This window comes from Curtobacterium sp. BH-2-1-1 (assembly GCF_001806325.1).
Classification (GTDB): Bacteria; Actinomycetota; Actinomycetes; order Actinomycetales; family Microbacteriaceae; genus Curtobacterium.
On sequence record NZ_CP017580.1, the window covers coordinates 800,015 to 857,685 of the forward strand.

General features: G+C 71.6%; 51 protein-coding genes and 1 tRNA gene (2 of these 52 running past the window's edge). 15 read left to right on the forward strand and 37 right to left on the reverse strand.

Annotated elements, in window-relative coordinates; translation table 11 throughout:
• The 4 genes in view from iolB to iolC are tightly spaced (at most 6 nt apart) and all read right to left on the reverse strand, a layout consistent with a single transcriptional unit that may run on beyond the window.
• Positions 1-75, reverse strand: the 5' end (the start) of a protein-coding gene (gene iolB / locus BJK06_RS03655; protein ID WP_070416747.1) for a 5-deoxy-glucuronate isomerase. The gene continues 828 nt to the left of window position 1, outside the view; the window shows 75 of its 903 coding nt (coding positions 1-75); it begins with the start codon at positions 73-75; its stop codon lies beyond the left edge, outside the window.
• 6 nt (positions 76-81) lie between these two features.
• Positions 82-1,593, reverse strand: a complete 1,512-nt coding sequence (locus BJK06_RS03660) for a CoA-acylating methylmalonate-semialdehyde dehydrogenase (RefSeq protein WP_070416748.1) — start codon at positions 1,591-1,593, stop codon at positions 82-84.
• The gene (locus tag BJK06_RS03665; RefSeq protein WP_070416749.1) at positions 1,590-2,579 is read right to left on the reverse strand and encodes a class I fructose-bisphosphate aldolase; all 990 of its coding nucleotides are present in this window, start codon (positions 2,577-2,579) and stop codon (positions 1,590-1,592) included. Before BJK06_RS03665 ends, BJK06_RS03660 begins: the two co-directional genes overlap by 4 nt.
• Complete coding sequence (gene iolC / locus BJK06_RS03670; RefSeq protein ID WP_374930695.1) at positions 2,572-3,525, reverse strand: 5-dehydro-2-deoxygluconokinase; 954 nt, start codon at positions 3,523-3,525, stop codon at positions 2,572-2,574. The genes BJK06_RS03665 and iolC overlap by 8 nt, the downstream gene beginning before the upstream one ends.
• A gap of 173 nt (positions 3,526-3,698) precedes the next feature.
• Here iolC and rmuC point away from each other — a divergent pair, with 173 nt between their 5' ends.
• A complete protein-coding gene (rmuC, locus tag BJK06_RS03675) occupies positions 3,699-4,961 on the forward strand; it encodes a DNA recombination protein RmuC (RefSeq protein WP_070416751.1) in 1,263 nt (420 codons plus the stop codon).
• A 168-nt stretch (positions 4,962-5,129) separates the two neighbouring features.
• Here the strand turns inward: rmuC and glpX are convergent, their stop codons facing one another.
• Positions 5,130-6,119: a class II fructose-bisphosphatase gene (gene glpX, locus BJK06_RS03680; protein WP_083295029.1), complete on the reverse strand. Its 990-nt coding sequence runs from the start codon at positions 6,117-6,119 to the stop codon at positions 5,130-5,132.
• Between the two features lie 160 nt (positions 6,120-6,279).
• Between glpX and fbaA the strand changes: the two genes are divergently transcribed.
• Positions 6,280-7,308: a class II fructose-bisphosphate aldolase gene (gene fbaA / locus BJK06_RS03685; protein WP_070416752.1), complete on the forward strand. Its 1,029-nt coding sequence runs from the start codon at positions 6,280-6,282 to the stop codon at positions 7,306-7,308.
• A gap of 94 nt (positions 7,309-7,402) precedes the next feature.
• On the forward strand, positions 7,403-8,662 hold the full coding sequence (locus BJK06_RS03690; protein ID WP_070416753.1) for a M18 family aminopeptidase: 1,260 nt from the start codon (positions 7,403-7,405) through the stop codon (positions 8,660-8,662).
• A 23-nt stretch (positions 8,663-8,685) separates the two neighbouring features.
• Here BJK06_RS03690 and BJK06_RS03695 read toward each other — a convergent pair whose 3' ends face one another.
• Both BJK06_RS03695 and BJK06_RS03700 read right to left on the reverse strand, forming a co-directional pair.
• A complete protein-coding gene (locus BJK06_RS03695) occupies positions 8,686-9,417 on the reverse strand; it encodes a DUF6264 family protein (RefSeq protein ID WP_070416754.1) in 732 nt (243 codons plus the stop codon).
• On the reverse strand, positions 9,414-10,478 hold the full coding sequence (locus tag BJK06_RS03700; protein WP_083295030.1) for a 4-hydroxy-3-methylbut-2-enyl diphosphate reductase: 1,065 nt from the start codon (positions 10,476-10,478) through the stop codon (positions 9,414-9,416). The genes BJK06_RS03695 and BJK06_RS03700 overlap by 4 nt, the downstream gene beginning before the upstream one ends.
• 124 nt (positions 10,479-10,602) lie before the next feature.
• On the opposite strand from BJK06_RS03700, the gene xseA reads away from it, so the two are divergent.
• Positions 10,603-11,838: an exodeoxyribonuclease VII large subunit gene (xseA, locus tag BJK06_RS03705; RefSeq protein WP_070416755.1), complete on the forward strand. Its 1,236-nt coding sequence runs from the start codon at positions 10,603-10,605 to the stop codon at positions 11,836-11,838.
• A gap of 52 nt (positions 11,839-11,890) precedes the next feature.
• On the opposite strand, the gene BJK06_RS03710 is transcribed toward xseA, so the two are convergent.
• The gene (locus BJK06_RS03710; RefSeq protein ID WP_070416756.1) at positions 11,891-12,625 is read right to left on the reverse strand and encodes an alpha/beta hydrolase; all 735 of its coding nucleotides are present in this window, start codon (positions 12,623-12,625) and stop codon (positions 11,891-11,893) included.
• Positions 12,626-12,710: 85 nt separating this feature from the next.
• Here BJK06_RS03710 and BJK06_RS03715 point away from each other — a divergent pair, with 85 nt between their 5' ends.
• From BJK06_RS03715 to BJK06_RS03730, 4 genes are all read left to right on the forward strand, one after another.
• On the forward strand, positions 12,711-12,956 hold the full coding sequence (locus BJK06_RS03715; RefSeq protein ID WP_022906010.1) for an exodeoxyribonuclease VII small subunit: 246 nt from the start codon (positions 12,711-12,713) through the stop codon (positions 12,954-12,956).
• Complete coding sequence (locus BJK06_RS03720; RefSeq protein ID WP_070416757.1) at positions 12,953-13,591, forward strand: DUF4245 domain-containing protein; 639 nt, start codon at positions 12,953-12,955, stop codon at positions 13,589-13,591. The genes BJK06_RS03715 and BJK06_RS03720 overlap by 4 nt, the downstream gene beginning before the upstream one ends.
• A 68-nt stretch (positions 13,592-13,659) precedes the next feature.
• Positions 13,660-14,274, forward strand: coding sequence for a carbonic anhydrase (locus BJK06_RS03725; protein WP_070416758.1), 615 nt, complete (start codon positions 13,660-13,662; stop codon positions 14,272-14,274).
• Positions 14,275-14,393: 119 nt separating this feature from the next.
• Positions 14,394-15,794, forward strand: coding sequence for an aspartate ammonia-lyase (locus BJK06_RS03730; protein ID WP_070419186.1), 1,401 nt, complete (start codon positions 14,394-14,396; stop codon positions 15,792-15,794).
• A 148-nt stretch (positions 15,795-15,942) separates the two neighbouring features.
• On the opposite strand, the gene BJK06_RS03735 is transcribed toward BJK06_RS03730, so the two are convergent.
• From BJK06_RS03735 to BJK06_RS03745, 3 genes are all read right to left on the reverse strand, one after another.
• Positions 15,943-17,304: a PhoH family protein gene (locus BJK06_RS03735; protein WP_181015141.1), complete on the reverse strand. Its 1,362-nt coding sequence runs from the start codon at positions 17,302-17,304 to the stop codon at positions 15,943-15,945.
• A 188-nt stretch (positions 17,305-17,492) separates the two neighbouring features.
• On the reverse strand, positions 17,493-18,602 hold the full coding sequence (locus BJK06_RS03740) for an aminotransferase class V-fold PLP-dependent enzyme (protein WP_070416759.1): 1,110 nt from the start codon (positions 18,600-18,602) through the stop codon (positions 17,493-17,495).
• A gap of 86 nt (positions 18,603-18,688) precedes the next feature.
• Positions 18,689-19,474 (reverse strand): isoprenyl transferase, encoded by a 786-nt coding sequence (locus BJK06_RS03745; protein ID WP_229085150.1) that lies wholly within the window; start codon positions 19,472-19,474, stop codon positions 18,689-18,691.
• Positions 19,475-19,573: 99 nt separating this feature from the next.
• Here BJK06_RS03745 and BJK06_RS03750 point away from each other — a divergent pair, with 99 nt between their 5' ends.
• Positions 19,574-20,308 carry a hemolysin III family protein gene (locus tag BJK06_RS03750; protein ID WP_070419188.1) on the forward strand — a complete coding sequence of 245 codons (735 nt, stop codon included), beginning with the start codon at positions 19,574-19,576 and terminating at the stop codon, positions 20,306-20,308.
• 116 nt (positions 20,309-20,424) lie between these two features.
• On the opposite strand, the gene BJK06_RS03755 is transcribed toward BJK06_RS03750, so the two are convergent.
• Together BJK06_RS03755 and mca are read right to left on the reverse strand one after the other, a co-directional pair.
• A complete protein-coding gene (locus BJK06_RS03755; protein WP_070416761.1) occupies positions 20,425-20,772 on the reverse strand; it encodes a hypothetical protein in 348 nt (115 codons plus the stop codon).
• Positions 20,769-21,659, reverse strand: coding sequence for a mycothiol conjugate amidase Mca (gene mca, locus BJK06_RS03760; protein WP_156794747.1), 891 nt, complete (start codon positions 21,657-21,659; stop codon positions 20,769-20,771). Before mca ends, BJK06_RS03755 begins: the two co-directional genes overlap by 4 nt.
• A 33-nt stretch (positions 21,660-21,692) precedes the next feature.
• Between mca and BJK06_RS18105 the strand changes: the two genes are divergently transcribed.
• The gene (locus tag BJK06_RS18105) at positions 21,693-22,184 is read left to right on the forward strand and encodes a DUF4307 domain-containing protein (RefSeq protein ID WP_175473661.1); all 492 of its coding nucleotides are present in this window, start codon (positions 21,693-21,695) and stop codon (positions 22,182-22,184) included.
• Positions 22,185-22,251: 67 nt separating this feature from the next.
• The gene (greA, locus tag BJK06_RS03770; RefSeq protein ID WP_070416763.1) at positions 22,252-22,740 is read left to right on the forward strand and encodes a transcription elongation factor GreA; all 489 of its coding nucleotides are present in this window, start codon (positions 22,252-22,254) and stop codon (positions 22,738-22,740) included.
• An 82-nt stretch (positions 22,741-22,822) separates the two neighbouring features.
• Here greA and ilvA read toward each other — a convergent pair whose 3' ends face one another.
• Positions 22,823-24,067 (reverse strand): threonine ammonia-lyase, encoded by a 1,245-nt coding sequence (gene ilvA, locus BJK06_RS03775; RefSeq protein WP_070416764.1) that lies wholly within the window; start codon positions 24,065-24,067, stop codon positions 22,823-22,825.
• A 45-nt stretch (positions 24,068-24,112) separates the two neighbouring features.
• Entirely contained in the window at positions 24,113-25,381 is a 1,269-nt protein-coding gene (locus tag BJK06_RS03780; RefSeq protein ID WP_258027691.1) for an AI-2E family transporter, read from the reverse strand.
• A 95-nt stretch (positions 25,382-25,476) separates the two neighbouring features.
• On the opposite strand from BJK06_RS03780, the gene BJK06_RS03785 reads away from it, so the two are divergent.
• A complete protein-coding gene (locus BJK06_RS03785) occupies positions 25,477-26,736 on the forward strand; it encodes a winged helix-turn-helix domain-containing protein (protein ID WP_070416766.1) in 1,260 nt (419 codons plus the stop codon).
• Positions 26,737-26,808: 72 nt separating this feature from the next.
• On the opposite strand, the gene BJK06_RS03790 is transcribed toward BJK06_RS03785, so the two are convergent.
• Both BJK06_RS03790 and BJK06_RS03795 read right to left on the reverse strand, forming a co-directional pair.
• Entirely contained in the window at positions 26,809-27,708 is a 900-nt protein-coding gene (locus BJK06_RS03790; protein WP_070416767.1) for a M48 family metalloprotease, read from the reverse strand.
• A 22-nt stretch (positions 27,709-27,730) separates the two neighbouring features.
• Positions 27,731-28,312, reverse strand: a complete 582-nt coding sequence (locus BJK06_RS03795) for a LemA family protein (protein WP_070416768.1) — start codon at positions 28,310-28,312, stop codon at positions 27,731-27,733.
• Positions 28,313-28,550: 238 nt separating this feature from the next.
• Here BJK06_RS03795 and BJK06_RS03800 point away from each other — a divergent pair, with 238 nt between their 5' ends.
• Positions 28,551-30,938, forward strand: a complete 2,388-nt coding sequence (locus BJK06_RS03800) for an Ig-like domain-containing protein (RefSeq protein WP_070416769.1) — start codon at positions 28,551-28,553, stop codon at positions 30,936-30,938.
• A 145-nt stretch (positions 30,939-31,083) separates the two neighbouring features.
• Positions 31,084-32,757 (forward strand): class I adenylate-forming enzyme family protein, encoded by a 1,674-nt coding sequence (locus BJK06_RS03805; RefSeq protein WP_070416770.1) that lies wholly within the window; start codon positions 31,084-31,086, stop codon positions 32,755-32,757.
• An 85-nt stretch (positions 32,758-32,842) separates the two neighbouring features.
• On the opposite strand, the gene BJK06_RS03810 is transcribed toward BJK06_RS03805, so the two are convergent.
• The 8 genes from BJK06_RS03810 to BJK06_RS03845 all read right to left on the reverse strand — a co-directional run bounded on the left by BJK06_RS03810 (position 32,843) and on the right by BJK06_RS03845 (position 41,087).
• The gene (locus tag BJK06_RS03810; RefSeq protein ID WP_083295032.1) at positions 32,843-34,183 is read right to left on the reverse strand and encodes a threonine/serine exporter family protein; all 1,341 of its coding nucleotides are present in this window, start codon (positions 34,181-34,183) and stop codon (positions 32,843-32,845) included.
• Positions 34,184-34,273: 90 nt separating this feature from the next.
• Positions 34,274-34,347 (reverse strand) — tRNA-Leu (locus BJK06_RS03815).
• 72 nt (positions 34,348-34,419) lie between these two features.
• Positions 34,420-35,907 (reverse strand): NAD(P)/FAD-dependent oxidoreductase, encoded by a 1,488-nt coding sequence (locus BJK06_RS03820; RefSeq protein WP_070416771.1) that lies wholly within the window; start codon positions 35,905-35,907, stop codon positions 34,420-34,422.
• Between the two features lie 43 nt (positions 35,908-35,950).
• Positions 35,951-36,499 carry a DUF501 domain-containing protein gene (locus tag BJK06_RS03825; RefSeq protein ID WP_070416772.1) on the reverse strand — a complete coding sequence of 183 codons (549 nt, stop codon included), beginning with the start codon at positions 36,497-36,499 and terminating at the stop codon, positions 35,951-35,953.
• Positions 36,500-36,534: 35 nt separating this feature from the next.
• Positions 36,535-37,068 carry a septum formation initiator family protein gene (locus BJK06_RS03830; RefSeq protein ID WP_070416773.1) on the reverse strand — a complete coding sequence of 178 codons (534 nt, stop codon included), beginning with the start codon at positions 37,066-37,068 and terminating at the stop codon, positions 36,535-36,537.
• A gap of 299 nt (positions 37,069-37,367) precedes the next feature.
• Positions 37,368-38,651: a phosphopyruvate hydratase gene (gene eno, locus BJK06_RS03835; protein WP_070416774.1), complete on the reverse strand. Its 1,284-nt coding sequence runs from the start codon at positions 38,649-38,651 to the stop codon at positions 37,368-37,370.
• Between the two features lie 98 nt (positions 38,652-38,749).
• A complete protein-coding gene (gene hisS / locus BJK06_RS03840) occupies positions 38,750-39,994 on the reverse strand; it encodes a histidine--tRNA ligase (protein ID WP_070416775.1) in 1,245 nt (414 codons plus the stop codon).
• A gap of 328 nt (positions 39,995-40,322) precedes the next feature.
• The gene (locus BJK06_RS03845; protein WP_070416776.1) at positions 40,323-41,087 is read right to left on the reverse strand and encodes a MazG family protein; all 765 of its coding nucleotides are present in this window, start codon (positions 41,085-41,087) and stop codon (positions 40,323-40,325) included.
• Positions 41,088-41,208: 121 nt separating this feature from the next.
• Between BJK06_RS03845 and nhaA the strand changes: the two genes are divergently transcribed.
• A complete protein-coding gene (gene nhaA / locus BJK06_RS03850) occupies positions 41,209-42,387 on the forward strand; it encodes a Na+/H+ antiporter NhaA (protein ID WP_070416777.1) in 1,179 nt (392 codons plus the stop codon).
• A gap of 239 nt (positions 42,388-42,626) precedes the next feature.
• Here the strand turns inward: nhaA and mfd are convergent, their stop codons facing one another.
• The 12 genes from mfd to BJK06_RS03910 form a co-directional block, all read right to left on the reverse strand.
• A complete protein-coding gene (gene mfd, locus BJK06_RS03855) occupies positions 42,627-46,238 on the reverse strand; it encodes a transcription-repair coupling factor (protein WP_070416778.1) in 3,612 nt (1,203 codons plus the stop codon).
• Positions 46,239-46,317: 79 nt separating this feature from the next.
• Entirely contained in the window at positions 46,318-46,902 is a 585-nt protein-coding gene (pth, locus tag BJK06_RS03860) for an aminoacyl-tRNA hydrolase (protein ID WP_070416779.1), read from the reverse strand.
• Between the two features lie 30 nt (positions 46,903-46,932).
• Positions 46,933-47,565: a 50S ribosomal protein L25/general stress protein Ctc gene (locus BJK06_RS03865; RefSeq protein ID WP_070416780.1), complete on the reverse strand. Its 633-nt coding sequence runs from the start codon at positions 47,563-47,565 to the stop codon at positions 46,933-46,935.
• A 278-nt stretch (positions 47,566-47,843) separates the two neighbouring features.
• Positions 47,844-49,220: an RbtT/DalT/CsbX family MFS transporter gene (locus tag BJK06_RS03870; protein ID WP_083295033.1), complete on the reverse strand. Its 1,377-nt coding sequence runs from the start codon at positions 49,218-49,220 to the stop codon at positions 47,844-47,846.
• 321 nt (positions 49,221-49,541) lie between these two features.
• Positions 49,542-50,525 (reverse strand): hypothetical protein, encoded by a 984-nt coding sequence (locus BJK06_RS03875; RefSeq protein ID WP_070416781.1) that lies wholly within the window; start codon positions 50,523-50,525, stop codon positions 49,542-49,544.
• A 17-nt stretch (positions 50,526-50,542) separates the two neighbouring features.
• On the reverse strand, positions 50,543-51,895 hold the full coding sequence (manD, locus tag BJK06_RS03880; protein ID WP_258027692.1) for a D-mannonate dehydratase ManD: 1,353 nt from the start codon (positions 51,893-51,895) through the stop codon (positions 50,543-50,545).
• Positions 51,892-53,178: a mannitol dehydrogenase family protein gene (locus BJK06_RS03885; protein WP_070416782.1), complete on the reverse strand. Its 1,287-nt coding sequence runs from the start codon at positions 53,176-53,178 to the stop codon at positions 51,892-51,894. Before BJK06_RS03885 ends, manD begins: the two co-directional genes overlap by 4 nt.
• Positions 53,175-54,062 (reverse strand): sugar phosphate isomerase/epimerase, encoded by an 888-nt coding sequence (locus tag BJK06_RS03890; RefSeq protein WP_070416783.1) that lies wholly within the window; start codon positions 54,060-54,062, stop codon positions 53,175-53,177. Before BJK06_RS03890 ends, BJK06_RS03885 begins: the two co-directional genes overlap by 4 nt.
• The gene (locus BJK06_RS03895; protein ID WP_070416784.1) at positions 54,059-55,255 is read right to left on the reverse strand and encodes a Gfo/Idh/MocA family protein; all 1,197 of its coding nucleotides are present in this window, start codon (positions 55,253-55,255) and stop codon (positions 54,059-54,061) included. The genes BJK06_RS03890 and BJK06_RS03895 overlap by 4 nt, the downstream gene beginning before the upstream one ends.
• Positions 55,252-56,088: a sugar phosphate isomerase/epimerase gene (locus BJK06_RS03900; RefSeq protein WP_070416785.1), complete on the reverse strand. Its 837-nt coding sequence runs from the start codon at positions 56,086-56,088 to the stop codon at positions 55,252-55,254. Before BJK06_RS03900 ends, BJK06_RS03895 begins: the two co-directional genes overlap by 4 nt.
• 93 nt (positions 56,089-56,181) lie before the next feature.
• Positions 56,182-57,135 (reverse strand): carbohydrate ABC transporter permease, encoded by a 954-nt coding sequence (locus tag BJK06_RS03905; protein ID WP_258027693.1) that lies wholly within the window; start codon positions 57,133-57,135, stop codon positions 56,182-56,184.
• A protein-coding gene (locus BJK06_RS03910; RefSeq protein WP_070416786.1) for a carbohydrate ABC transporter permease crosses the window boundary here: on the reverse strand, positions 57,132-57,671 show its 3' portion. Its footprint extends 492 nt past the window's final position; 540 of the gene's 1,032 nt are visible here — the last part of the coding sequence; its start codon lies off the right edge, out of view; its stop codon occupies positions 57,132-57,134. The genes BJK06_RS03905 and BJK06_RS03910 overlap by 4 nt, the downstream gene beginning before the upstream one ends.

A 57,671-nucleotide genomic window follows, 5' to 3' on the forward strand; every position in this document is an offset into this window, starting at 1 on the left:
ACGGCCGTCGATCACGTCCGTCCAGCCCGCCTCGGGGCGGGAGCCGGCGGGGTTGAACCAGTTGTCGGTCGTCACGAGCGCTCAGCCGTTCGACGGGAAGCCGAGGTTGATGCCGCCGTGCGACGGGTCGAGCCAGCGGCTCGTGATCGCCTTCTGGCGGGTGAAGAAGCTCACGCCGTCGGCGCCGTACGCCTTGTGGTCGCCGAACAGCGAGTTCTTCCAGCCACCGAACGAGTAGTACGCGACGGGGACGGGGATCGGCACGTTGATGCCGATCATGCCGACCTGCACGTCGCGCTGGAAGCGACGGGCAGCGCCCCCGTCGTTGGTGAAGATGGCGGTGCCGTTGCCGTACGCCCCGCTGTTGATGAGCTCGAGGCCCTCCTCGTAGGAGGCGACGCGGACGACGCTGAGCACCGGGCCGAAGATCTCCTCGGTGTAGACGCGGCTCGTGGTGGGGACCCGGTCGATGAGCGTCGGGCCCAGCCAGAAGCCGTTCTCGTCGCCGTCGGGTCGGACGGTGCGGCCGTCCACCACAACCACCGCACCGTCCTGCTCTGCGACCTCGATGTACGAGGCGACCTTGTCACGGTGCTGCTTCGTGACGAGCGGGCCCATGTCGCACCCGCGACGACCGTCGCCGATGCGCAGGGTCGCCGCGCGCTCCGTGATCTTCTCGATGAGCTCGTCGGCCACCGGCTCGACGGCGACGACGACCGAGATCGCCATGCAGCGCTCACCGGCGGATCCGAAGCCCGCGTTGATGGCGTTGTCCGCGACGAGGTCGAGGTCCGCGTCCGGCAGCACGAGCATGTGGTTCTTCGCGCCGCCGAGGGCCTGCACGCGCTTGCCGTGCTTCGTGCCCGTCTCGTAGACGTACTGCGCGATCGGGGTCGACCCGACGAAGGAGATCGACTCGACGTCGGGGCTGGTGAGGAGCCCGTCGACGCTCAGCTTGTCGCCGTTCAGAACGGTGAAGACACCGTCGGGCAGCCCGGCCTCCTTGAACTTCTCGGCGAGCCAGATCGCGGCGCTCGGGTCCTTCTCGCTCGGCTTCAGCACGACGGTGTTGCCCGCGGCGATCGCGATCGGCAGGAACCACAGCGGCACCATGGCGGGGAAGTTGAACGGGCTGATGATGCCGACGACACCGAGCGGCTGACGGATCGAGTACACGTCGATGCCGGTCGACACCTGGTCGCTGAACTCGCCCTTGAGCAGGCTCGGGATGTTCGTCGCCAGCTCGACGACCTCTTGCCCGCGAGCGATCTCGCCGAGGGCGTCGTCGATGACCTTGCCGTGCTCGCTCGTGATGATCTCGGCGAGCTCCGCCTTGTCGCGGTTGAGGACCTCGCGGAAGGAGAACAGGATCTGCTGGCGCTTCGACAGCGACAGGTTGCTCCACGCCGGGAACGCCGCCTTCGCACTCGCGATCGCCGCCTGGATCTCCTCCTCGTTCGCGAGGGCGACCTGCTTCGTCGCGACCCCGAGCGCCGGGTCGTACACCGGGGCCGTGTTGCCGGACGTCGACGCGACGCGTGCCCCGTCGATCCAGTGCCCGATGGTCGTGGTGGCGGTCTCGGTGGTGGTCATGCGTTGCTTCCTTCCGGGATGGACGAGTCCATGGTGGTGGCGCCCGCGAGCCGAGCGGCTGGGTCGTGGGATTCTGTGGAGAACCCGGCACGGGCCTCCTGGGTGTGGACGAGCCCGGCGGCCACGTCCACGGCTGCGGCGACGTCGCCGTCCGGCGGGTAGAGCAGCGTGCGGCCGACGACCAGGCCGCGCACCCCGGGGAGTGCCAGGGCGTCGGCCCACTTGGCGTAGGTCTCGAGCGGGCGGGTCGACGGGTCCCCGCCGAGCAGCAGGGTCGGCAGCGTCGTCGCGGCCATCACCCGTTCCATGTCGTCCACGACCGGGATCTTGAGCCAGCTGTACGCGCTCGACTCCCCCAGTCCCGCGGCGATCGCCATCGAGGTGATCACGGCGTCGGCGGTCAGGTCGTTGACCACCCGGCCGTCCTGCCACGCCGACATGAACGGCTCGAGCATGATCGGCAGCCGGAGCGCCGCGGCCTCGCTGACCGCCCGGGCCGTGGCCTCGAGGGTCGGGGCGGTGCCCGAGTCCTCCAGGGCGATGCGCACCAGGAGCTTGGCGAAGTCCAGCCCGGAGTCCTTGATGGCCTGCGCCGAGTACGCCGTGTAGCGGTCGTCCATCTCGAACGTGGCGCCCCGGAGGCCACCGCGGTTCATCGAGCCGACCACGACCTTGTCGTCGAGGGCGCCCAGGAGCGCGAGGTCCTCGAGGATGTCCGGCGTGCCGAGCACCCCGTCCACCCCGGGGCGTCCGAGTGCCGTGACGAGCCGCTCGAGCAGGTCGTACCGGTCGGCCATGGCGGACTCGTCGTTCCGGACGGCCAGGGCTCCGCGTGCCGGGTGGTCGGCGGCCACGATGAAGAGCTTGCCGTCGTCGGCGAGCAGGGAGCGCTTGCGTCGGGCGTCGAGCGCGGCCCGCACGAGCTCGGGCTGTCCGGCGCGGACGTCCCGCAGCCGCGCGAAGTCGGCGGTGCTGATCTCAGGCATTGACGGCCTCCTCCGTGGGGTTGTCCTGCAGGAACTGCTCGATCTCGTCGGTCGTCGGCATCGCGGTGGAGCACTCGAACCGGGTCGCGACGATCGCGCCGGCGGCGTTGCAGAACGCGAGGGTCCGCTCGAGCCCCCAGCCCTGCAGCAGTCCGTGGGTGAGTGCCCCGCCGAAGCCGTCGCCCGATCCGAGGCCGTTGACGACGTCGATGTGGTGCGGGCGGAACTCGACGAACTCGTCGCGGGTCTTGGCGAGGACGCCCTTCGGCCCCTGCTTGACGATGGCGATCTCGACCCCGCGCTCGAGCAGGGCGTCGGCGGCGCGGAGGGGGTCGGTCTCACCGACGGCGACCTCGCACTCCTCGCGGTTGCCGACGGCCACGGTCGCGTGTTCGAGGGCGACGGCGACCTCGCGCGTCGCGGCCTCGGGCGACGACCAGAACATGGACCGGTAGTCGAGGTCGAGCACGGTGTGCCGGGCGGTCGGGGACGCGGCGGCACTGCGCGCTTCGTACGCCACCTGGTGGGCCTGGCGGCTCGGCTCCTCGCTGAGGCCGGTGACCGTCGTCCAGAAGATCTTCGCCCGCTCGATCTCGTGCAGCGGCAGGGACTTCGCCGTGATCATGAGGTCCGGGGCCTTCGGTGCCCGGTAGAAGTACAGCGGGAAGTCGTCCGGCGGGAAGATCTCGCAGAACGCGACGGGGGTGTTCAGCCCCTCGACCGTCTCGACGAAGGCGTTCGCGACACCGAACTCCGGCAGGGTCCTGGCGATGTAGCGGCCGAACGGATCGTTGCCCGTGCGGGTGATGACCGCCGCGTCGGCTCCGTGCCGGGCTGCCGCGATCGCGACGTTCGTGGCGCTGCCGCCGACGGACTTCGAGAACGTCGAGACGTCTTCGAGCGGCCCCGTCTGCTGCGGGTAGATGTCGACGCTCACACGTCCCATCGTGATCACGTCGTACGCGTGGGGAGCTGGGTTCGTCATGCGACGCGGGGGACCTTCCGTGCGGCTTCATCGGCGGACGATCACGACTGTACACCTTGTTTGCCCTAATGTCATGACATGGATTCGGGCGGCCCAGGAGGCGCGGTGTCGGTGGGTCCTGCCAAGGTCGCGACATGCAGATCCTCGCCCTGGTCATCGGTCTCGTGATCGGCGTCGCCGTCGGTGCGGTCGTCGCCTGGTCGCTCGCGCGGTCGCGCGCCGGCGTGGACGCGGCCACGTCCCGCGCCAGCGCCGAGGCGCTCCGGTCGCGCCTCGACGAGGTCCGTCGCGACGCCGAGGAACGGCTCGACGCGCAGGACGCGCAGTACCGGCGGCAGGTCGACTCGCTCGAACGCCGGGCCGCCGAACTCGAGCACCTCGTCCAGCGCATGCACGGTGCCGACGCCGCCCGGACCCAGGGCGAGTCGAAGGTGCTCTCCGCGCTCAGCCCGGTCGCCCAGACGCTCGACGTCATGCGCGCCAAGATCGCCGAGCTCGAACAGTCCCGCAGCGAGCAGTACGGGGCCCTCTCGGCACAGCTGCGCTCCGCTGCCGAGTCCGAGGAACGCCTGCGCGCCACCGCCGACACGCTGGCCAGCGCCCTGTCGTCGAACAGCACGCGCGGCGTCTGGGGCGAGACCCAGTTGCGCAACGTGGTCGAGGCCGCGGGGCTCCTCGAGCGCGTCGACTTCGACGTGCAGTCCTCCGTCACCACGACCGCCGGGACCGCACGCCCCGACATGGTCGTGCACCTGCCGGGTGGCAAGACCATCGCCGTCGACGCCAAGGTCCCGTTCAGCGCCTACCTGCAGGCTGCCGAGATCCCGGCGACCGCGACCGGCGCCGAGGGGGCCCGGCGCGATGCGCTCATCGGGCAGCACGTCAAGGCACTGCGGGCCCACGTCGACGCCCTCGCCGCGCGGGAGTACTGGACTGGCTACGACGCATCGCCGGAGCTCACCGTGGCGTTCATCCCGTCGGAGTCGCTCATCTCGAGCGCCCTCGCCGCCGACCCCGGGCTGCTCGACCACGCGTTCCGCAAGCGCATCGCACTCGCGTCGCCGGTGACGCTGTGGTCGGTGCTGAAGACCGTGGCGTTCTCGTGGCAGCAGGACGTCGTCTCCCAAGAGGCGCACGAGCTCTTCCGCGTCTCCCGCGAGCTCTACGGCCGCCTGGCCACCATGGCCGGACACGTCGACAAGCTCGGGCGGTCGATCCGGGGCTCCGTGGTCGACTACAACCGGTTCGTGGGGTCGCTCGAACGCCAGGTCCTGCCGAGTGCCCGGCGGCTGTCACTCCTCGACGAGTCGAAGGTCATCGCGGACCCGGCGACGATCACCGACGAGCCGCGGCTGCTCACCGCGCCGGAGCTCGTCGGCGCCCTCGACGACGACTGACGCCCGCTCCGGCGCACTGGCACCGGCCCGCCCCGCCCCGGCGCCGCGCCGTCGAACCACGAATGCGACATCGAACTCCCCCGCGGGGCTGGTTCGATGTCGCATTCGTGGTTCGACCCGACCGTCGGTCGGCCGCAGCAGCGAGCCGCGCCGCGCGGCGTCAGCGGATCAGAACCACTTCTCGGCGCGGTGGTCCGCCTGGATGCGACGGATCGTGTTCGAGCGGGACCGCAGCACGAGCGAGTCCGTGTGGATGACGCCGCGCGACCGGCGGACACCGTCCACGAGCACACCGTCGGTGACACCGGTGGCGACGAAGAACGTGTTGTCGCCCGTGACCAGGTCGTCCTGGTCCAGCACCTTGTCGAGGTCGTGTCCGGCGGCGATCGCCTTCTCGCGCTCCTCGTCGTCCTTCGGCTGGAGCTTGCCGAGGATCACGCCACCGAGCGCCTTGATCGCGCACGCGGTGATGATGCCCTCCGGGGTGCCGCCGACACCGACGCACATGTCGATCGTCGACCCGGGCAGCGCCGCCGCGATGCCACCGGCGACGTCACCGTCGAGCAGCAGACGGGTGCCGGCACCGGTCGCACGGATCGCCCGGATGAGTTCGTCGTGGCGGGGACGGTCGAGGACGGCGATCTGCATGTCCTCGAGGTCCTTGCTCTTCGCCTTCGCGAGCGCACGGATGTTGTCACCGATGGGCTTCTCGAGGTCGAGGACGCCGCGGCCCTCGGGACCGGCGGCGATCTTGTCCATGTAGAACACGGCGGACGGGTCGTACATCGAGCCGCGGTCCGAGACGGCCATCACCGAGATCGCGTTCTGGCGACCCGCGGCGGTCAGCGAGGTGCCGTCGATGGGGTCCACCGCGATGTCGCAGGCCGGGCCGTGCCCGTTGCCGACGTGCTCGCCGTTGTAGAGCATCGGGGCGTTGTCCTTCTCGCCCTCACCGATGACGACCACGCCGTCGAAGTTCACCGTGCCGAGGAACTTCCGCATCGCGTCGACGGCGGCACCGTCCGCGAGGTTCTTCTCACCACGCCCGACCCACGGCTGCGCACGGATCGCCGCGGCCTCCGTCGCACGCACGAGCTCGAGCGCCAGGTTGCGGTCGGGCTGGAGGAACAGGGAGCCGGTTTCCGTCGTGGGAGTCACGACCGCCAGCCTACCGACCGGCAGCCGACCGACGGTCCGGACAACGGGCCCGTGGACGCATGTGCACGCCGGGCGCGGGCCGACCGCGTAACCCGCACCGCGCCTCCAGTCCGGCTGACTACGATCGGCGAGGACACCACCGAAGTCGAAGGAGATCCACGTGCCCATCGCAACGCCGGAACAGTACGCCGAGATGATCGAACGAGCGAAGGCCGGCAAGTTCGCGTACCCCGCCGTCAACGTGTCGTCGTCACAGACGATCAACGCGGTCCTCCAGGGCCTCGCCGAGGCGGGCTCGGACGGCATCCTCCAGGTGACCACGGGTGGCGCCGACTACTTCGCCGGCCACACCGTCAAGAACCGCGCCGCCGGTGCCCTCGCGATGGCGAAGTTCGCCCACGAGGTCGCGAAGAACTACGACATCACCGTCGCGCTGCACACCGACCACTGCCCGAAGGACGCCCTCGACGGCTTCGTCCTGCCGCTCATCGCAGCGAGCGAGGAAGAGGTCCGCGCCGGCCGCAACCCGATCTTCCAGTCGCACATGTGGGACGGCTCGGCCGTGCCGCTCGACGAGAACATCGAGATCGCCAAGACGATGATCGAGAAGACGCGGAACATCAACGCGATCCTCGAGGTCGAGATCGGCGTCGTCGGCGGCGAAGAGGACGGCGTCGAGCACGAGGGCACGAACGACGCCCTGTACACGACCCCGAACGACGTCGAGAAGGTGGTCGACGCACTCGGCCTGGGCGACAAGGGCCGCTGGATCGCCGCGCTCACGTTCGGCAACGTGCACGGCGTCTACAAGCCGGGCAACGTCAAGCTCCGCCCCGAGCTCCTCGGCGAGATCCAGGCTTCCGTCGCGGCCAAGCACGGCACCGGCGAGAACCCCCTCGACCTCGTCTTCCACGGTGGCTCCGGCTCGACCGACGACGAGATCCACGAGGCCGTCCGCAACGGCGTCATCAAGATGAACATCGACACGGACACGCAGTACGCGTTCACGCGCTCGATCGCCGACTCGATGTTCCGGAACTACGAGGGCGTCCTGAAGATCGACGGCGAGGTCGGCAACAAGAAGCAGTACGACCCGCGCGCCTGGGGCAAGGTCGCGGAGACCGCCATGGCGGCTCGCGTGGGCGAGGCCGCGAAGGTGCTCGGCTCGGCCGGCCACACCAAGGGCTGACACCCCGAGCAACAGCCTGGAGGAACGGGGCGCGTCCGACGGACGCGCCCCGTTCTGCGTCCGGTCACCTCCACCGCCGTGCCACGATGGTCGGGTGACCGCCGACGCCATCGCCTCCGACTTCGCCCAGTTCGTCACCGAGTCCCCCACCGCGTTCCACGCGGCAGCGGCCGCCCGGGACCGCCTCGTCGCCGCGGGGTTCGAGGAGCTCGACGAGCTCGGCGCCTGGCCGACGACGCCCGGCGCCTACGTGGTGGTCCGTGACGGTGCCGTCATCGCCTGGCGTCTGCCGTCCGGGGCCACCCCGACCACCCCGTTCCGGATCCTCGGCGCCCACACCGACTCCCCCGGGTTCCGCATCAAGCCGAACCCCGGCGTGCGCACCGGCGGCTGGGAGCAGCTGAACGTCGAGGTCTACGGCGGCGCGCTCCTCTCCACGTGGTTCGACCGCGACCTCCGCATCGCCGGCCGGGTCGTCGACGCGGACGGGACGGTCCGTCTGGTGTCCACCGACGCCGTCGCCCGCATCCCGAACCTCGCGATCCACCTCGACCGCGGCGTGAACGACGGCAAGGAGATCGACCGCCAGCGGCACACCCTGCCGATCGTCGGGGTCGACGGCGACACGGGTGGGACGGACGTGGTGTCGTGGCTGCGCGCTCGGCTCGGCGACGGTGCCGTGTCGTGGGACCTCTTCCTCGCCGACACCCAGGCTCCCGCGCGCATCGGCATCGACCGCGAGTTCCTCGCCTCGGGCCGGATGGACAACCTGACGAGCGTGCACGCCGGACTCCGCGGCATCGTCGAGGCCCCGGCCGACGGCGACCACATCCCCGTGTTCGCGGCGTTCGACCACGAGGAGATCGGGTCCTCGACCCCGTCCGGTGCCGGCGGTCCCTTCCTCGAGGACGTCCTCGGGCGCGTGCAGGAGGGCCTCGGCGCCACCCGTTCCGAAGCCGCGCGAGCGTTCCGTGCCTCGTGGCTGCTGTCGAGCGACGCCGGGCACCTCGTGCACCCGAACCAGCCGGAGAAGCACGACCCCACGAACCGTCCGCGTCCGGGAGCGGGCCCGCTCCTGAAGATCAGCGCGAACCAGCGCTACATGACCGAGGCGAAGGGCGAGGCCGTCTGGGCCACCGCGTGTGCTGCCGCGGGCGTGCCGTGGCAGCCGTTCGTCAACGTGAACACGATCCCGGGCGGCTCGACCATCGGCCCGATCGCGGCGACCCGGCTCGGGATCCCGACGATCGACATCGGCGTCGGGCTGCTGTCGATGCACTCGATCCGCGAGCTCGTGCACGTCGACGACCTCGCGTCCCTGCACGGCGCCGTCGCCGCGTTCCTGGCCGGCTGACGCGGAAGCGCCCGGCGGGCGGGTCAGCCGCCGGCGGCCATCCGCTGCACGTACGCCGTGAACGCCGGGTCCTGGAAGAGCACGACCATCACCGGCACGATGCCGAGCACCGACGCGACGACACCGCCCACGAGCGGGACCCAGAACGTCCAGCGCCGGGCACGGAGCCGTCGGATCGACCACCAGGCCACGAGCACGAACACCACGACGAGCACGACCGCCCGCACGAGCACGGCGGTCGACAGCGCCGCCGGGTCGGACAGCTCGGTGTACTGGCGCTCGACGAGGGTCCGGATCGTCGAGGCAGTCGTACCGACGGCGAGGGACTCGACGACCGACCAGAGCCCGATCACGAGCAGCCCGACCGTCAGGACGAAGTCGAGCGGGGTGCGGCCGAAGCGTCCGGCGAGGGGTGTCGGGCGGGCCGTCCCGCCGTCGGTCGCCGGGCCGGGCCGCGGGGCACCGGCACGGGGATCGCGGTCGCGAGCGGGGTGGTCGCGGGTCTCGCGTTCGCCGGCCGCTCGGGAGCGCTCCTCGTGCTCGAGGCGCTCCTGTTCGACGAGCACCGGGTTCACCCAACCGTCGGGCGCGTACTCGCCGTACTGCGGTGCGGGACGGCCGTGGACGCGACCGTGCGCGTCACCGTCGGCCGACGTGGCGGGGGTGCGCCGCGCCTCCTGGCCGAGGGAGGGATCGACGACCTGACCCGGCTCGCGGGCGGGCACCGCGGACCAGCCGTCCGTGCCCCCGCTCACCGGCGACGCCCGCCGAGTGCGCGCGTCGGGTTGCCCGAGGCGTCCGTGCGGAGTTCCTTCGGCAGCGAGAACATGAGGTCTTCGTGTGCCGTGACGACCTCTTCCACCGTGGCGTAGCCGGCGTCCGCGAGCTGGTCGAGGACCTCGGTGACGAGCTCTTCCGGGACGCTGGCGCCGCTCGTGACGCCGACGGTGCCGACTCCGGTGAGCCAGTCCTGCTGGATCTCGGCGGCGTAGTCGACGCGGTGTGCTGCCTTCGCGCCGTGCTCCAGCGCGACCTCGACCAGGCGGACGCTGTTCGAGGAGTTCGCCGAGCCGACCACGATCACGAGGTCGGCTCCGGGGGCGACCTTCTTGATCGCGACCTGGCGGTTCTGGGTGGCGTAGCAGATGTCGTCGGAGGGCGGGTCCTCGATCGCGGGGAACTTCTCGCGCAGGAGCCGGACGGTCTCCATCGTCTCGTCGACGCTCAGCGTGGTCTGCGAGAGCCAGACGAGGTTCTCGGGGTCGGGGACCTCGAGCGCGGCGACGTCGTCCGGTCCGTTGACCAGGATCGTGCGGTCGGGTGCGTGGCCCATGGTGCCCTCGACCTCTTCGTGGCCGGCGTGCCCGATGAGGATGATGGTGCGGTCGGCCTTCGCGAAGCGCGTCGCCTCCCTGTGGACCTTCGTGACGAGCGGGCACGTGGCGTCGATGGCGTGCAGGTCGCGGTCGGCGGCGCCCGCCACCACGGCCGGTGAGACGCCGTGCGCGCTGAAGACCACGTGCGAACCGCGCGGGACCTCGGCGACGTCGTCGACGAAGACCGCTCCGCGCTGCTCGAGCGTCGACACGACGTGGACGTTGTGGACGATCTGCTTGCGGACGTACACGGGCTCGCCGTACTGCTCGAGCGCCTTCTCGACCGCGACCACGGCGCGGTCGACGCCCGCGCAGTACCCGCGGGGGGCGGCGAGCAGGACCTTCTTCGTACCGGCGACCGGTTCGTCCCGCAGGCGGCCGCGCGCCGCGAGGACCCGCGGCGGGGCGAGCGGGACCGTGTGGCCGTTGGTGATCGTCACGTCCCCGATGATAGGTGAGCGGGACGCGCGCGGGCTGAGCGCGCACGGACCTGTGGACAACCCGTCCGGAGCGCGCTGTCACCGGTCTCGGGCAGCATGGACGTCCCGCGTGGAAGGAACGACATTGGCGATCGAACAGGGTCCCCCGACGGCTGACGACCCGTGGCCCGTCGCGCTGCTCGGCGCGAAGCTCCGCGACTGGATCGACCGGCTCGGCACCGCCTGGGTCGAGGGCGAGATCACCCAGTGGAACGTCGCGGGCGGCAACGTCTACGGCAAGCTCAAGGACGTCGACGTCGACGCCACCGTGTCGTTCTCGATCTGGTCGAGCGTGCGCTCCCGGGTCCCCGCGGACATCAAGCAGGGCGACCGGGTCGTCGCGGCCGTCAAGCCGAACTACTGGGTCAAGGGCGGCTCGCTGACGATGCAGGTCGTCGAGATGAAGCACGTCGGACTCGGTGACCTGCTCGAGCGCCTCGAACGCCTGCGCCGCACCCTCGCCGAGGAAGGGTTGTTCGACCCGTCCCGGAAGAAGCGCCTGCCCTTCCTGCCGCACCGGATCGGGCTGATCACCGGCAAGGACTCCGACGCCGAGAAGGACGTCAAGCGCAACGCCCAGCTCCGGTGGCCGCAGGTCGAGTTCCGGACGGTCCACACGGCCGTGCAGGGTGAGCGCGCCGTGAGCGAGGTCACCGCGGCGATCCTCGAGCTCGACGCCGACCCGACCGTCGACGTCATCATCGTGGCCCGCGGCGGCGGCGACTTCCAGAACCTGCTCGGCTTCAGCGACGAGGGACTCGTCCGTGCCGCGGCCGCTGCGAGCACCCCCATCGTCTCGGCGATCGGGCACGAGGCCGACCGGCCGATCCTCGACGAGGTCGCCGACCTCCGTGCCTCCACCCCGACCGACGCCGCCAAGCGCGTGGTGCCCGACGTCGCCGAGGAACTCGCCAACGTCCGGCAGGCGCGGGCACGACTCGGGCTCCGGTTGTCGCACACCCTCTCGGTCGAGGCGGACCGGATCGCGGCCCTGCGCTCCCGTCCCGCCCTGGCGTCCACCGCCTGGCTCGTCGACACCCGCGCGGAAGAGGTGGCGCGCGACCTCTCCCGCGCCCGTGAACTCCTCGACCGCCGGCTCGAACGCTCCCACTCCGAGGTCGGGCACCTCACCGCCCGGCTCCGGGCGCTGTCCCCGCGGGACACCCTGCGGCGTGGCTACGCGATCGTGCAGACGGCCGACGGCGGCGTGGTGCGGGGCTCGGAGGACCTCAGCGGTGCGACGCCGGTGCACGTGACGCTCGGCGCGGGCACCGCCACCGGGACGCTCGAGCCGGACGGTCCCGGTCCGGACGGCGCCTGACCCCGGCCGACGTCGCGGCGGGTGTCGCGGCGGGCGTCGCGGCGGCCAGTGGTCACCATCCGCGGTCGCGCAGCCAGGCCTCGGCGACGCCCGGCCACGCGGCAGCGGTCCCGGTGCCCTCAGCGAGCCCGATCCCGTGCGCGCCACGCTCGAAGACGTGCAGTTCGAACGGCACCGCCCGGCGCGCGAGAGCCTGCCCGTAGCGCAGCGAGTGCGTGACGTGGACGGCCGGGTCCTCGGCGGTGTGCCAGAGGAACGTCGGCGGGGTCGCGCCGTCGACCATGAGCTCCGTGTCGAGCGCCCCCAGCGCCCACACCGTCGCCCCCGTGCCGAGCAGGTTGTCCGCGCTCCCCCGGTGCTGGTGGTCGGTCATCGAGACCACCGGGTAGCAGAGCAGCGCGAGGTCGGGTCGGTCGTCCACGTCCGACACGGCGCGTTCGTCGGGCGTCGGCGCGTTCGAGACGAGGGCAGCGAGGTGGCCACCCGCGGACGAGCCGACCAGCAGGACGCGTGGAGCGGACGGGAGGCCCGGGTACCGTCCGGCGCGCAGGTCCCGCAGGAGCGTCCTGGTCGCCACCACGGCGTCGGGGTGCCGGTGCGGGGCGACCGGGTACGCGAAGACCACGGCGGAGATGCCGATCGTGTTGAGCCACCGGGCGTAGCCCTCCCCCTCGTGGGCGGCGTGGCCGTGGTACCCGCCGCCGGGCAGGACGAGGGCGACGTCGGGTCGCGCGTCCGCGGGGTCCGGGGCCGGGTACCAGGTCGCGCCGTCGGGGAGGTCCGTCATGCCCCCAGACCCTACGCGGCCGGGAGTTGTCCACGGGTTCGCCCCCGCGGGCGGCACGTCGGTGGGCGCTCGGTAGGATCGAGGGGTGTCATCCCAGCAGGAACCCGAGCAGCCCGACGTCCGGTCGCTGAGCTACGAAGCGGCGCGCGACGAACTCGTGCGCGTCGTCGCCGAGCTCGAACAGGGATCGGCCACGCTCGAACGCTCGCTGTCCCTGTGGGAACGGGGCGAGTCCCTGGCCGCCCGGTGCGAAGAGTGGCTCGTCGGCGCCCGGGCCCGGCTCGACGCCGCACGCGCCGCGTCCGAGTCCGAGGACGGCGCAGCGCGATGACCGACGCCGACGGCCGCCCGATCGTCGCCGAGCTGGGCCGCCCCGAGACACCGGAGGAGACCTGGGCGCGCAAGGACGCCGCCCGCACCGCCCGGCGGCAGCACCAGACCGCGTTCAACCTCGTGCTCGCACTCATCGCGTCGCTCGGCATCGTGCTGTTCCTCGTCGCGGTCGTCGTGCGTCCGGACACCACGATCGGCGACCGGACGGTCGACTACCGCCAGGTGGCCTCGCAGGCCCAGGTGCCGGGCGTCACGCTCGCCGCGCCCGCGTTGCCGCGCGACTTCTCGTCCAACCGTGCCGACTACCAGGACAAGACGTCCGACGGGGTGAGCGTCTGGACCGTCGGCCTGCTCACGCCGGACAAGCAGTACATCGGACTGCAGCAGGGCATCGACGCGAACGCGACCTGGGTGTCGAACCAGCTCGACCAGCACGCCGCCACGGGCACCCGCACGATCGCCGGGACGAAGTGGACCGTGTACGACCGCCGGGCCGAGGGCGACGACGCGGGCAACCAGGCGTACTCGCTCGTGTCGACGTTCGACCAGGGCACCGTCGTCCTGTCCGGCACCGCCGACGACACCTCCTTCCGGACCGTCGCGACCGCCGTCAGCAAGCAGTTCGCGAACTGACGAGCAAACACCCGCCGCAGCAGCAGCACGACCACGACCCGAACCACCCGAAGCACCCGAGGAGCCCCATGCCCGACCGCGCCGCCTCCACCCCGTCCGACGCCCTCCGACTCCTCGTCGAGGGCAACGCCCGCTTCGCCGCCGACAAGCGCCGCACCGGCCGGATCGACCCGGACCGCCGCTCGGAGCTCGCCGGGTCGCAGGCACCGTTCGCCACCGTCCTCGGCTGCTCGGACTCCCGCGTGCCGTTCGAGCACGTGTTCGACGCCGGCATCGGTGACCTCTTCGCCATCCGCAACGCCGGCCAGATCGTCGACGACGTCGTGCTCGGATCGATCGAGTTCGCCGTCGTCGCGCTCGGCACGCCGCTCGTTGTCGTCCTCCGGCACACCAAGTGCGGCGCCGTCGCGGCCGCCCGCTCCGGCGAGCCCGTCCCCGCCCCGCACCTGCAGGCCCTCGTCGACGCCATCGCCCCGAGCGTCGAGCGCGTCCGCACCACCGACGCCGACGTCCCCCAGGAATCCGTCGGCGCCGCGCACCTCGAAGCCACGCTCCGTCAGGTGATCGAACGCTCCGGCGCCGTCTCGGACGCGATCGCCGAGGGTAGATTGGCCGTCGTCGGCGCGACCTACGACCTCACCACGGGCGAGGTCGCCGTCGACACCGTCGTGGGCCAGGCCTGACCGACCGCCACGACGACCCGTCCCGGACACCATCGGGACACCCACCAGCCGGCGCGACCGCGGCCGGCGAGCACCCCAGGAAGGACCACGACGACGTGACCGACACCACCCCGACCACCGTGACCGACAGCTCCGGCGAGTACCGCATCGAGCACGACACCATGGGCGAGGTCCGGGTGCCGGTGTCCGCGCTCTACCGGGCGCAGACCCAGCGGGCGGTGGAGAACTTCCCGATCTCCGGGAGCGGGCTCGAGTCGGCGCAGATCGTCGCCCTCGCCCGGATCAAGCGGGCGGCCGCGATCGTCAACGGTGAGCTCGGCATCGTCGACCCGACCCTGGCCGCTGCCGTGGTCGAGGCGGCGGACACCATCATCGGTGGCGCCCACCACGACCAGTTCCCCGTCGACGTCTACCAGACCGGCAGCGGGACCTCGTCGAACATGAACATGAACGAGGTCCTCGCGACCCTCGCGTCCGAGGTCGCCGGTGCCCCGGTGCACCCGAACGACCACGTGAACGCCTCGCAGTCCTCGAACGACGTGTTCCCGACATCGGTGCACGTCGCCGTGACCGAGGCCCTCATCCGCACGCTCGTCCCGGCGCTCGAGCACCTCGCCGAGTCGCTCGAGGCGAAGGCCACGCTCTGGGCCGACGCGGTGAAGTCCGGCCGCACGCACCTCATGGACGCCACGCCCGTCACCCTCGGGCAGGAGTTCGGCGGCTACGCGCGCCAGGTCCGTCTCGGCATCGAGCGGGTGAACGCGACGCTCCCCCGCGTGGCCGAGGTCCCGCTCGGCGGCACGGCCGTCGGCACCGGGATCAACACCCCGAAGGGCTTCCCGCAGCGGGTCATCGCCCAGCTCGCGAGCGACACCGGGCTGCCCGTCACCGAGGCGCTCGACCACTTCGAGGCGCAGGGCGCCCGGGACGCCCTGGTCGAGGCGTCCGGGGCACTCAAGGTCATCGCGGTCAGCCTGACGAAGGTCAACAACGACCTCCGGTGGATGGGCTCCGGGCCGAACACGGGCCTCGGCGAACTGCACATCCCGGACCTCCAGCCCGGCTCGTCGATCATGCCCGGCAAGGTCAACCCCGTCATCCCCGAGGCCACGCTCATGGTCGCCGCACGCGTGATCGGCAACGACGCCACCATCGCGTGGGCGGGCGCCTCCGGTGCGTTCGAGCTGAACGTCGCGATCCCCGTGATGGGCACCGCGCTGCTCGAGTCGATCCGCCTGCTCGCGAACAGCTCGCGGGTGCTCGCCGACAAGACGATCGACGGGCTCGAGGCGAACCTCGACCGCGCCCGCGCGTTCGCCGAGTCCTCGCCGTCCATCGTCACCCCGCTCAACCGCGTGATCGGGTACGAGGCGGCGGCGAAGGTCGCGAAGTTCGCGGTGCAGGAAGGCGTCACCGTGCGCGAGGCCGTGATCGCCCTCGGCCACGTCGAGCGGGGCGAGGTCACCGAGGAGCAGCTCGACAGCGCCCTCGACGTGCTCAGCATGACGCACCCGAACTGACGCACCCTGTCACGGACAGGAGGCGCGGTGCCAGCTGGCACCGTGCCTCCTGTCCGTCGGGTTGTTCGGAACCACGAAACCGACATCGAACCAGCATCCAGGGCCGGTTCGACGTCGGTTTCGTGGTTCGACGCGCAGCGTGCCGCCGCTAGACCAGGTCGGGCGAGTCGAGCATCTCCGTCACCAGCGCCGCGATCGCGGACCGCTCCGAGCGCGTCAAAGTCACGTGCGCGAACAGCGGGTGTCCCTTGAGCCGCTCGATCACCGACGCGACCCCGTCGTGCCGACCGACCCGCAGGTTGTCACGCTGCGCCACGTCGTGCGTGAGGACCACCCGCGAGTTCTGCCCGATGCGGGACAGCATCGTGAGCAGCACGTTCCGCTCGAGGGACTGCGCCTCGTCCACGATCACGAACGCGTCGTGCAGGGAGCGCCCGCGGATGTGCGTCAGCGGGAGCACCTCGAGCATGCCCCGCTCGACGACCTCGTCGAGGACGTTGTCGGAGACCAGGGCGCCGAGCGTGTCGTACACCGCCTGTGCCCACGGGTTCATCTTCTCGGACGCGTCGCCCGGCAGGTACCCGAGCTCCTGGCCGCCCACCGCGTAGAGCGGCCGGAACACCATGATCTTCTTGTGCTGCTGGCGTTCGAGGACGGCCTCGAGACCGGCGCAGAGCGCGAGCGCCGACTTGCCCGTGCCGGCGCTGCCGCCGAGCGAGACGATGCCGATCTCCGGGTCGAGCAGGGCGTCGATCGCCAGCCGCTGTTCGGCGGAGCGCCCGCGGAGGCCGAAGACCTCGCGGTCGCCACGCACCAGCGCCACCGCACCGGCGGTGTGCACGCGGCCGAGGGCCGAGCCGCGCTCGGAGTGGATGACGACGCCGGTGTTGACCGGGACGCCGTCGAGCTGCGACGAGCGGATCTCCTCCTTCTCCCAGAGGTCGGACATCTGCTCGCCGGACACCTGCAGGTCGGCGATGCCCGTGTACCCGGAGTCGACCGCGAGCTCGGCGCGGTACTCCTCCGCCGCCATGCCGATCGAGGACGCCTTGACGCGCAGCGGCAGGTCCTTCGACACGACGACCACGTCGAGTCCGTCGTTCTTGAGGTTCGAGGCGACCGCGAGGATCCGCGAGTCGTTGTCGCCGAGCTGCAGCCCGGACGGGAGGACGGACTGGTTCGAGTGGTTCAGCTCGACCCGGAACGAGCCGCCGTCGCCGATCGCGATCGGGAAGTCGAGCCGCTCGTGCTCGATCCGGAGCTCGTCGAGGAGTCGGAGTGCCTGCCGGGCGAAGTACCCGATCTCCGGGTCGTTGCGCTTGGACTCCAGTTCGCTGACGACCACGACGGGCAGGACCACCGCGTGCTCCGCGAAGCGGAACAGTGCCCGCGGATCGCTGAGGAGCACCGAGGTGTCGAGCACGTAGGTGCGCTGGGCGACCGATGTGGACGAGTCCGCGGTGTGCTGCTGCTGTGTTCCGCGAGAGACGTTCTGAGAGGTCACGACCACTCCATCCCCGGGCCGCGCTCGGCCCGGTCCATGTCCTCGAACGCGGCCGTGGAGCGGGTCTGCGAAGCACCGGCTGTGGCCGCTTCGATCGGGCGCGGTGCCCGATGGGGACAAGCTACGTCCGACCCCCGACACGGCACCAGCGACACGCGGTTCCCCGAGTTACGGTCACGTGAACAGCGCGGCCGCTACTGCATCGTGGCGTACGACAGGCAGGCGTCGCGGAACATGTCGAGCGTCTCGTCCGTGGTGGACGCGAACACCGACACCCGCGCGACCCCGAGCCGCGTCGTGACCGTCACGCCGTGGTTGTGGAACGCCGCGGACAGCGCGGTGAGCCGTCCCTGCGGCGGTCGGAGCACCACGATCCCGGCGCGCTCCCGGGGGTCGCGGCTGGACTCGACGGCGAGGCCGAACTCGTCGGCGATGTCGAACACCCGCTCGACCCGGTCGGTGACCCGCTCCTGCACGGCGGCGACGCCGACGGCCGTGAGCCGGTCGAGCGACACCGCCAGGCGTGCCTGCGACACCGGGTCGATGCGGGTCATCTGGAAGCCGGCGGCACCCGGACGGACCGACGGGACCTCGGTCGGCCACCCGGTCGTGCCGTGCGGGCCGGACAGTGCGGGCCGGAGGCGGCTCAGGGCACGGTCGCTGAACGCGGTGAACCCGGTCCCCCACCCGGCGTGCAGCCACTTCTGGCCGCCGGTCGCGACGACGTCGGCGAGCTCGTACGGGGCGTCGACCACGCCGAAGCCCTGGATGGCGTCGACGATGAGGAGGCGGTCGCCGATGACCTCGCGGATGGCGGCGAGGTCGGCGAGGTAGCCGGTCTGCCAGTCGACGAGCGAGACGGCGACCGCGGTGACGTCGTCGGACAGGCGCGACTCGATGAGCGACGGCGTCATCCACCCGGCGCCGGACTCGATCACGACGGGCTGCACGCGACCGCCCGTGGCCGAGGCAGCACTCGCGAGGGCCAGCGGCAGCGAGGGGTACTCGTCGGCGGAGACGAGCACGCCGCCGGTGAGCCCGAACGCGGTGTGCAGGAGCCCAGGGGTCGTGGCGGTCTGCGAGACGACCTGGTCCTCGCGCCGTCCGACGAGCCGTGCGGCGACGGTGCGGACCCGGGCGTCCTGCTCGTCGAGCGTCTCCATGGCGCCGAAGCGCATGTGCTCCTGGATCGTCCCGAGCACGCGCTGCTCCTCGAGGACAGCGGTCTGGACGGGACCGAAGGCGGCGTGGTCGAGGTAGCCGGGCTCCTCGGCGAAGCCTGAGGCGTACTCGGCGATGTTCACAGGGGCAACCTTCCGTGGGACGAAAACCCTGTGAGTCTACTGGGATGAACGGCCGACAGACGCCGCAGTGCGGGGAACGGCGGTCGTCAGCCGCCGTACCGGCGGGACCGCAACCCGAAGTCGCGGACGGCGCGCAGGAAGTCGACCTCGCGCAGGTCCGGGTAGAGCGCCTCGACGAAGTAGAACTCGCTGTGCGCGCTCTGCCACAGCATGAAGTCGGACAACCGCTGCTCGCCCGACGTCCGGATGACCAGGTCGGGGTCCGGCTGCCCCTGGGTGTAGAGGTGGTCGCCGATGAGCTCGGGCGTGAGGACCTCGGCCAGGGTGTCGAGCGTGCCGCCGCCCTCGTCGTGCGCCTGCACGATGCTGCGCATGGCGTCCGCGATCTCCCGACGGCCGCCGTAGCCGACCGCGAGGTTCACGTGCAGCCCGGTGTGCTCCGCCGTGCGCTGCTCGGCGGCGGAGAGCGCGGCGACGAGGGGTTCGGGCAGGCCCTCGTTCGAGCCGACGTGCTGGACCCGCCAGTCCCGGTGGTCGGCCAGGGTCCCCGCGAGGTCGGCGATGATGCCGACGAGCTGCTCGAGCTCGTCGCCGCCACGACCCTTGAGGTTGTCGGACGACAGCAGGTAGAGCGTCACGACCTCGATGCCGAGGTCGTCGCACCACGTCAGGAACTCCGGGATCTTCGCGGCGCCCGCGCGGTGCCCGTGCGCGGCGGACTCGAGGCCGAGCTGCTTCGCCCAGCGACGGTTGCCGTCCACGATCATGGCGACGTGCTTCGGCATCGCCGAGCCGTCGATCTGCCGGCGGATCCGGTTCTGGTAGGCGCGGTAGAGGATCCCTCGTCCTGCCCATCCCACCCTGCCGGTCACGGAACGAACATAGTGCACGGTGCCTCGGAGCGAGCCGCGTTCCCCGGGCCGCCCGCCCGTGTTCGGCGTTCGTTCGGCATCGGCCCCTACGGTCGGACCATGCAGGCCGAGCACGACACCGGGACCCTCCCCCACGTCCCCTTCACCGACGAGGCCGCGAGCACCGCGACCGCCGGACGGACGACCGCCAGCGCGTCCGAACCCCGGCCCGCGTGGCGCGGTTGGATCCACCTCGGGGCGTTCCCGTTCGCCATCGCGATGGGCATCGTGCTCATCGTCCTCGCGGGCTCACCCGCGGCGAAGGTGGGCAGCGCCGTGTTCATGGCGACGTCGCTCGCGATGTTCGGCGTCTCGGCGACCTACCACCGGTTCCCCTGGGGCCCGACGGTCAAGGCGGTGCTCAAGCGCATCGACCACACGAACATCCTGCTGCTCATCGCCGGCACGTACACACCCGTGGCGATCTGCGCCCTGCCGCACACCCTGATGGTCGTGGTGCTCTGGGTGATGTGGTCCGGCGCGGCGCTCGGCATCGCCTTCCGGGTCCTCTGGATCGGGGCGCCCCGGTGGCTCTACGTGCCGATCTACCTCGTGCTCGGCTGCGCGGCGCTCGGGCTGCTGCCGCAGTTCTTCGCCGCGAGCGTCCCGATGACGGTCCTCGTGCTCTCCGGCGGCGTGGCCTACATCCTCGGTGCGCTCGTGTACGGCTTCAAGCGGCCGAACCCGTCGCCGACGGTGTTCGGCTTCCACGAGGTCTTCCACGCACTCACGGTCGTCGCGTTCGCCGCCCAGTGGGCGGGTGTCCTCATCGTGGCGCTGGACCCGGTGCGCTGACCGCGACGGTCTGTCGGACGGGAGGCGCGGGTCGGGCCCGCACCGTGCCTCCCGTCCCGCACACACGCGGGTCCACCGCGCCGATCGCGTCAGCCGCGCCCGTCGCGCCCGTGGCGTCAGCCGCGCTCGGTGTCGTCCCCGACGTCGGCCCGGCCGTCCTCGGCCGCACGCCGCTCCGGCTCGTCCGTCGCGACGCCGTCGCGATCGATGCCGTCACGGTCGACGCCGTCACGCTCGCCACCCGCGGTGCCGTTCGCCTCGGCCTCGAGCCGCTCCCGGATCTCCGCCCGGTAGCGGGTCCGCCGGATGCGCCGGGTCATGTCGATCACGAGCAGGATCGTCACGATGGCCACGACCGCGATCGCGATGAAGCCCGCGACGCCGGGCGTCACGTCGACGTCCGGGACGCTCGAGGTCGGGCTCGGGCTGGGGGTCGCGGCGAGTGCCGCGTGGAGGGTGCTCACGCAGTGGTGTCCTTGTCGGCAGGGATCCCCGCGAACAGGTCGGACTCGGGGAGCTCGGTCGGCACGCGGGCCTCGACGAGCTGGTAGTCCTCGGTCGGCCACACCGTCGCGAGGAGGTCGTTCGGCCAGTAGAAGAAGGCGCTGTCCGGCGGCACCTGGCTCGCGTGGGCCCGGAGCGCCGCGTCACGCGCGTCGAAGTACTCGTGCACGTCGACGTGGGTCGTGGCGAGGTCGGGCCGGTCGGCGAACCGTTCGACCCACTCGCGCAGCTGCTCGACCGCCGGGCTGTCCGGGTCGCGTTCCTGCAGGGCCTCGAAGATCGTCCGGAAGCGCCGGGGGTTCATGGTGCGCTCGTAGTAGAGCTTCGCGACGGACCACGCGGGCCCGGCGTCGGGGTACTTCTCGGGGTCCGCGGCGTCGCGCCAGGCGGCCACCGAGACCTCGTGCGTCCGGATGTGGTCCGGGTGCGGGTAGCCGCCGTTCTCGTCGTACGTGACGAGCACGTGCGGGCGGAAGCGCCGGATGACCCGCACCAGGGCCTCGGTCGAGTACTCGAGCGGCACCGTCGAGAAGGTGCCGGGCCGGACCGTCTCGCCCTTCTCGGCGTCGGGCAGGCCGGAGTCGTGGTACCCGAGCCACAGGTGGTCGATGCCGAGCGCCGCCTGGGCCCCGGCCATCTCGGTGCGGCGGTACCCGGCCATGTCGCGGTGCGCCCGGCTCGTGGCGGGCTCGCCGAGCTGGTCGTTGAGGATGTCCCCCGCCTCGCCGCCCGTGCAGGAGACCACGAGGACCTCGTTGCCCTCGGCCGCGTACTTCGCCGCGGTCGCCGCTCCCTTGCTCGACTCGTCGTCGGGATGGGCGTGGACGGCCATCAAGCGGTACGGCACTGGTCTTCCTCACTGATCGCGTGGCAGCACACAGTGTCACGTGAACTACCCTGGGATCAGGATAATCACCCCGGGAGCCCCGAACTGTCCGAACCGCAGCACCAACCGGCACCTCAGCCGTCCGCCAGCACCACCGCGACGCTGGACGACCGCTACGGCCGCACCCCCGGACGCGCTCGTCGCACGCGGCTGATCGGGATCGTCGCCGCTGCCGCCGTCGCCCTGGTGTTCATCGTCTGGGTGGTCTGGGCCGGTCCCGGGCAGACCAGCCACGGCCTCGACACCGACGACGTCGGGTACCAGGTCGTCTCCGACCACCAGGTGGTCGTGCACACGCAGATCTCCGTCGACCCCGGCACGGTCGCGAAGTGCGCCGTCCAGGTCCTCGACAAGTCGTACACGATCGTCGGCTGGCGCGAGATCCGGGTGCCGGCATCCGATCAGCGCGTCCGGAGCATCAGCACGCCCGTGAACACCGTGTCACGCGGTGTGACCGGCTTGATCCACGACTGCTGGGTTCCCTAGACTGCTGTGATTCGCGGACAAGACCGGCCACACCGGCCGGTCTTGTTCTTTGCTGAAGGGAATCACCATGAGCAACGACACCCAGGTCACGTGGCTGACGCAAGAGGCGCACGACCGCCTCACGGCCGAGCTCGAGACGCTGTCCGGTGAAGGTCGCCAGGAGATCGCGAACCGCATCGAAGCCGCTCGCGAAGAGGGCGACCTCAAGGAGAACGGCGGCTACCACGCCGCCAAGGACGAGCAGGGCAAGATCGAGGCCCGCATCCGTCAGCTCACCGAGCTCCTCAAGCACGCCACCGTCGGCGAAGCGGACTTCGACGGCACCGTCGAGCCCGGCACAGTGGTGACCGCCGTCATCGCCGGTGACGAGTCGACGTTCCTGGTCGGCAACCGCGAGATCGTCGGCGAGGGCTCGGACCTCACCGTCTACAGCCCGGTCAGCCCGGTGGGCGCGGCCATCGTCGGCCTGCGCGCCGGCGAGAAGGCCACGTACACCGCGCCCAACGGCAAGGAGATCGCCGTCGAGGTGACGAAGGTCGAGCGCTACGAGCCGTAGACGCCACCCTTGACGGACAGGAGGCGCGGTGCCAGCTGGCACCGCGCCTCCTGTCCGTCTCCGGCTCGGCTCAGTGCCCGTCTCAGTGCTCGAGCAGCTCCGGCTGGAAGCCCACCTCGTGCAGGCGGTGGATGACCTCCTGCGCGTGCTCGGGACCACGTGCCTCGATCGACAGGTCGAGTGCCACCTCGTTGATCACGAGCCCCTGGCCGTGCCGGGTGTGGAGCACCTCGACGACGTTCGCGCCGGCGTCCGAGATGACCTGCGAGACGCGGGCGAGCTGACCGGGGCGGTCCGGCAGCATGATGCGGATGCCGATGTATCGCGACGCCGCGACGAGGCCGCGGGTGATCACGCGTTCCATCATGAGCGGGTCGATGTTGCCGCCACTGAGCAGGACGACGGTGCGACCGGTGTCGCGGACGGCACCGGACATGATCGCCGCGACGCCGACGGCTCCGGCGGGCTCGACGACGAGCTTGGCGCGTTCGAGCAGCACCAGGAGCGACCGGGCGACGTCGTCGTCGGACACGGTCACGATGTCGTCGACGAGGTCGCGGATGATCGGGAAGTTCAGGTCACCAGGTCGCGCCACGGCGATGCCGTCCGCGATCGTCGGCTTCGTGCTGACGGTGACGGGTTCGCCGGCCTCGAGCGAGCTCGGGTAGGCGGCGGCGTTCTCGGCCTGCACCCCGATGACCCGGATGGTGCGTCCGAGGCGCTCGGCGACGCCCTTGACGGCGAGGGCGATGCCGGCGATGACGCCGCCGCCGCCGATCGGCACGATGACCGTGTCGGCGTCGGGCACCTGGTCGAGGATCTCGAGCCCGAGCGTGCCCTGGCCGGCGATGACCGCGGGGTGGTCGAACGGCGGGATGAAGACCGCTCCGGTCCGTGTCGCGAAGTCCTTGGCCGCGCTCAGCGCCTCTTCCACCGAGTGCCCGCGCAGGACGACCTCGGCGCCGTAGTGCCGCGTGGCCTGGAGCTTCGGCAGGGCGACGCCGACCGGCGTGAAGATCGTTGCGGGGATGCCGAGCTCGCGCGCGGCGAGGGCGACCCCCTGCGCGTGGTTGCCGGCGCTCGCGGCGACGACCCCCGCGGCCCGCTGCTCCGGGGTGAGGGTCGACAGGCGGTTGTACGCACCGCGGACCTTGTACGCACCGGTGCGCTGCAGGTTCTCGCACTTGAGGTGCACCGGCGACCCGAGGACCTCGGCGAGGAACTGCGAGGTCTCCATCGGGGTGACACGGGCGACCCCGGCGATCGTCACACGTGCCTTCTCGATGTCGTCGAGCGTGGGGATCAGCGGCGTGGTGGTGTCGGTCACGGGTCCATCATCGTCGCTCGCGGCACTCCTGACGAACCCGTGACGTCAGTTGGTGCTGGCAGTGCCCTCAGCCGCCGCCGGCTCCGGCTTGCTGCCGGGTGCGGGCACGGCGTCGCCGACCTTGTGGCGGCGGCCCCGTCGGAGCTGGAGCTGCCCGTGCTGGCCGCGCTTCGGGGTGGCCTCGAGCACGTGCTCGGAGTCGAGTCCACGCCAGCGGCCGCTCGCGATCGTCATGACCATCGTGTTCACGGTGGCGATCAGCGGCACGGCGAAGAAGGCACCGGCGATGCCGGCGAGCCCGGAGGCCGCCGTGACGCCGAGGACCACCGCGAGCGGGTGGACCTTGACCGCGTTGCCCATGACGAGCGGCTGGAGGATGTGTCCCTCGATCTGCTGCACGAGCAGCACGACCGCGAGGACGAGGACGGCCGCGAGCGGGCCGTTGAAGATGAGTGCGACGAAGACGGCCAGGAACCCGGTCACGATCGCACCGACGACGGGGATGAAGGCACCGAGGAAGACGAACGCCGCGATCGGGATCACCAGCGGCATGCCGCCGAAGAACAGCCCGACGATGAAGGCGCCGAGCCCGATGCCGACGGCGTCCACGAACGCGACGAAGATCTGCACGCGGATGAAGCTCGTCAGGGTGATCCACCCCGCGACACCGGCGCCGTCGACGGTCGCACGAGCCTTCTTCGGGAAGAGCCGCACGGCCCACCGCCACACGTTCTTGCCGTCGATGAGCAGGAAGATCGTGGTGAACAGGATGATGAAGAGCGCCTCGAACACGTGCGTGGCACCGGACCCCGCGCTCGCGACCCCGGAGAGGATCGACGCGCTGTTGTCCTGCAGCCACTTCGTGCCGTCGTCGAGCCAGCCGTTGACGTCGCCCTGCGTGATGCCCAGGCCGGAGTTGAGGACGAGGTCCTTGATGTTCGCGTACTGGTCGACCGTGCGGTCGCGGAGCGACGGGTAGGACGCGATGATCTGGTCGACGACGAGCCACACCAGCGCGCCGATCGCCGCGAGTCCGCCGAGCAGGCTGATGACGACCGCGAGCCACTTCGGCACGTGGTGGCGCTGCATCCAGTTCGAGATCGGCACGAGCAGGGCCGAGACGACGATGCCGACGAGGAACGGGATGAGGATCTGGCTGAAGATCGTCATCAGCCAGATGAAGACCGCGATCACGCCGATGACGACCAGGATCCGCCACGACCACGCGCCGGCGATCCGCATGCCGGTCGGGACCGACTCCTCGACCACGGGGTCCGGATGCGTCGGTTGCTGCTGCTTTCTGCCCCATGCCATGGTCGCGAGTGTACCGATGTGCGGCCCGACAGGTACCAGATACGGCATACGTCACCGATCGCAGGGTGTCGGCGGCGATCGGTAGCCTTCGGGACATGGTCAGGACCACGCTCTCCGCTGCCGAGGCCCGCCGCGTCGCACTGGCTGCCCAGGGCTTCGGCCAGCCACCTGCCGACGCCGTATCGACCCGGGCGCTGAACGCGGGGTTCGCGCGCCTCGGCCTGCTGCAGATCGACTCCGTGAACGTCTTCGAGCGCAGCCACTACCTGCCGCTCTTCGCCCGGCTCGGCGCCTACGACCGGTCCACGCTCGACCGTCTGACGATGTCGAAGCGCGGTCCCTACGCCGAGTACTGGGCGCACGAGGCCGCCTTCGTCGACCGCACCGACCTCCCCCTCTTCCGGTGGCGGATGGACGCGCTGCGCGAGCGCGACTCGTGGCCGAACCGGATCGACGGGGTCCGGCGGACCGAGGGGGTCCGGCGCGAGCTCCGGGCGCTGCTCGCGGCCGAGGGGCCGATGCCGGCGAGCGCGGTCGAGCACGAGTCGAACGTCCGTCGGGGGCCGTGGTGGGGCTGGAGCGACGTGAAGCTCGGGCTCGAGCAGATGTTCCGCTGGGGCGACGTCGTGAGCGCCGGACGGTCCGGCTTCGAGCGGGTCTACGCGCTCCCCGAGCAGGTCCTGCCCGTCGGCACGCTCGAGGTCGCACCGGCGCAACCCGCAGCCGTCCTCGAACTCGTCCGTCGGGCCACCCGGGCACTCGGCGTCGGCACCCGCGCGGACATCGCCGACTACTACCGGCTCCGTTCCGACGACACCGCCGCGGCGATCGCCGAACTCGTCGCCGCCGGGGAACTCGTGCCGGTGCGGGTCGAGTCCTGGGGCGAGCGCGCCTGGATGCACGCCGACGCCCGGGTCCCGCGGCACGTGACGGCCGACGCCGTGCTCAGTCCCTTCGACCCGGTCGTGTGGTTCCGGCGGCGGGCCGAGCGGATGTACGGGTTCCACTACCGGATCGAGATCTACACGCCGGCGCCGAAGCGGGTCTTCGGCTACTACGTCCTGCCCGTCCTGCAGGGCGACCGGCTCGTCGGGCGGGTCGACCTGAAGAGCGACCGGCAGCGCGGGGTCCTGCGCGTGCGGACGGCGTGGGAAGAGCCGGGCGAGCGGCTCGATGCCGGGCGGCTCGCCGAGACACTCCGACGGACGGCCGCGTGGCAGGGGCTCGACGGGGTCGAGGTCACCGACCGCGGAACCGCCGCGACTGCGGTCGCGGGGGCGCTCGGCGTCCGGCTGGTGCCGCACGTCGCGGCCGACGACGCGGACGCGAGCGTGGCGTTGGAACCGGCCGTCTGACGGGCTGGTGGCGCGGGGCGGGGCCGGCCCGCGCCTCCTGGGCCGCCCCTGTCGCCGGCACCCGCCCTCGGGTCAGAACCGGTCGAGACTCCCGCGCAACCGCGCGATCCGGTCCGGCAGCGGCGGGTGCGTGGAGAACAGCCGGTCCATCAGGCCGGGCCGCATCGGGTCGGCGATCCAGAGGTGCGCCATCGACGAGTTCTGCGTCTGCATCGGCCGGCCGTACGCGCCGAGCTTCTCGAGCGCACGGGCGAGCCCCTCGGGGTGGCGGGTGGTCATCGCGCCGGTCGCGTCCGCCAGGTACTCCCGCTGCCGGGACACCGCGGCCTGCACGCCCGCCGCGGCGATCGGTGCCACGATGACCGCCACGAGGCCGGCGATGAGCAGGATCGGGTTGTTGCCGCCGTTGTCGTTGTTCCGGTTCCGACCGCCGGCGAGCCCGCTGAAGATCGAGATGCGGAGGAGCACGTCGGCGATGAGACCGACCGCGACCACGAGCCCGAACACCATCGTGGAGACGCGGATGTCGTAGTTCCGGACGTGCCCGAGCTCGTGGGCCATGACGCCCTGGAGCTCCTGGTCGTCCATGATCGCCAGCAGCCCGGTGGTCGCGGCGACGATCGCGTGGTCGGGGTCACGGCCGGTGGCGAAGGCGTTCGGCGACGGGTCCTCGATCACGAAGACGCGCGGCATCGGCATCCCGGTGGCGATCACGAGGTTCTCGACCGTGCGCCAGAGTCGTGGCTCGGTGTTCCGGTCGATCTCGATGCCGCCCGCGATCGCGGTGGCCTGGCGACCCGCGGCGAAGTACTGCACCAGCGCGTACCCGAGGGCGACCACGAGGACGATCACGCCGATCGACACGTTGCCGGCGAGGTAGCCGCCGAGGAACCCGAGCGCCCCGATGATCAGCAGGAAGACCAGGACGATGAGGACCGTGTTGCGCTTGTTGCGCGCGATCGCGCTGTACACGTCGCAGCCGTCGCCGGGCGGGTCAGAACTGGACGCGCGGCGGTTCGGCGATCGCCGCGGGCTCGGCGGTCTCGAAGAACGACGCCTCGGTGAAGCCGCGGCTCTTCGCGAACGACGAGTTCGGGAAGACCCGGATCTTGGTGTTCAGCTCGCGGACGCCGCCGTTGTAGAAGCGGCGGGCGGACTGGATCTTGTCCTCGGTGTCGACGAGTTCGGACTGCAGCTGCAGGAAGTTCTGGCTGGACTGCAGCTGCGGGTACCCCTCGGCCACCGCGAACACGCTCTTCAGCGCCTTCTGCATGTGCCCCTCTGCCGTGGAGGCGCTCGAGGCGTCCCCTGCGCTGAGCGTCTCGGCGCGGGCTTTCGTCACGGCCTCGAACACGGACTTCTCGTGCGTGGCGTAGCCCTTCACCGTCTCGACGATCGTCGGGATGAGGTCGGCGCGGCGCTTGAGCTGCACGGAGATGTCACTCCACGCCTCGTCGACGCGAACCTTCAGCGTGACGAGCGAGTTGTACGTGACCCACAGGTAGATCCCCACGACGACGAGGAGGACCACCACCACTCCGACGACGATCAGCGTCGTGATGAGTCCGGTGTCCATGAGGGCGTACTCCTTTGCGCGTCGGGATCGCGGTGTGACGGGGCCGTCGGGCCGGCGTCACGGCCGTGGACGATTGTATCGACCAGCGGGGTGCCCTCTCGTCCACGGCCCCGGTTCACGGGCGATTCCCGAGTCGCACACACCGCGCGCTCGGGCTGCTCGGCGTGTCGCCCGGTCCACGGACATCATCCGATCGACGTATTGACCCGAGCGGCTCGATCACGTGGGATGGACTCGGATGAACGCGCGCGGGGAGAACGTGGACGACCGGGCTGTCGGGGGCGACGGCCCCGTTCGACGAACCCGGATCACGCTGGCCGTCGCCGCGGGGGCCGCCCTCGTCGTGGGCCTGCTCGCGCTCGCCGTGGCCCCGGCCACCGCCGTCACGTCCGCAGCCGGGACGTCCGCAGCCGTGACGTCCACCGGTGCTGCCACTGGGGCGGACCCCGATCCGGGCACGACACCCACCCCCACGCCAGCGCCCCAGGACCACCTGACCCCGGCACCCCCGACCACGTCGCCGAGCCGGCCCCCGGTGCGCCCGTCGATCGACGACCCCGGCGACATCACCAGCGGGACCGTGCGCTTCAGCGGCAGGGGCACCCCCGGGCACGCCCTGCGGGTCACCGGTCCGGCGACGACAGGGTCGACCGGGTGCACCGCGACCGTCCACGACGACGGTGCCTGGGCCTGCCTCGCGACCGTCCGGAGCGGACCGCAGCAGGTCTTCACCGTGGCGGACCAGAGCTTCCCCGGGCTCGGCTCGGCGCGCACCCCGGCGTCCGACGTCATCGTCCCGCCGGTCGTCACCACCGCACGGCCCACGAACGGTCCGGTGACCGGCACCGGACACGCCGGGTCGACCGTCACGCTCTCGGTGTCCGGGTCGTCGACGGACCGGACCGCCACGGTCGGTGCCGACGGCCGGTGGACGGTGTCCCTCCGCGGCGGCACCCCGGGCGGCGACGCACGGCTCTCCGTCACCGCCACGCAGACCGCGAGCACGGCCGACGGGTACCGGTCCGACCTGCGGAGCGCCGCGTCGACCCCGGTGACCGTGACGCTCGACCGGACCGCACCGACGGCACCGCGCATCACCGCGCCCGGGTCCGGCGACCGCGTGCGCGTCCAGCCCCTGACCGTCAGCGGGACGGGCGAGGCGGGCGCCGTGCTCACCGTGTACGTCGACCGTGCGCCCGTGTGCCGGACCGAGGTGCCCGCCTCCGGCCGTTGGTCCTGCACCACGGCCGGCTCGACGCTGGGCGCCGGCACCCGGGCGGTGACGGCGACGCAGCACGACGCCGCCGGCAACTTCTCGCCGACCTCGACGGCCGTCCGGGTCGTCGTCTCCCGTGCGTCCGCGGCCCCGGGCACGCCGGGTGACGGGTCGACCGGCCTCGGCTCGCCGTTCGGGACCCCTGGTAACGGGACGGGCAGCACCGGCACGACGACGGGCCCGAACGGCCACGGCACCGCGACCGGTGGCTCCTCCGGCCCCGGCACCGGCCCGGGTTCCGGTCCGGGCTCCGGTCCGGGTTCCGGTCCGGGTTCCGGTTCCGATGGAGGCGCCGGCGGCAGCACCGGCGCCGGCAGCGGGTCCGGCACCACCACGGGCGGGCACGGCCGCGGGCTCGACTGGTCCGGCCCCGCCGGCGACTGGACCGCCTCCACCGCGTACGACACCACCGTGCCGACCATCCAGGCGGCGTTCTCGTGGCGCACCGTCCTCGTCGCCACGGCCGTCGCCGCCGGGTTCCTCGTGCTCATCGCGGGTCCGCTCGCACTCGTCGCCGGCGTCGCCCGGGGCCGGATCCGGTCGCCGTTCGCCGGGCTCCTCGGTCGCAACCGTCCCCGTGACGAGCGACGCCGCGGCGAGGACGTGCTCCCGACCTGGGCCTCGATCACCGTCGCGGTGCTGGTCGTCGGGCTGTGCACGCTCCTCGGCGTGGGCATCTCCCTCGAGGCCCGCTACGTCCGCCTGGCGACCGCGGTCCTGCTCGGCGCGGCCGTCCTCACGACGACGATCGTCCTCGCCACCCGCTGGGCAGCCGGCACCGATCGCAGCACCATCGGGTTCCGGGTCTCCCCCTGGCTGGTGCTCGCCGCGCTCGTGGCGTGCGGCGTCACCCGGACCTTCGACCTCTCACCTGCCGTGATCGTCGGTGCCGTCCTCGTGCCGATCGGCCGACCGGACCTCGACACCCGGGCGCTCCGGCTCGGCTCCTCGATCGCTGCCGGCGCCCGCAGCGCCACCTGGCGGTCGATCGCGCTGCTCGTCGTGGCGGCGGCCGGCTGGGTCCTGCACTCCGTCACGCCGGGGTCCGGCTTCTGGGTGTCGTTCGTGTCCGAGTTCGCGATCACCCTGTGCGTCGGCGGCCTCGGCGCCGTCGTCGTGACGCTGCTGCCGGTGGCCGGGTCCGCCGGGCAGTCCCTGCTCGAGCGGTCCCGTGGTCGGTACGCCGCCATCGCCGCGGTCGCCGTCGCGTTGGCCGCCGCCGTGTACTCCGGATCCGACGGGACGCACGTCTCCACCGTCGCACTGGTGGTCGCCGCCGCGGTCTGCACCGCCGGAGCCGTCGCCGTCTGGTGCTGGCAGCGGGTGGCCCGGGTCGACCAGCGCGCCTGAACATGGCACCGTCAGGGCCCGGATCGGGCTGCCGCGGAGGCTCACTGCACGGATACGCTGACGAACGGTGCGCGCGACACCACGAACGGCGCGCGCCGTACCACGGACGGTGCGTGCAGCACCACGACCGCTGCTGGGAGCGACGATGACCGAGACCCGATCCGACTACGACCCGACCCGCTTCCGCGACGTCTTCGAGCACAGCTACACGTACGCCAACGGCTTCGCCCGGAACACCCACCGCTTCGCCGGACGGCCGGCGCTCCGCGATCCCGACACCGACCGCTCGTGGACGTACGCCGAGCTCGGCGCCGACGTCGACCGCGTCGCCGGGTGGCTCGTGCGCCACGGGGTCGGTCGCGGCTCCGTGGTCATGGTCGAGCTGTTCAACTCCCCCGAGTTCGCGATCCTGTACCTGGCGGCCCACCGCATCGGCGCGGTGTTCTCCCCCACCAACTTCCGACTCGCGTCGGACGAGGTCGCGTTCATCATCGAGGACTCCGCCCCCGTGGTCCTCGTCCACGACGCCGCCCGCTCGACCGACATCACGGCCGCGCTCGGCAGCTCCGACCACACGCCCGAGCACGTCGTCGTGGTCGGAGACGGAACCCGACCCGGCGACGTCGACTTCGCCGCGCTCCTCACCAGTGACCCCGTCACCGCCGACGAGCTCGCTGCGTCCGAGCCCCGCAGCACCTACGACGAGACGACGCGCCTCTACACGAGCGGCACGACCGGGCGGCCGAAGCCCGTGCCGCTGCCGAGCCTCGTCGAGGTCCTCAGCGCCCACGACGTGATCATGCACTTCCCGCTGAGCCCGTTCGACAAGACCCTCAACATGTCGCCGCTCTTCCACCGCGGCGGTCTGTACTCCGGCGGCCCGAACCCGGTGTTCTACGTCGGCGCCGAACTCACCACGCTCCGGCACTTCGACGCCGACCGTGTGCTCGACCTGGTCGAGTCCGAGCAGCTGACGTTCCTCATCGGCGCCCCGCCGAACCTCGTGCAGCTCGCGAACGCCCAGGAGCAACGGCCCCGCGACCTGTCCTCCCTCAACGGCATCGTGACGATGGGCGCACCGCTCGACCGGGCCGCGGCGCTCCGGTACCAGGAGCTCCTGTCGCCCCGCATCTTCAACGGCTACGGCACGACCGAGACCTTCTGGAACACCTTCCTCCGCCCCGAGGACTTCCCCGACGGTGCCGGCTCGACCGGCCGAGCCTCGACCGACGACGACGTCGCCGTGGTCCGCGTCTACGAGGACCGCCTCGCCGACCCGAGCGACACCGTGCCGAAGGACGGTTCGGAGATCGGCGAGTTCGCGGTCCGCACCGTGAAGTCCGGCTACTCGTACCGCAACCCCGGGCTCGAGGCCGAGAAGTTCGCGAACGGCTGGTTCTACCCGGGCGACCTCGCCACGTGGGACGAGCACGAGCGCGTGACGATCGTCGGACGCAAGGACGACATGATCATCTCCGGCGGCGAGAACGTCCACCCCGTGCAGGTCGAGGCCGCACTGCAGGAGCACCCGGGCGTCGCCGACGCGATCGTGGTCGGCGTCCCCGACGAGCGCTGGGGCGAGGTCGTGACGGCGTACGTCGTCCGCGCGCCCGGGCGGCTGCCGGAGGACGACGTCGAAGCCGCCGCCGCCCTCGAGGAGTGGACCGCGTCGCATCCCGGCCTCGCCCGCTACAAGCGGCCGCGGCTCTACCGGTTCGTCACCGAGCTGCCGTACAACGCCACGGGCAAGAAGGTGCACTACCTCGCGAAGGCGACGGCTGTGGACGACCAGGCTACGGGGCGCCTGCTCGCGCCGTGACGGCCCGGAGGCGCGGTGCGGGCCGGCACCGCGCCTCCCGTCCCGCAGTGGGTCGCGTCCACCGCACCTGCCGCGCTCTCCGCGTCTACTGGGTCGCGTCGACCCCGCGGTGCGGTGCGTTCCGCGCGAACAGCCCCGGCAGCAGGCCGCCGATCTTCGTGCCGATGCAGAGACTGACGAACGTCGCGAGCGGGTTCGCCAGCGCCTCCGGGTCGAACGTGGCGACCGCGACGAGCCCGACCGTCCCCGGCACGAGCAGCAGGAACGCCGGGAAGAACGAGACCGTCGCCGGGATCGCCGGCACCAGCCGCTCCAGCAGCCGCGTCGCGACGAACAGCAGCGCGGCGGTCGCACCGGTGGCGACGACGCTCCCCCACAGCGGCGTCGTCCCGCTCACCAGTGCGTAGGCGGTGACCATGACCGCGACGGACACGAGCGTGAGCCGCCACCCCGACCGGAAGACCAGGCCGAGGCCGACGGCCAGCCCGACCACCGCGACCCACGACACCCAGTAGGACGGCACGGCCTCCCACCCGCCGCGGTCCGTGCCGACGCCGGCGACCTCGCCGACGAGCGCCGCCGAGGACGGGTCGACGTGCAGCCCGGTCAGCGCGCTCCCCGACGCGATGCCCGCGGCCATGAACCCGAGCATGATGAGCCCCTGCACGAGCCGCGAGGACCCGGTCACGATGTCGGCCGCGGTGAGCTCGAGCAGGGCGTTGGTGATGAGGGCTCCCGGCACGAACACGGCCACGGGGGCGCACACGGCGAAGAGCGGGACGTGGTCGAACCCCGTGCCGGCGGCGACGAGCCCGACGATGGTCGTGGACACGAAGGCGGCGAGGAACGGGATGATCGCCACGGCCTCGCGGAAGCGGCGCAGCAGGAGGCCGATCACGCCGACGAGGGCTCCGACGGCCAGTGCCACGAGGATCGCCCACCACGGGCAGCGGAACACGACCGCGAGTCCAGCCGAGGTCAGGGCGTTGCCGAGGATCCACGGCAGTGCCGGCGGCGGGACGGTCCCGGCGCGGATCGCTCGGACCCGTGCGGGGATCTCGGCGAGGGCGATCGAGCCACTCTCGAGGCCGAGGACGAGCCGGTTCGCCCGAGCGGCCTGGCGGCTCGAGAGCTCGACGCCCTCGGCGTTGACGATGGTGGCGGCGCCGGTGGCGACCTCGCTCACCATGACGAGGGCGGGGAGGACCCCGACGGCGAGCGTCGGCCCGACCCCGGCGGCGTCGCGGGCCTTCTCGAGCGCCGAACGGACGTCGGTCACCGAGCTGCCGGCGTCGAGGAGGAGGGCGCCCAGCGTGCCGAGCAGCATGCCGGTGGGGACGGTCTCGCCGTCGACCACCTCGACGTGGGCCTCGGGTCGTCCGAGGGCGTTCCGCAGGTTCGCGAGCGCGCTTCCGAATCCGACCACCCGAGAATGGTAGCGGGGGCGGGCTTTCGCGCTGCGCGACAGTTCACGCGCGGGCGAGGCCGTGAAGTGTCGCCGAGCGCGAAACGTCGGTACCCCCGGTGGGACTCGAACCCACAACTCGGCGATTTTAAGTCGCATGCCTCTACCGATTGGGCCACGGGGGCGGGCCGCAACAGCCTACCGACGAAGACGAGGCGGCCACCCCGTGGGGTGACCGCCTCGCCTGGAGCGTGTCGCTACTTGGCGTCCGCCTCGGCCTTCACCGGCTCGGCGTCGTTCGAGACGTCCTTCGCCGGCTCGCCGTAGGCGGGACCGGCCGCACCGGCGGGCTTGCCCTCTTCCGGAGCGGTGGTCGGCTTCGACGCCTCGACCGGTGCCGCGGGGGCCTCGGCTGCGGGCTTCGGACGGGACGCGAACGCCTCGAACGCGGCGCGCGGGGTCTCGCGGTCGTCGAGCGACGCGATGTCGCGGCCGAGGAAGAAGCCACCGACCCAGTCGCCGATGACGCGCCACTTGCGCTCCCACGACGGCATCGCCAGGCCGTGATAGCCGCGGTGGGCACCCCAGGCCAGGAAGCCCTTCATGGCGAACTTGCCGGACTGGAAGACACCGATGCCGAGACCGAGGCCGGCGACGGCACCGAGGTTCTCGTGCTTGTAGTCGGTCGTCGCCTCGCCGCGGATCGTCGCGACGAGGTTCTTCGCGAGCTGCTTCGCCTGGCGGACGGCGTGCTGGGCGTTCGGCACGCAGAAGCCGCCGACGCCACCACCGGTGAGGTCCGGCACGGCCGCGACGTCACCACAGGCCCACGCGTCGGCGATCACGCCGTTGTCGTCGACCACGCGCAGGTCGGGCTGCACGCGGATGCGGCCACGCTGCTCGAGCGGGAGGTCCGTGCCCTTGACCATGGGGTTCGCCATGACGCCGGCGGTCCAGATGATGAGGTCGGACTCGATCTTCTCGATCGCGCCGTCGTTGGTCTTGAGCTCGCAGACGCCGCCGACCGCCGAGGCCAGCTGCGTCTCGAGGTGCACCGTGGCGCCGCGCTGCGCGAGGTTCTTGAGCACCCAGTGCGACGTCTCGAGCGAGACCTCGGGCATGATGCGACCCATCGCCTCGACGAGGTGGAAGTGCGTGTCGTCGAACGACAGCTCGGGGTAGCTCTTGAGCAGGTCGGAGACGAACGAGCGGAGCTCGGCGAACACCTCGATGCCGGCGAAGCCACCACCGACGACGACGACGGTCAGCAGGCGGTCACGCTCCGGGCCGGCCGGCAGGGTCGCTGCCTTGTGGAAGTTCGTGAGGATCTTGTCGCGGATCGCCGCGGCCTCTTCGATCGTCTTCAGGCCGATCGCCTCGTCGGCGACGCCCGGGATCGGGAAGGTACGCGAGACCGCACCCGCGGTCATGACGATCTGGTCGTAGGACTCCTCCCACGCCTCGCCCTCGGCCGGGGTGATCGTCGCCGTCTTGCTGGCGTGGTCGACCTTCGTGACCTTGGCGGTGACGACGCGCGTCTTCTTGAGGTGACGGCGGTGGGAGACGACGGCGTGACGCGGCTCGATGGAACCGGCGGCGACCTCGGGGAGGAACGGCTGGTACGTCATGTACGGCAGCGGGTCGACCATGACGACCTCGGCTTCGCCCTGACGAAGGTGCTTCTCGAGCTTCCAGGCGGTGTAGAAGCCGGCGTAACCGCCGCCGACGACGAGGATCTTGGGCACGGTGGATGATCTCCTTGGAGTGGGGTGGTTGCCGGGAGGCTGGTCAGAATTCGCCGCCACCCGCCCCGACTCCGGCGTCTGCTCCCTCATCATACGCCCGGCACTCACACCGGGCAGGCGACCACCTCGCGCGCTCGAGCGCGAGGTCGCCGATGGGGTTGACGCCGGGTCCGGCGGCGAGGGCGTGTCCGACGAGGGCGTGCAGGCACTTCACGCGGGTGGGCATGCCACCGGCGGTGATGCCGTCGATCTCGTCGACGTGCTCGATCGACTCGCGATCGGCGAGGTAGGACTCGTGCGCCGCGCGGTACTGCTCGGCGACGGTCGGGTCCTCGAGCAGGGCCGCCAGCTCGGGCATGACCTGGTTGGCCTCGAGGGTGCTGACCGCAGCGGTCGCCGCGGGATGGCACAGGTAGTACAGCGTCGGGAACGGGGTGCCGTTCGACAGCCGGGGCTTCGTGGACACGACGGTGGGGTTGCCACAGACGCAGCGAGCAGCGATCCCGATGACGTCACGCGCCGGTCGGCCGAGCTGCGCCGAGACGACCTGGATGTCGCGTTCGGAGGGCGGGTCGAAGGGAGGGGTCGTCACGGGTACGTGAGCCTACCGGAGTCCCGCGCGTCGTCCTACTTCGTGTCGCCGGTGCCGGAGACGTCCGGTGCGACGAGCTGCTGCGTGGTCTCGTCGGTGAGCCCCGAGGTCAGCACCGACGACAGCATCGCCTGCACCCAGTCGACCTTCGGCGTCTGCACGGTCGAGCTCACGGGCGTGCCGGAATCGGTCGTCGGCGTCGACTCGGCCTTCCGGTTCTCGCTGCCCATCACGAGGTAACTTTCCTCGCCCGGGTACACGTAGAGCAGTCGGTCCCGAGCCTGCGCCTCGATGTACGCGGGGTCGTCCCAGCGCGCGACGTCCTTCTTCTTCTGGGCGACGTCGGCCTTCTGGCTCGCGACCTCGCGCTGCTGCTGGGCGATCTGCTCCTGCTGCTGGATCAGGGTCCGGAGTGACGGTGCGAGCACGACGACGAACAGCACGATGATGGCCAGCATGAGCAGGCTGAACCCGGAGAACCGGATCGAGCGGTACCACGGCTGCTCGGACGAGCCGCCCTCGGGCAGCGCCACGGGGACGCGGCGGACACGGGGCTTCTGGCTGGGCACGGTCCGACGATAACCCGCCGGCGGGCCTGCTGGCGGTCGGCACGCGGCCGTTCGGCGCCCTCTCAGCGGGCGATCCAGGAGGCGCGGCGCACCCCCGGAACGCTGCCAACGCCCGGCACGCGGTCGCGCAACACGCCGCGGGCGGTCCGCTGAGGTCGCACGATCGGTCGCCCGCGTCCGGCTGAGACGGCAGTTCGTGCGACCTCGACGGTCGGCGCGCGGCATGCCGTGCGACCTCGGCGCCCGAACGACGAGACGCCGCCCTCCCGAGGGAGGACGGCGTCTCGCGGAGGCGCTGGTTACAGGGTAGCCGAGCGCGGGAAGGCCGAGCGGCCCGCGTAGACCGCGGCGTCGCCGAGCTCCTCCTCGATGCGGAGCAGCTGGTTGTACTTCGCGACACGGTCCGAGCGGGCCGGGGCGCCGGTCTTGATCTGGCCACCGTCGACCGCGACCGCGATGTCCGCGATCGTGGTGTCCTCGGTCTCGCCGGAGCGGTGCGACAGGATCGCCGTCATGCCGTGGCGCTGCGCGAGGGAGACGGCGTCGAGGGTCTCGGTCAGGGTGCCGATCTGGTTCACCTTGACGAGGATCGAGTTCGCGGCCTTCTCGTCGATGCCCCGCTGCAGGCGCGTCGGGTTCGTGACGAACAGGTCGTCACCGACGATCTGCACCTTGTCGCCGAGCTCGGCGGTCAGGTGCGACCAGCCGGCCCAGTCGTCCTCGGCCAGCGGGTCCTCGATCGTGGCGAGCGGGTAGTCGCGGACGAGCTCGGCGAAGTAGGCCGTGAACTCCTCGCCGGAGAGCTGCTTGCCCTCGAACGCGTACTTGCCGTCGTGGAAGAACTCGGTGGAGGCGACGTCGAGGCCGAGCGCGATGTCCTTGCCCGGCGTGAAGCCGGCCTTCTCGATCGCGGCGAGCAGGAAGTCCAGCGCGGCGCGGTTGGACGCGAGCTCCGGGGCGAAGCCGCCCTCGTCGCCCAGGCCGGTCGCGAGGGCCTGCTTCTTCAGCTCGCCCTTGAGTGCGTGGTACGTCTCGACGCCCCAGCGGAGCGCCTCGGAGAAGGACTCGGCGCCGTAGGGCACGAGGAAGAACTCCTGGATGTCGACGTTGGTGTCGGCGTGCGCGCCACCGTTGACGACGTTCATGAGCGGGACGGGCAGTGTGTGCGCGTTCGGGCCGCCGAGGTAGCGGAACAGCGGCAGGTCGGCCGAGTCGGCGGCCGCGCGGGCGACGGCGAGCGAGGCGCCGAGGATCGCGTTCGCACCGAGGCGCGACTTGTTCTCGGTGCCGTCGAGCTCGATGAGCGCGGCGTCGACGAGGCGCTGGTCGGTGGCGTCGAAGCCCTCGAGCGCCGGACCGATCTCGTCGAGGACCGCGTCGACGGCCTTGAGGACGCCCTTGCCGCCGTAGCGGGAAGCATCTCCGTCACGGAGCTCGTACGCCTCGAACGCACCGGTGGAGGCGCCGGACGGGACGAGTGCGCGCGAGACGACCCCGTCGTCGAGCAGGACCTCGACCTCGACCGTCGGGTTGCCTCGGGAATCGAGGACTTCGCGTGCGCCTACGGCGTCGATCTGGGCCACGGGGTACTCCCTACACGTTCGGTTGTGGTGATTGCGGAGTCGATCCTAGCGAGGCGCGGGTGAACACGAGGCGTGCATGACGGGCGACTGTGGAGAACTCACGCCAGCGGGCGGAACTCCACACCCTCGAGCGACTGCGTGTCGGCACCCACGGAGGCGAACGCGTCGAAGCCCTGCGCGACGAGTCCCGCGAGCAGGTTCTTCATGTTCTTCGTGCGTCGCTCGAGCCGGACACGACGGTGCCCCTCGAGCGCTTCGGCCTTGAGCGCCGCGAGCCGGACCGGGTCGACGTCCTTGTCGTACACGAGCACGACGGCGTCGGACTCGGCGGACTCCGGGAGCGTGACGAGGTCGACGAGCCGCTCGAACCCGAGGGAGAACCCGACCGCGGGCACGTCCTGCCCGAGGAACCGGCCGATCATGCCGTCGTAGCGCCCGCCACCGCCGAGGCTGTAGCCGAAGTCGGGGTGCGCGACCTCGAAGATCGTGCCCGTGTAGTAGCCCATGCCACGGACGAGTGTCGGGTCGAAGCGCAGGTCGACGCCCGGGAGCGCCGAACGGAGCCGCTGCAGGTCCTCGAACGCGTCGGCGTCGAGCCACGTGGCTCCCTCGACGGCGTCCCAGTCGGCGGTCTCGAGCGTGCGGATCGTGTCCTCGAGCCCGGGGAGCTCGACGCCGACGGTCTCGCGGAGCTCTGCCGCCACGCCGTCCGGCCCGATCTTGTCGAGCTTGTCGATCGTGATGAGCGCACGGTCGGCCGCGGTCGGGTCGGTGATCCCCCACGACCCGAGGAGCGCCAGGAGGATCCGGCGGTCGTTGATCCGGATCGTGGTGCCCTGGATCCCGAGCGCGTCGAGGGCAGCGGTCGTCGCCCGGATGAGTTCGATCTCGGCGAGCTGCCCGGGCTCACCCAGGATGTCGATGTCGCACTGCACGAACTGCCGGTAGCGCCCCTTCTGCGGACGTTCGGCACGCCAGACCGGGGCGATCTGCACCGACCGGAACACCGACGGCAACTCGGCCCGGTGCGTGGCGTAGAAGCGCGCGAGGGGCACGGTGAGGTCGAACCGCAGCCCGAGGTCGGCGAGGTCGAGCGGCGCACCGGCGTGCTGCAGGTCCTCGGTGGAGAGCCCGCGCTTCATGACCGCGAACGCGAGCTTCTCGTTGTCGCCGCCGAGGCCCGAGTGCAGGCGGGCGGCGTCCTCGACGACCGGGGTCTCGATCTCGTCGAACCCGTGGCGCGCGTACACGTCGCGGATCACGCCCAGGACGTGCTCGCGCCGGGCCTTGTCTGCCGGGAGGAAGTCACGCATGCCACGGGGAGCCGTCACGGTCGGAGCCATGGATCGATTCTGGCAGATCGACCTCCCCGGCTTGCACACCTTCCGACCGGCTGATATTCTTCATCCAGAACCTCGGTTCGACGGGTGCCTGATCCATCCGACGGACCGATCGCGTGGGCAACGTGCTGCAGTGTGCCCCGCGGTTCGAGTGGGCTGCTCCATCGGCACCGCATCCCTGGTGGTGCCGTCGGCCCACTCGCGGGCGTCCTCCTTTTTTCGGGTTGGGAGGACGCCCGCACTCCCCTCGCCCGCGCCCCAGCGCCCGCACCCGCAACCCGCACGCGCACCGCGCATCCGCACCCGCACCGTTCGGGCGCGGCAGGTCGCCTCACTCTCCGACGCGGCCGGCCGACTCCAGCTCCGCGACCGCGGCACGCAGACTCGCGATCGGGTCGATCCCGGTGCCACGCGCCTCCGCGATCATCGCGAGCACGGCGGTCCCCCACCCGGCGTCCACGACGGCACCACCGGCGCCTTCCACCCGCACCTCCCGACCAGGACCCGCGTCCGGAACCGCACCCGCGGCCCTCGATCGCGCCCCCGCACCCGCAGCACCGGCGTCCGGGACGCCACCCGCGCCTCCCGACCGCGCCCCCGCGCCCGCCGCCGGGACGACGGAGGCGACGACCGCGTCGGAGTCCCCCCGTTCCTCCAGGCGTTCCAGCAGCTTCACGGCCCGCTCCATCGGCGGCATCGCCCGGGGCACCCCGTCGAAGACGCTCCGCCGCGAGGACTTCTCCGCAGCCTTGGCCGCCCGCCAGACGCGCACGACGTCCTCCACGGTGTCCGCCCGCTCGTCCCCGAACACGTGCGGGTGCCGGCGCACCATCTTGTCCCGGGCGCCGGCGGCCACGTCCTCGAGGTCGAACGACTCCGCGAGTCCCGCGTGGAGGACCACTTGGTAGAGCACGTCGCCGAGCTCCTCGCGGAGTTCGTCGTCGTCTCCGGAGTCGATCGCGTCGACGAGCTCGTACGACTCCTCGACCGCGTACCGCGCCAGCGAGGCATGGGTCTGGGCGCGGTTCCAGACGCACCCTCCGGCGGGGTCGAGCAGGCGGTCGACGACGGTGACGAGGTCCGAGACGGCGGTCATGCGGTCATCGTGCCACGCAGCACACCGTGGACGCCGCGGAGGGTCGGCCGGTATGCTTCACGTGGCGTGTCGGGAAGTCTGGTCGACGATCTCCCACCCGACCCTTCTCCGACGGAGCTCCATGCCGGCAATCGTCCGTTCCCCCCGCTTCAGCGCCATCGCACTCCTCACCGCGGCGGTCCTCGGGCTCGTCGTGGCGAACTCGCCGCTCGGCCCCGGCCTCGAGCACCTCCTGCACGTGCACGCCCCGTGGGGTGCGGTCGGACTCGACCTCTCGGTGTCGCACTGGATCAGCGACGGGCTGCTCGCGGTGTTCTTCCTGCTCGTGGCGATCGAGCTGAAGCACGAGCTCGTCGCCGGTGAGCTCTCGAACCCGAAGACGGCGGTCATCCCCGCGATCGCGGCGGTCGGCGGCGTGCTCGTCCCGGCGGGCATCTACCTCCTCGTGACCGCGGGGACGCCGTACGGGCACGGGTGGCCGATCCCGACCGCGACGGACATCGCCTTCGCGCTCGGCGTCCTGGCGATGTTCGGTCGCGGGCTGCCCTCGACGCTCCGGGTGTTCCTGCTGGCCCTGGCGGTGCTCGACGACCTCATCGCGATCATCATCATCGCCGTCGTGTTCGCGCACGACACCGACTTCCTCGCGCTGGCCGGCGCCGTCGTCGTGCTCGCGCTCTTCTGGCTGCTCGGCAAGGCCCTGCGCCCCGGGCGTCCCGGCCAGACCTGGGTCATCGCGGGCATGGTCGCGCTCGGTGTCCTCACGTGGTGGCTCGTGTACCACTCGGGCGTGCACGCGACGATCGCAGGCGTGGCGCTCGGGCTCGTCCTGCCGCGCCGCCCCGGGCACACGCTGCACGGCAACGTGGAGCCGTGGTCGAACGCGATCGTCCTGCCGGTGTTCGCCTTCGCGTCGGCCGCGGTGGTGGTGCCCGCCGTCGGCATCGGGGAGCTCTCGCCGACCTTCTGGGCGGTGGTGCTCGCGCTGCCGGTCGGCAAGGTGATCGGCATCACGCTGTTCGGGGCTGTCGCGACCCGGATCTTCCGGGCGCCCGGCCGCTCGACGCTGTCGTTCTGGTCGATCGTCACGGTCGGCGTGCTCGGCGGGATCGGGTTCACGGTCTCGCTGCTCATGAACGAGCTCGCCTTCGCCCGCAACGAGGAGATCCTCGACGAGGGGGTGCTCGCCGTCCTCGTCGGCTCGGGCATCGCGATCGTGGCCTCCGCCGTCGTGGTCAGCCTGCGGGCGCGTCGGTACCGGGCGCGGCGGGAGCTCTCCGAGGCCGAGGCGACCGAGTAGCGAGGTCGCGCGGGGTCCGTGCGCGTCCCTGTTCCGACATTGCACGCGTCGATCGACAGGCGGAACGTCGGACGATGCACGCGCAAGAGATGCGCGCGCACGTTCCGACTTTGCACGCGTCGATCGACCGGCGGAACGTCGGATGATGCGCACGGACGCAAGCGCCGCCGCACGCCGGCACGCACGCGCCCACGACGCGACCACCGACGCCACGCACGCGGGCGACGGCAGCCCGCCCTCTACGCCGCCGGCGTCTCCGCCGGCGCCTTCGACGCCCCGTACACGGCCGTCAGGATGCTCTCCACCCACTGGATGAGCGCAGCGTCCGGCAGGGTCTCACCGTGCGGCTTCGGCAGCGGGATGCTCGCCGCGTCCTGCTGCGGGAACCACCGGGCGCCCGGGAACATCCGCTTGAGCCGCACCTGCGCCGAGTCGGCGAGCTCCTTGCCCGCGACGCGCAGGTTCGACCCCATCACGACGACGTCGGAGAGCCCGACCTGCTGCGCCATCCGGCGAAGGCGCGAGACCTCGACCAGGGTGAGCACGGCCTGCGGCGGCTGGCCGTACCGGTCGGTGAGCTCGTCGAGGACCATGTCGATCCCCTCGGCCTGGGCCGCGGGGGCGGAGGCGGCGGAGAGCTTCTGGTACGCCTCGAGCCGGAGCCGCTCGGACTCGACGTAGTCGTCCGGGATGTGCGCGTCGACGGGGATCTCGAGCCGGAGCTCGGTCTGCCCCTCGGCGACGTCGCCGCGGAACTGCGAGACGGCCTCGCCGATCATGCGCAGGTAGAGGTCGAACCCGACGCCCGCGATGTGGCCGGACTGCTCCCCGCCGAGCAGGTTGCCCGCCCCGCGGAGCTCGAGGTCCTTCATGGCGACCTGCATGCCCGCGCCGAGCTCGTTGTTCGCGGCGATGGTCTCGAGGCGGTCCTGTGCGGTCTCGGACAGGGGCTTCTCGGCGTCGTAGAGGAAGTACGCGTACCCGCGCTCACGCCCTCGGCCCACACGTCCGCGCAGCTGGTGCAGCTGCGACAACCCGTACTTGTCCGCCTTGTCGATGATGAGCGTGTTCGCGTTCGCGATGTCGAGGCCGGTCTCGATGATGGTGGTCGAGACGAGGACGTCGAACCGGCGCTCCCAGAAGTCGACCATCACCTGCTCGAGCGTCGACTCGGACATCTGCCCGTGCGCGACGGCGATGCGGGCGTCCGGGACGATCTCGGCGAGGTGCGCGGCGACGGACTGGATGTCCTTCACGCGGTTGTGCACGTAGAACACCTGCCCCTCGCGCAGGAGCTCGCGGCGGATGGCGGCGGCGACCTGCAGGTCGGACTGCGGCCCGACGAAGGTGAGGATCGGGTGGCGGTCCTCGGGTGGGGTGGCGAGGGTGGACATCTCGCGGATGCCGGTGACGGCCATCTCGAGCGAGCGCGGGATCGGCGTCGCGGACATCGCCAGGACGTCGACGTTCGTCTTGAGCTTCTTGAGCTGGTCCTTGTGCTCGACGCCGAACCGCTGTTCCTCGTCGATGATGACCAGGCCCACGTCCTTGAACTGGATGCCCTGCGACAGGATCCGGTGGGTGCCGATGACGATGTCGACCGTGCCGTCGGCGAGGCCCGCGATGGTCTCCTTCGACTCCTTCTCGGTCTGGAACCGGCTGAGGGCGCGCAGGTGCACGGGGAAGCCGGCGAAGCGCTCCTGGAAGGTCTCCATGTGCTGGCGCACGAGCAGCGTCGTGGGGACGAGCACGGCGACCTGCTTGCCGTCCTGCACGGCCTTGAACGCGGCACGGATCGCGACCTCGGTCTTGCCGTAGCCGACGTCGCCGGAGAGCAGACGGTCCATCGGGATCGGCCGCTCCATGTCGCGCTTGATCTCGTCGATGGTGGTGAGCTGGTCGGCCGTCTCGGCGAACGGGAACGCCTCTTCCAGCTCGCGCTGCCACGGCGTGTCCGGGCCGAAGGCGTGGCCCTTCGACGCCATCCGCGCGGAGTAGAGCTTCACGAGGTCGACGGCGATGTCGCGGACGGCCTTGCGCGCCTTCGACTTCGCCGAGGCCCAGTCCGAGCCGCCCATCTTCGACAGGGTCGGGGACTCGCCGCCGACGTACCGCGAGAGCTGGTCGAGCTGGTCGGTCGGCACGAAGAGCTTGTCGCCCGGGTACCCGCGCTTCGACGGCGCGTACTCGAGCACGAGGTACTCGCGCTGGGTGTTCACCGCGTTGCGGCCGCCGGAGCTCACCTCGCGCGAGACGAGCTCGACGAACTTGCCGATCCCGTGCGTGGCGTGCACGACGACGTCCCCGGGCTTGAGCTGCAGCGGGTCGACGACGTTCTTGCGCCGACTCGCGAGCTTCTTGACGGTGCGCGCGCCCTGCTGGACGCTGCGGCCGTAGAACTCGGCCTCGCTGAGGACCGCGATGCGCGGATCCGGGGTGGCGAAGCCGTGCTCGACGGTGGCGGTCGTCACGACGGCGACGCCGGGCTCGGGAGGCGCGGTGACGGTTTCGGCACGGGCGGCGACCCCCGCGTCGGCGAGCACCTGCACCGCCCGCTCGACCAGCCCCTGGCCTTCGGCGGTCACCACGACGGCCCACCCGTCGTCGGTGAGCTGCTTCACGTGCGCGATCGCACCGTCCGCGCTGCCGGCGAAGCTCGGGATCGCCTCGGCCCGGACGCGGATGTAGTCGCCCGCCTCGGCCACGGCTTCGGCGTCGGTGAGCACGCGCTCGGCGTCGCCCTCGTCCAGCCCGGAGTCGAACGGGGAGACCGTCCACCAGGTGCGCTGCCCACGGCCGTTCTTGAGCTGCTGGACGGTGAGGAAGTTGCCGGCGTCGAGGTCGATCGGTGCCTGCGCACCGGCGACCGCGGCGCTCCAGGCGGCCTGCAGGAACTCGGTGTTCGTCTCGGCGAGGCTGTGCGCGCGGCCGCTGACCCGCTCGGGCGAGAACACCGCGATGACGGAGTCGTCCGGCAGGTAGTTCGTGACCGGCACGAGGTCCTGCACGAGCGCGGGGGCGAGGGACTCCATGCCCTCGACCGGGATCCCCTCGGCGATCTTCGCGAGCATCTGGGAGAGGTTCGGGAACTCGTGCAGCATCTCGCGCGCCCGCTGCCGGACGTCGTCGCTCAGCAGGAGTTCGCGCGAGGCCGTCAGCTCGACCGAGCCGAGGTCGTCGTCGGTGGTGCGCTGGTCGGCGACGGAGAAGGCCTTGATCGCCTCGATCTCGTCGCCGAAGAAGTCGACGCGGACCGGGTGGTCGGCCGTCGGCGGGAAGACGTCGAGGATGCCGCCGCGCACGGCGAACTCGCCACGGCGGGTGACGAGGTCGACCCGGGCGTACGCCATGTCCACGAGCTGCCCGGCGATGGTGCCGAGGTCGTTGCCGCGGGACTCGGTGCGGAGGGCGATCGGCGCGAGGGAGGTGAGGTTGCCCGCGATCGGCTGCAGCGCCGCCCGGACGCTCGCCACCACCACGGTCGTGCTGCGCTCGGCCGCGGGGGCGTCCTGCCACGCGGCGAGCTTCCGGAGGGTCGCGATGCGCGTGCCGACGGTCTGCGCGCTCGGGCTGAGCCGTTCGTGCGGCAGGGTCTCCCACGCGGGGAACTCGAGGACCTCGGCATCGGGGAGGTAGCTGCCGACCGATGCGCGGACGGCCTCGGCCTCGCGCCCGGTGGCCGTGATCACGAAGACGCACTGCGGCCCGGTGCGTTCGGCCAGCAGGGCGCCGAGCAGTGGCACGCGCAGACCGTCGACGACCGAGAAGTCGGCGTCACGGGGTGCGGCACGGAGGACGCGATCGAACGCGGAGGCGCGCGAGAGCGCAGGGATGATGCCCGAGATCGTCACTCAGGAGATGGTACCGGCCACCACTGACACCGGCCGCTGTGTGCGCGACCGGCGAACGCACGGCACCGGGCAGCGCCGCTCAGGACGGAGCGTGCACGCGCTGCTGTGCGGCGAGGAGCCCGAGGTCCGCGATCGCCTCGACCGCGTCCGCGCCGTCCGCCAGCAGGTTCGGCAGCGTCTTCTTCTCGGTCGGCGAGAAGTCACGCAGCACGTAGTCGGCCGGGTCCTGGCGCCCCGGGGGTCGGCCGATGCCGATCCGCACGCGGGTGAACTCGTTGGTCCCCGTGGCCTTGATGATGTCGCGCAGGCCGTTGTGCCCGCCGTGCCCGCCACTGCCCTTCAGGCGGACGGTGTCGAACGGCAGGTCCAGCTCGTCGTGCACGACGACGAGGTCGGCCGGGGTGGCGCTGTAGAACCCGAGCACGCTCGAGACCGGGCCACCCGAGGTGTTCATGAACGACCCGGGCTTGGCGAGCACCAGGCGGGGTCCCCCGGGAACCAGGCGCCCCTCGGCGACCTGGTTCGGGGTCTTGTGCTTCTTGAACGTCGCCCCCATGCGGGCGGCGAGTTCGTCGAGGACCATCTGGCCGACGTTGTGACGGTTGCCCGCGTAGCCGGGCCCGGGGTTCCCGAGCCCGACCACGACGAGCGTCTTGCCTGTCATCAGCGTCGGCCAGATGTCCGCGAAGGGGTGTTACTCGCCGTCGACCGGGGCGGAGCCGCCCTCGGCACCGGCCTCGGCGCCCGCCTCGGCAGCGGCCTCGTCGGCGGCGTCGTCGTCGGCGGTGCCACGCGGGGTGACGATCGCGACGACGAGTGCCTCGGCGTCGGTCTCGAGCTCGGCGCCCTCGGGGAGCTGGAGCTGCGAGGCGTGGATCTGCGTGCCGTCCTCGAGGCCCTCGACGTCGACGACGACGTGCTCGGGGATGGAGGTGGCGAGCACCAGGAGCGAGACCGTGTTGAGGTCCTGCACGTGGATGGTGCCGGAGAAGGACTCGCCCTCGACGACGACGGGCACGTCGACCGTGACCTTCTCGCCGCGGCGCAGGACCACGAGGTCGATGTGCTCGATGATCTGGCGCACCGGGTCACGCTGGACGTCCTTGACGAGGGCGAGCTGGGCCGCACCCTCGATGTCGAGGTCGACGACCGCGTTGGCCGTACGGACGAGCAGCATGGTCTCGTGGCCGGGCAGCGTGATGTGCTTCGGCTCGGTGCCGTGGCCGTAGACGACCGCGGGGATCTTGTCGGCGGCACGGAGCTTGCGAGCAGCGCCCTTGCCGAACTTGGTGCGGACTTCCGCTGCGAGCTTGGTGTAGTCGGCCATGGTGTCTCCTGGTCTCGGGGACGACACCGGGGTGCCGGCATCGTGGGGGTCTGTGGTGTTGCAACTCGAACGCGTGCACGCGTGAGGAACGTTCCCAAGCTGGGCCGGGTCTCCCACCGCGTCGATCACGGCCGCGCATGCGCGGCCCTCGCCGAAGTCAGTCACCGAGTCTAGCAGGACCGATCCGGGCGTGTCGCACCGTGCCCTGGACGTCGGTACAGGCGGCCTGGAGGCGCGGTGCGGGCCCGCACCGCGCCTCCAGGACGCAGGTGGTCGCGTCAGTGGCCCGCCGCTTCGGCGCCCTTCGGCACCTTGAGGAAGGACAGCACCACGAACGCGAGCACGTAGAGGCCGACGAACGTCCAGACGACGCCGCCGGGGCCACCCCAGGGCAGCACGGCGCTGACGACGGCGTTGCCGAGGAACGTCGCACCACCCGCTGCGGTGGCGTACATGGCCATCGCGGCGCCGCGGCGCTCCTCGCCGGCGAAGGCGGGGACGATCGCGCCCATCGGCGTGAACCCGGCGAGCATGATGCCGAAGACGGTGCCGGCGGCGGTCGCCAGCCAGAAGCCCCACTCGGAGCCGGCCGGCACGAGGTGCGGGACGTACCACCACGCGAGCAGGCCGATCGCCGAGGCGCCGATGCCGAACCACTTCACGGTGCGGATCCAGCCGATGCGGTCGCCGAGGGCGCCGAAGAACGCGTTGAACAGGATGTTTCCGGCGTAGACGATCACGGTCATCGTCAGCCACTTCGACTGCCCCCAGCCGAGCTCCGTGCCGATGATCGCGGGCATGATCACGAACATGCCGAACTCCGGGGCGGTGTTCACGAGCCGGATGAGGACCGCGAGCAGGACCTTCGGGCGCTTGACGCAGACCTCGATGCCGCTCGCGATCACCCGGGCGGCGGAGTGCGAGCGCGGCGCGATCCGACCGAGGCCCGTCGGCTCGTGCACGCCGAACCGGACGATCGCCCAGCCGACCGCGACGAGGAGCAGCGACAGCGCCATCGACCAGGTCTCCCCGGTGTGGCCGCCGCCGAACGCGGGGATGGTGCCGATCGCGATGAGCGAGCCGAGCGTCGGCAGGCCGCCGGTGAACACGACGTAGAACCAGCCGACGGCGGTGGCGTTCCGCTCGCGAGCGACCGTGTGGTTCACCCAGCAGAGGAACGAGAACGCGAACAGCGGGAAGCCGAGGCCCCGCAGGAAGTACGTCAGCGCGATGAGGCCGACCGACCCGGTGGGCAGCGCCGCGAGGAACGCGACCTGGAACACGACCCAGAGCACGGCGCCGATGGTCATCACCCGGCGCGGGCCCCAGAGCTCGGACAGCACGCCGGCGAAGTACGACGCGACGAGGACCGCGACGCCGTAGAGGCCGATCACCATCGCGGCGCTGTCGACCCCGCCGGAGCCGAGCGCCGCCGCGATGTGCGGGGAGATGAAGTTCGACTCGATGCCGTCGCCGGTCATGAAGACCAGCACGCCGAGGAAGCCCCAGCGCAGCGGGTGCGGGATGCCGAGGCGGGCGAGGAGTCCCTCGCGGGCGGCGGCGGCCGGCGGTGGCGCGGCGGTGCCGGACTCGGGAGCGGTGACGCCGTTCGGCGGCGTGAGGGTGGTGGTGCGGGCGGTGCGGGGTTCCGACATGTGTCGTCTCTCCTGGAGGGGCCCCGGAGTGCTCGACCCGGCATCGCGGCATGTCTCCGGGGTGCGCCGCGCGCCGTGCAGCCCCTCGCCCGCGCAGTGGCTGCGGGCGGGGTGCTGCGTCGGCGATGATGCGAGTCCTGTACCCGAGCCGCCCGGTGCTGTCGTCGGGGCGGACCCGGCGGACCATCGCCGGCCCGAAGCATGGTGCCCGAGATTAGACCGCTCCAACGCAGTCCGTCAAGAACGACAACTGTTGGGTAACGATGTGGGCTCAGGGGCCGCTCGAGGGGTACTGGTCAGTCCGTGTCGGACGGGCTCCGGTCAGCGGCCGACCTCGCGTCGGTGGTGCTGGGCGGCCGCGAGGAGCTCGCGGGCTCGGTCGCTCGTGGTCTCGGCGTCGTCGCGGGCGTGTTCGAGTCGCGTGACCTCGGCGGTGGCCTCGGCGAGCTGGCGTTCGAGGTCGGCCCGGCGGTCCTCGGCGGTCGCGAGGGCGTCCTCGGCCGCGTCGAGTGCGGCGTCGGCGTCGCGGGACTCCGTCCGTGCGGCCGTCTCGGCCTCGCGCGCTGCGCGGCGTTCGGCGGCCGGGTCGGTCTCGGGTGAGGAGTCCGGCGCAGTCTCGCGCTCGCGGTCCGGCATACGGTCCGGCTCGCTGTCCGGCTTGCGTTCGGGCTTGTGGTCCGGCTTGCGTTCGCGCTCGCGGTCCGGCTTGCGTTCGGGCTTCCGGGAGGCGCGGGTCGTCCCCGCCGCGCGTCTCCCCTCCGTGATGGGGATCGGCGCCGCGCCGCTCCCCGACCACGCATCGGGCACCGCATCCGGATCGGCGAGCGCCCCGTCGAGGTCCACGTCGTCGAACCCGGCGCTCTCGAGCGCGCGGACGAGGAGCCCGGAGCGCACCGCGGCACCGGCGTGCGGGTCCGCCATCGCGGCCTCGATCGTCGCCCGCACCTGGTCGAGCACGGCCGGCGTCACCGGGTGCCCGGCATCGGACGCGAGGTCGGCACCGGCCTGCGTGAGCGCGTCGACCACGCCCGCTCGCTGACGCCGGAGCTTCCGGATGACGGCCGGGTCGGCGTCCGCCTGTGCCTGCCGGATGGCGGGTCCGAGGTCGACGGCCTCGTCCAGTGCGCCCTCGTGCGCCAGCAGGTCGATGACCCACGCGGCGGGCGCGGGCTTCCGGAGGCCGCCGATCGCCGTCGCGAGCGCACGGTCGTCCTTCCGGACCGCCCGCTGACGCGCGGTCCGCTCGGCGACGAAGTCCGCGGGCGCGACGAGGAGCAGTTCCCTCGCCACGTCCGCGAACCCCATGCGGCCCAGCTTGCCCGCTACCAGTCGTGGACGGTGCCGTCGGCGAGGCGGTTGAAGGGCAGGTACGCCTGCTCGTAGGGGTACTTGCCGGCTTCGTCGACGTCGAGCGAGACCCCGAGGCCCGGCTCGTCGCCGGGGTGCAGGTACCCGTCGGTGAAGGTGAAGGTCTGCCGGAACACCTGGTTCGTCTTCGGGCCGTGCTGCATGTACTCCTGGATGCCGAAGTTGTGGATCGCCAGCCCGAGGTGCATCTGCGCCGCGAGGCCCACCGGCGAGATGTCGGTCGGCCCGTGGAACCCGGACTTGATCTGGTACATCGCGGCGTAGTCCATCGTCTTCTTCAGCGGGGAGATGCCGCCCATGTGGGTCACGGCGCCGCGGACGTAGTCGATGAGCTGGTCGCGGATGATGTCCTTGAAGTCCCAGATCGTGTTGAAGACCTCGCCGATCGCGAGCGGCGTCGTGGTGTGCTGCCGGACGAGCTTCAGGGCCTCTTGGTTCTCGGCCGGGGTGCAGTCCTCGAGCCAGAACAGGTCGTACGGCTCGAGCGACTTGCCGAGCTTCGCCGCCTGCAGCGGGGTCATCCGGTGGTGGCCGTCGTGCAGCAGGGGCAGTTCGGGGCCGAACTCGTTCCGGACGGCCTCGAACACGGTGGGCACGTGGCGCAGGTACGCCCGGGTGTCCCAGTCCTCCATCGCGGGGAACGCACCGCGCTGCGCGGGCTCGAAGTCGTAGCGGACGCCCTCGTTCCCCGTCGTCGTCTTGTTCGAGGCGATGCCGTAGATCGACTCGAGGCCGGGGACGCCCGTCTGCACGCGGATCGAGCGGTAGCCCTCGGACTGGTGCTCACGGATGGAGTCGAACAGCTCCGGCAGCTCCTTGCCCGAGGCGTGGCCGTACGCCATCAGCCCGGTCCGGGAGGCGCCGCCGAGCAGCTGGTACACGGGCATCCCCGCGACCTTGCCCTTGATGTCCCAGAGCGCCATGTCCACCGCGGCGATCGCGGCCATGGTGACCGGACCCCGCCGCCAGTACGACGAGCGGTAGAGGAACTGCCAGGCGTCCTCGATCCGGCTCGCGTCGCGGCCGACCAGCAGCGGCACGACGTGCTCGGCCAGGTAGGTGGCGACGGCGAGCTCACGACCGTTCAGGGTGGCGTCGCCCAGCCCGGTGACGCCGTCGGCGGTGGTGAGCTTCAGCGTCACGAAGTTGCGGTTCGGACTCGTGACGATGACCTCGGCGCGGTCGATCAGTTGCCCACGGTCGGCCGACGCCCACGTGTCCGGACGTCCGGCGGTGGGGTCGGTCGCCGCGCCGGCGTCAGTCGCACCCGGCACCGGGGCCGCGGGGTTCGTCGTGGTGTCGGTCATGCGTGGACTCCTTCGTCGGTTCTCGTGCGCTCCGCGGTGTCCCGCGCGGCACGGATGCGGTCGGCCGCGGCGGTGATCGCCGCGACGACGGGGGTGGTGTCGAGGTCGGGGGCGATGACGCGCAGCACGTCGTGCACGTCCGAGTCTGCCCCGGGCGCTCCGTCGTCGCTCACCAGGTCGGGCTGCTCGGTCAGGTGCAGCCACCACGCCGCGATGGCGGTCGCGGCACCGGGACCGATGCCCGCGGACGGGTCGCGGTCCAGCCGGTGCCGGAGCACGTCGACCACGCGGACGGGGAGCTTCTCGGAGCCGCCGGCGGCGATCTGCCGGAGGGTGTGCCGGATCCGGGGGTTCGCGAACCGGTCGACCAGGGCGTCGCGTGCCGCGGCGACCTCGGCTTCGGGCAGCGGGAGCTCGAGCGCCGCTTCGTCCCAGAGCTGCTCGACGGCCGCCCGGCAGACTGGGTCGCCCATCGCGGACGCGACCGTGTCGTGGCCGAGCTGCAGGCCGAGGTACGCCAGCAGTGAGTGGGACCCGTTCAGGAGCCAGAGCTTCCGCTGCTCGTACGGGGTGACGTCGTCGACGATGCGGACGTCGGCGGTCTCCCACGCCGGGCGGTCGATCCCCGCGAAGCCGTCCTCGAGCACCCACTCCGCGAAGGGTTCGGTGACCACGGGCACCCGGTCGCCGTCGAGCGCACCGGGGAGCTCCGCCAGCGCCGCCACGTCGTCGTCGGTCGTGGCCGGGGTGATCCGGTCGACCATCGACGAGGGGAACGAGACGTTCGCGTCGACCCAGTCCTGCAGCGCCGGGTCGGACACGGCGGACGTCACCGCGTCACGGAGCACGTCACCGTTGTGGGTCAGGTTGTCGAGGCTGATGAGCGCGATGCGCCCCGACCCCGCGGCGCGGCGGGCCTCGAGCCCCTCGACCAGGCGGGCCGGGACGTCGGAACCGGACCGGTAGCCCTGCTCGGTGACCGTCAGCGTGACGACGGTGGTCGCCGGGGACGCGACCACGTGCCTCCAGGTCGAGGAGTCGCTGCCCGGGTGGGCGGCCACGATCGTGTCGACCACCTCGGCGTCGTCGCCCGAGGCGGCCCGGGTGACGAGCGTGTACCGGCACCCCTGGGCGTCCAGCGCGTCGGCCGTGTCCGGCGAGCGTCCGGTGAAGGCGGTGATGCCCCACGGCTCGCCGTCGGCGTGCGCCGTGTACCAGGCGAGGTGGGCGCGCGCGAACGCACCCACCCCGAGGTGCACGATGCCGGGTCGGCGATCGGTCATGCCGACACCGGTACGAGGGACCGCAGGTACGCCAGGTTGTCGGCGGTGCGGGCCTCGAGCGGGAGGTCGGTGGAGAAGTCCTCGATCGTGACCCAGCCGTCGTAGCCGACCTGGCGGAGCGCGTCGAGGTACTCGGAGACGGACGCCTGGCCGGTGCGCAGCGGTGCCCACTCGTTCTGCCAGATCGTGCTGCCGTCGGCCCGGGTGTCGCCGGTGTCGACCCAGCGGGCGTTCTTCACGTGCGCGTGGGCGAGGTACGGGCCGAGGAGCTCGAACGCGGCGAGGTGGTCCTCGTGTCCCTCGATCACGAGGTTGCCGAGGTCGTGGATGACGCCGACGTGCTCCGGGTCGAGGCCGTCGACGAGCCGGAGCGCCGCCGACGCCGAGGGCGTGATCGTCATGTGGTGCAGCTCGACGAGCGCCTTGACGCCGAGCTCGGTCGCCCGGGCCACGGCCCACTCGAGGTCGGCGCGGGTGCGGTCGAAGATCTGCGTGTAGGTCTCGCCGGTGCGCTCCTTCTCCTGCCGGTACATCGGCATCGAGACGCGGACCTGCCGGGCGCCGAGCTCGCTCGTGACGCGGAGCATGGTGTCGACGCCGTCACGGTTCGACGCCTGCTGGTACCCGCCGATGCCGGAGTACTCCAGCCCGGCGGCGTCGGTGGTGCGGGCGATCTCGCCGACCTGGTCCTCGATGCCGGTGAACTGCCACGTGGAGTTGTTGCCGGCCCAGAACGAGCGCCCGGCGGGCACAGCCTCGCCGGAGGCCGGACGGTCGTCGACGATGCGCCACTCGATGCCGTCCCAGCCCTGCTCGGCGAGCGTCTGCGCGGCCTGTGACGGGGTCCAGTCGGGGGTGGAGGCGGTGAACACGGAGAACTTCATCGGGTGGCTCCTTCTGCTGCGGGTGCGCCGACGACGGGGACGACGTCGTCGTACGCGCCCTCGATCACGTCGTCGATCCGGACGGGCTTGCCGAGCGTCGCGCTGACGTAGAGGCCGCGGACGGTGGCGAGGGACACGAGGGCCGCGTCGACCGTGACGCCGGGTTCGCGGCCGTCGCGGATCGCCTCGACGATGTCGGTGTACTGCCGGGCGTGACCGGCGGCGAAGTGGTCGGGTTCGGCCGGACCGCCGACGACGTGCTCCGGCGGGACGACCTCGTCCTTCTGGTCGACCGCACCGGCGACCGCCGTGGCGTTCGCGGTGGTGGACGCGGACTCGAGCGTCGCAGCGTCGGGGGCGATGTGGAAGTACGCCAGGCGGTCGTCGTCGACGATCGCGGACCCGTGCGTGCCGTACACGGCGTACCGGGCGGAGAGGCCCGGGTACGCGGCGGTCGTGCAGTGGATGACGCCGAGCGCTCCCCCGGCGAACCGGACGGTGGCGACCGCGGTGTCCTCGACCTCGATCCGGTCGTGCGCGAGCAGGCCGGTCTGCGCCGAGATCTCGACCGGACGTCCGAGCGCCCAGACGAGCAGGTCGACGGTGTGCACGCCCTGGTTCATCACCGCGCCGCCGCCGTCGAGCGCCCAGGTGCCGCGCCAGTCGCCGGAGTCGTAGTAGCCCTGCGAGCGGTACCAGGCGACGCTCGCGAGGCCGGAGGTCACGGTGCCGAACCCGCCGTCGTGGGCGGCTGCTGCGACGGCGGCGGAGGCCGGGTCGAAGCGGTGCTGGCTGATGACGCTCGTCACCAGTCCGCGCGCTCGTGCGGAGGCGGCGAGCGCGGCGATCTGCCGTGCGCGGGGCATCGTGGTGTCGAGGGGCTTCTCGATGACGACGTGCTTGCCGGCGGCGAGGGCGGCCTCGGCCAGCTGGACGTGCATGCCGGACGGCGAGCAGATCGCGACGACTTCGATGTCGGTCTGCGCGATCGCTTCCTCGATGGTGGACGTCGTGATGGGGCGGGTGACGCCCATCGCCTCGATCTCGTCGGCGGCGCTCGTGGCCGCTGCGGGGATCGCGTCGACGAGGGCGACGACCTGCAGGTCGGGGTGGTGGACGGCGACCTTGGCGTGGTGGCGTCCGATCACGCCGGCGCCGACGACGGCGAGCTTGAGCGGGGTGGGTTCGGTCATCGCAGGGTGACTCCGATCTGGTCGGTGAGCTTCCGGAGGGCACGACCGGCGCGGCCGAACGCCGCGGGGCCGGAGAACCCGCCGAGGTGGGTGAAGTCGCTGAGGTGCGGCTCGAGGGAGGCGTAGCCGGAGTACCCGGCGTCGCGCAGCGCGGTGAGGGTCTGCAGCAGTTCGCCGTCGCCCTCACCCGCGGGGACGACCGACGAGTCGGCGGCGAGGGCGTCCTTGACCTGCAGGTAGTCGACGTACGGCGCGAGCTGTGCCCATCCGTCGGTGAACGGCTTGACGCCGCACTGCACGTAGTTCGCGTTGTCCCAGGCGAGGCGGAGCGCGGGCGAGCCGACGCTCTCGACGATGTCGAGCACGCGCGAGGGGACGTCGCCGTAGATGTCCTTCTCGTTCTCGTGCAGCAGCGTCACGCCCTCGCGCTCGGCGAGGTCGGCCAGGGCCCGCATCCGCACGAGGACGTCGTCGCGGACGGCTTCGGGCTGCCGGCCCTCGAAGTAGAACGAGAAGATCCGGATGTTCGTGGTGCCGAGGGCGTGCGAGGCGGCGATCGCGCGGCCGAGTCGTCCGACCTCGTGCTCGACGGGCTCGTCGACCGACACCTTGCCGATCGGCGAGGCGATGGCGGACACGGTCTGCCCGCGTTCCTCGAACAGGCGGTGCAGGCCGGCGAGCTGGTCCTCGTCGAGGTCGACGACGTTCACCCCCCACGCGCTGCGGACCTCGATGGCGCTGGCGCCGAGCGCCTGCAGCACCGCGACCTGGATCGCCGGATCGGCGTCGATCTCGTCGCCGAAACCGGAGAGTTCCCAACTGGGCTGGGTCATTGCATTCCCTTCATGCGACCAGCCTGGAGGCGCGGGGCGGGCTGGCACCGCGCCTCCAGGCAGTCTGTGGACAAGTCGGCAGACCGCACAGCGCTACTTGACGGAGCCGGCGGTGAGACCGCCGACCAGGTAGCGCTGGAAGATCAGGTAGAGCGCCACGACCGGGACCGCACAGACGATCGAGGCGGCCATCATCTGGCCGTAGATCGGGATGGTGCCGCCCTCTTGCGTGGTGCCGAGGACCTGCAGGACGACCGCCACCGTGCGGGTGTTGGGGGTGGTCATGATCGTCGAGAACAGGACGTCGTTCCAGCCGAGCAGGAAGGCGAAGATCGCCGACACGACGATGCCGGGCCACGAGAGCGGCAGGACGATCTTCGTGAGGATCTTGGTGCTGGACGCGCCGTCGATGCGGGCGGCCTCCTCGAGTTCCTTCGGCAGGCCGCGCAGGTACGTGACCATCACCCACGTCGAGAACGGCAGGGCGAACGTCAGGTACGTGACGAACAGTCCCCAGCGGGTGCCGATGATCTGCACGCCGGTGGCGCTCGCGATGTTCGAGAACACCACGAACACGGGCAGGAGCAGGAGCGTGCCGGGGATCGACTGCAGCGCGAGCAGGCCGCGGAGGAACGTCAGGCGTCCGAGGAAGCGGAACCGGACCAGCACGTACGCGGTGGAGACGGCGAGCGCCGCACTCGCGACGGCGACGGCACCGGCGGTGAGCATCGAGTTCACGAGCCCCTCGCCGAGCGCGACCGTCGACCAGATGTCCACGTAGTTCGCGAGCGTGAACTCCGAGGGGAAGTACTCGCCCCGGGCCACCGCGACGTCGGAGTTGACCGACCCGAACAGGATGTAGAGCACGGGGACGGCGATGAACGCGATGATCACCGCGATCACGAGGATGAGCAGCCAGCGCGGCAGGAGCCGGGTGACGTCGGTGTCGTACGGGCGCTTGTGCCGACGGCCGCGGTCGCCGGCGATGATGCTCTCGGTCAGCGTCGCCGTGGGGCGGGTCCGCGTGGAGGTGGTGAAGGCGCTCATGCTCGGGCTCCGTCGATGTCGGCGGCAGCAGCCGGGGTCGCTGCCGCGAGGGTGCGCCGGTCGGCACGACGCTGCTTGCGGTTGGGGCCCGCGTCGTCACCGGTGTCGAGCTTCACGGCCCGCAGGTAGACGAACAGCGGGATCGCGACGATCACGAGCGAGCAGATCGCCATCGCCGCGGACAGGCCGAAGCGGAACGACTGGAAGCTCGCGATGTACGTGAGGACGGGCATGACCTCGACGCTCGACGGCAGCGGGATGCCGAACAGCACGAACGGGAGGGTGAAGTTGTTGATGTTGTGCAGGATCGCGATGATCACCGCGAGGCTCAGGGGTCCGCGCAGGTACGGGAAGATGATGTAGCGGAGCTTCGCCCACCAGGTCACCCCGTCGAGTGCGGCGGCCTCGTGCACCTCGTTGTCGACCGCCTGCAGTCCGGCGAGGGAGAGCAGGTAGACGAAGGGCCAGCTCGTCCAGATCATCACGCCGGCGAGCGCCCAGTACGACGCGGAGCCGTTCAACCAGAGCACGTCGGT

Excerpts from the sequence above, each read along its gene's own strand:
- BJK06_RS03865 (WP_070416780.1), bottom strand. The coding sequence starts at position 47,565 with ATGGCCGACTACACCAAGCTCGCAGCGGAAGTCCGCACCAAGTTCGGC.
- manD (WP_258027692.1), bottom strand. The coding sequence starts at position 51,895 with ATGACCGACACCACGACGAACCCCGCGGCCCCGGTGCCGGGTGCGACT.
- BJK06_RS03795 (WP_070416768.1), bottom strand. The coding sequence starts at position 28,312 with ATGGACACCGGACTCATCACGACGCTGATCGTCGTCGGAGTGGTGGTG.
- BJK06_RS03905 (WP_258027693.1), bottom strand. The coding sequence starts at position 57,135 with ATGAGCGCCTTCACCACCTCCACGCGGACCCGCCCCACGGCGACGCTG.
- BJK06_RS03845 (WP_070416776.1), bottom strand. The coding sequence starts at position 41,087 with ATGACCGCCGTCTCGGACCTCGTCACCGTCGTCGACCGCCTGCTCGAC.
- BJK06_RS03875 (WP_070416781.1), bottom strand. The coding sequence starts at position 50,525 with ATGGGGTTCGCGGACGTGGCGAGGGAACTGCTCCTCGTCGCGCCCGCG.
- BJK06_RS03900 (WP_070416785.1), bottom strand. The coding sequence starts at position 56,088 with ATGACCCAGCCCAGTTGGGAACTCTCCGGTTTCGGCGACGAGATCGAC.
- iolC (WP_374930695.1), bottom strand. The coding sequence starts at position 3,525 with ATGGGACGTGTGAGCGTCGACATCTACCCGCAGCAGACGGGGCCGCTC.
- BJK06_RS03895 (WP_070416784.1), bottom strand. The coding sequence starts at position 55,255 with ATGACCGAACCCACCCCGCTCAAGCTCGCCGTCGTCGGCGCCGGCGTG.
- BJK06_RS03665 (WP_070416749.1), bottom strand. The coding sequence starts at position 2,579 with ATGCCTGAGATCAGCACCGCCGACTTCGCGCGGCTGCGGGACGTCCGC.
- BJK06_RS03800 (WP_070416769.1), top strand. The coding sequence starts at position 28,551 with ATGAACGCGCGCGGGGAGAACGTGGACGACCGGGCTGTCGGGGGCGAC.
- nhaA (WP_070416777.1), top strand. The coding sequence starts at position 41,209 with ATGCCGGCAATCGTCCGTTCCCCCCGCTTCAGCGCCATCGCACTCCTC.
- greA (WP_070416763.1), top strand. The coding sequence starts at position 22,252 with ATGAGCAACGACACCCAGGTCACGTGGCTGACGCAAGAGGCGCACGAC.
- rmuC (WP_070416751.1), top strand. The coding sequence starts at position 3,699 with ATGCAGATCCTCGCCCTGGTCATCGGTCTCGTGATCGGCGTCGCCGTC.
- hisS (WP_070416775.1), bottom strand. The coding sequence starts at position 39,994 with ATGGCTCCGACCGTGACGGCTCCCCGTGGCATGCGTGACTTCCTCCCG.
- BJK06_RS03805 (WP_070416770.1), top strand. The coding sequence starts at position 31,084 with ATGACCGAGACCCGATCCGACTACGACCCGACCCGCTTCCGCGACGTC.
- BJK06_RS03780 (WP_258027691.1), bottom strand. The coding sequence starts at position 25,381 with ATGGCATGGGGCAGAAAGCAGCAGCAACCGACGCATCCGGACCCCGTG.
- BJK06_RS03890 (WP_070416783.1), bottom strand. The coding sequence starts at position 54,062 with ATGAAGTTCTCCGTGTTCACCGCCTCCACCCCCGACTGGACCCCGTCA.
- BJK06_RS03885 (WP_070416782.1), bottom strand. The coding sequence starts at position 53,178 with ATGACCGATCGCCGACCCGGCATCGTGCACCTCGGGGTGGGTGCGTTC.
- BJK06_RS03660 (WP_070416748.1), bottom strand. The coding sequence starts at position 1,593 with ATGACCACCACCGAGACCGCCACCACGACCATCGGGCACTGGATCGAC.
- BJK06_RS03870 (WP_083295033.1), bottom strand. The coding sequence starts at position 49,220 with ATGTCGGAACCCCGCACCGCCCGCACCACCACCCTCACGCCGCCGAAC.
- BJK06_RS03725 (WP_070416758.1), top strand. The coding sequence starts at position 13,660 with ATGCCCGACCGCGCCGCCTCCACCCCGTCCGACGCCCTCCGACTCCTC.
- pth (WP_070416779.1), bottom strand. The coding sequence starts at position 46,902 with ATGACAGGCAAGACGCTCGTCGTGGTCGGGCTCGGGAACCCCGGGCCC.
- BJK06_RS03710 (WP_070416756.1), bottom strand. The coding sequence starts at position 12,625 with ATGACGGACCTCCCCGACGGCGCGACCTGGTACCCGGCCCCGGACCCC.
- BJK06_RS03750 (WP_070419188.1), top strand. The coding sequence starts at position 19,574 with ATGCAGGCCGAGCACGACACCGGGACCCTCCCCCACGTCCCCTTCACC.
- BJK06_RS03720 (WP_070416757.1), top strand. The coding sequence starts at position 12,953 with ATGACCGACGCCGACGGCCGCCCGATCGTCGCCGAGCTGGGCCGCCCC.
- BJK06_RS03785 (WP_070416766.1), top strand. The coding sequence starts at position 25,477 with ATGGTCAGGACCACGCTCTCCGCTGCCGAGGCCCGCCGCGTCGCACTG.